The 56596-nt window shown below is 67.2% G+C and carries 48 protein-coding genes and 1 pseudogene (2 of these 49 only partly in view); 29 read left to right on the top strand and 20 right to left on the bottom strand.

Annotated features, from left to right (window positions below; translation table 11 throughout):
* The 4 genes from nirD to cobA form a co-directional block, all read left to right on the top strand.
* Nucleotides 1–343: the 3' portion of a nitrite reductase small subunit NirD gene (gene nirD, locus ACAM55_RS07520; RefSeq protein ID WP_369655411.1), read on the top strand. It extends 83 nt beyond the left edge of the window; the window shows 343 of its 426 coding nt (coding positions 84–426); its start codon lies off the left edge, out of view; it ends in the stop codon at nt 341–343.
* Nucleotides 344–477: 134 nt separating this feature from the next.
* Complete coding sequence (locus tag ACAM55_RS07515) at nt 478–3273, top strand: molybdopterin-dependent oxidoreductase (RefSeq protein ID WP_369655410.1); 2796 nt, start codon at nt 478–480, stop codon at nt 3271–3273.
* A gap of 47 nt (nt 3274–3320) precedes the next feature.
* Nucleotides 3321–4226 (top strand): DNA-binding protein YbiB, encoded by a 906-nt coding sequence (ybiB, locus tag ACAM55_RS07510; RefSeq protein WP_369655409.1) that lies wholly within the window; start codon nt 3321–3323, stop codon nt 4224–4226.
* Nucleotides 4223–5035, top strand: coding sequence for a uroporphyrinogen-III C-methyltransferase (gene cobA, locus ACAM55_RS07505; RefSeq protein WP_369655408.1), 813 nt, complete (start codon nt 4223–4225; stop codon nt 5033–5035). Before ybiB ends, cobA begins: the two co-directional genes overlap by 4 nt.
* A 7-nt stretch (nt 5036–5042) precedes the next feature.
* On the opposite strand, the gene ACAM55_RS07500 is transcribed toward cobA, so the two are convergent.
* Nucleotides 5043–6116: a hypothetical protein gene (locus ACAM55_RS07500; protein ID WP_369655407.1), complete on the bottom strand. Its 1074-nt coding sequence runs from the start codon at nt 6114–6116 to the stop codon at nt 5043–5045.
* 264 nt (nt 6117–6380) lie between these two features.
* Here ACAM55_RS07500 and pilQ point away from each other — a divergent pair, with 264 nt between their 5' ends.
* The 11 genes from pilQ to ACAM55_RS07445 all read left to right on the top strand — a co-directional run bounded on the left by pilQ (nt 6381) and on the right by ACAM55_RS07445 (nt 17453).
* Nucleotides 6381–8471 carry a type IV pilus secretin PilQ gene (gene pilQ, locus ACAM55_RS07495; protein WP_369655406.1) on the top strand — a complete coding sequence of 697 codons (2091 nt, stop codon included), beginning with the start codon at nt 6381–6383 and terminating at the stop codon, nt 8469–8471.
* Between the two features lie 90 nt (nt 8472–8561).
* Nucleotides 8562–9596: an ABC transporter ATP-binding protein gene (locus ACAM55_RS07490; protein ID WP_369655405.1), complete on the top strand. Its 1035-nt coding sequence runs from the start codon at nt 8562–8564 to the stop codon at nt 9594–9596.
* A 62-nt stretch (nt 9597–9658) separates the two neighbouring features.
* Complete coding sequence (locus tag ACAM55_RS07485) at nt 9659–10927, top strand: PotD/PotF family extracellular solute-binding protein (RefSeq protein ID WP_369655404.1); 1269 nt, start codon at nt 9659–9661, stop codon at nt 10925–10927.
* A 91-nt stretch (nt 10928–11018) separates the two neighbouring features.
* Nucleotides 11019–11915, top strand: coding sequence for an ABC transporter permease (locus ACAM55_RS07480; protein WP_369655403.1), 897 nt, complete (start codon nt 11019–11021; stop codon nt 11913–11915).
* Entirely contained in the window at nt 11915–12805 is an 891-nt protein-coding gene (locus tag ACAM55_RS07475) for an ABC transporter permease (protein WP_369655402.1), read from the top strand. Before ACAM55_RS07480 ends, ACAM55_RS07475 begins: the two co-directional genes overlap by 1 nt.
* A 125-nt stretch (nt 12806–12930) precedes the next feature.
* Nucleotides 12931–14061 carry a sterol desaturase family protein gene (locus tag ACAM55_RS07470; protein ID WP_369655401.1) on the top strand — a complete coding sequence of 377 codons (1131 nt, stop codon included), beginning with the start codon at nt 12931–12933 and terminating at the stop codon, nt 14059–14061.
* Nucleotides 14058–14843 carry a YaeF family permuted papain-like enzyme gene (locus tag ACAM55_RS07465; RefSeq protein WP_369655400.1) on the top strand — a complete coding sequence of 262 codons (786 nt, stop codon included), beginning with the start codon at nt 14058–14060 and terminating at the stop codon, nt 14841–14843. The genes ACAM55_RS07470 and ACAM55_RS07465 overlap by 4 nt, the downstream gene beginning before the upstream one ends.
* Nucleotides 14844–14848: 5 nt before the next feature.
* A complete protein-coding gene (locus ACAM55_RS07460) occupies nt 14849–16087 on the top strand; it encodes an NAD(P)/FAD-dependent oxidoreductase (protein WP_369655399.1) in 1239 nt (412 codons plus the stop codon).
* Between the two features lie 110 nt (nt 16088–16197).
* Entirely contained in the window at nt 16198–16410 is a 213-nt protein-coding gene (rpsU, locus tag ACAM55_RS07455) for a 30S ribosomal protein S21 (RefSeq protein WP_007833691.1), read from the top strand.
* A 123-nt stretch (nt 16411–16533) separates the two neighbouring features.
* Complete coding sequence (locus ACAM55_RS07450; protein ID WP_369655398.1) at nt 16534–16983, top strand: GatB/YqeY domain-containing protein; 450 nt, start codon at nt 16534–16536, stop codon at nt 16981–16983.
* Nucleotides 16983–17453: an NUDIX domain-containing protein gene (locus ACAM55_RS07445; RefSeq protein WP_369655397.1), complete on the top strand. Its 471-nt coding sequence runs from the start codon at nt 16983–16985 to the stop codon at nt 17451–17453. The genes ACAM55_RS07450 and ACAM55_RS07445 overlap by 1 nt, the downstream gene beginning before the upstream one ends.
* Before the next feature lie 18 nt (nt 17454–17471).
* On the opposite strand, the gene ACAM55_RS07440 is transcribed toward ACAM55_RS07445, so the two are convergent.
* Entirely contained in the window at nt 17472–18230 is a 759-nt protein-coding gene (locus ACAM55_RS07440) for a sulfite exporter TauE/SafE family protein (RefSeq protein WP_369655396.1), read from the bottom strand.
* A gap of 102 nt (nt 18231–18332) precedes the next feature.
* Between ACAM55_RS07440 and ACAM55_RS07435 the strand changes: the two genes are divergently transcribed.
* Nucleotides 18333–19238, top strand: a complete 906-nt coding sequence (locus tag ACAM55_RS07435) for a LysR family transcriptional regulator (RefSeq protein WP_369655395.1) — start codon at nt 18333–18335, stop codon at nt 19236–19238.
* Between the two features lie 32 nt (nt 19239–19270).
* On the opposite strand, the gene ACAM55_RS07430 is transcribed toward ACAM55_RS07435, so the two are convergent.
* Entirely contained in the window at nt 19271–19813 is a 543-nt protein-coding gene (locus ACAM55_RS07430) for a nucleoside 2-deoxyribosyltransferase (RefSeq protein ID WP_369655394.1), read from the bottom strand.
* On the bottom strand, nt 19810–20736 hold the full coding sequence (locus ACAM55_RS07425) for an AraC family transcriptional regulator (protein ID WP_369656352.1): 927 nt from the start codon (nt 20734–20736) through the stop codon (nt 19810–19812). The genes ACAM55_RS07430 and ACAM55_RS07425 overlap by 4 nt, the downstream gene beginning before the upstream one ends.
* Nucleotides 20737–20943: 207 nt before the next feature.
* Between ACAM55_RS07425 and ACAM55_RS07420 the strand changes: the two genes are divergently transcribed.
* Nucleotides 20944–21735, top strand: a complete 792-nt coding sequence (locus ACAM55_RS07420; protein ID WP_369655393.1) for a fumarylacetoacetate hydrolase family protein — start codon at nt 20944–20946, stop codon at nt 21733–21735.
* 22 nt (nt 21736–21757) lie between these two features.
* Here ACAM55_RS07420 and pmbA read toward each other — a convergent pair whose 3' ends face one another.
* The gene (pmbA, locus tag ACAM55_RS07415) at nt 21758–23128 is read right to left on the bottom strand and encodes a metalloprotease PmbA (RefSeq protein ID WP_369655392.1); all 1371 of its coding nucleotides are present in this window, start codon (nt 23126–23128) and stop codon (nt 21758–21760) included.
* 106 nt (nt 23129–23234) lie between these two features.
* Here pmbA and yjgA point away from each other — a divergent pair, with 106 nt between their 5' ends.
* Both yjgA and mog read left to right on the top strand, forming a co-directional pair.
* Nucleotides 23235–23891 carry a ribosome biogenesis factor YjgA gene (yjgA, locus tag ACAM55_RS07410; RefSeq protein ID WP_369655391.1) on the top strand — a complete coding sequence of 219 codons (657 nt, stop codon included), beginning with the start codon at nt 23235–23237 and terminating at the stop codon, nt 23889–23891.
* A complete protein-coding gene (gene mog, locus ACAM55_RS07405) occupies nt 23888–24490 on the top strand; it encodes a molybdopterin adenylyltransferase (protein WP_369655390.1) in 603 nt (200 codons plus the stop codon). The genes yjgA and mog overlap by 4 nt, the downstream gene beginning before the upstream one ends.
* On the opposite strand, the gene ACAM55_RS07400 is transcribed toward mog, so the two are convergent.
* The 5 genes from ACAM55_RS07400 to czcI all read right to left on the bottom strand — a co-directional run bounded on the left by ACAM55_RS07400 (nt 24487) and on the right by czcI (nt 31643).
* Nucleotides 24487–25242 carry an SDR family oxidoreductase gene (locus ACAM55_RS07400; protein WP_369655389.1) on the bottom strand — a complete coding sequence of 252 codons (756 nt, stop codon included), beginning with the start codon at nt 25240–25242 and terminating at the stop codon, nt 24487–24489. The genes mog and ACAM55_RS07400 overlap by 4 nt on opposite strands.
* A 100-nt stretch (nt 25243–25342) precedes the next feature.
* The gene (locus ACAM55_RS07395) at nt 25343–28534 is read right to left on the bottom strand and encodes a CusA/CzcA family heavy metal efflux RND transporter (protein WP_369655388.1); all 3192 of its coding nucleotides are present in this window, start codon (nt 28532–28534) and stop codon (nt 25343–25345) included.
* A 9-nt stretch (nt 28535–28543) separates the two neighbouring features.
* Complete coding sequence (locus tag ACAM55_RS07390; protein ID WP_369655387.1) at nt 28544–29830, bottom strand: efflux RND transporter periplasmic adaptor subunit; 1287 nt, start codon at nt 29828–29830, stop codon at nt 28544–28546.
* A gap of 25 nt (nt 29831–29855) precedes the next feature.
* Nucleotides 29856–31175 carry a TolC family protein gene (locus ACAM55_RS07385; RefSeq protein WP_369655386.1) on the bottom strand — a complete coding sequence of 440 codons (1320 nt, stop codon included), beginning with the start codon at nt 31173–31175 and terminating at the stop codon, nt 29856–29858.
* A gap of 96 nt (nt 31176–31271) precedes the next feature.
* Nucleotides 31272–31643 (bottom strand): cation efflux protein, CzcI family, encoded by a 372-nt coding sequence (gene czcI, locus ACAM55_RS07380; protein ID WP_369655385.1) that lies wholly within the window; start codon nt 31641–31643, stop codon nt 31272–31274.
* Nucleotides 31644–31805: 162 nt separating this feature from the next.
* On the opposite strand from czcI, the gene ACAM55_RS07375 reads away from it, so the two are divergent.
* Nucleotides 31806–32477 carry a winged helix-turn-helix domain-containing protein gene (locus tag ACAM55_RS07375; protein WP_369656351.1) on the top strand — a complete coding sequence of 224 codons (672 nt, stop codon included), beginning with the start codon at nt 31806–31808 and terminating at the stop codon, nt 32475–32477.
* On the opposite strand, the gene ACAM55_RS07370 is transcribed toward ACAM55_RS07375, so the two are convergent.
* Both ACAM55_RS07370 and ACAM55_RS07365 read right to left on the bottom strand, forming a co-directional pair.
* Complete coding sequence (locus ACAM55_RS07370) at nt 32453–33709, bottom strand: cation:proton antiporter (protein WP_369655384.1); 1257 nt, start codon at nt 33707–33709, stop codon at nt 32453–32455. The two genes, ACAM55_RS07375 and ACAM55_RS07370, sit on opposite strands and share 25 nt — an antisense overlap.
* A 108-nt stretch (nt 33710–33817) precedes the next feature.
* On the bottom strand, nt 33818–36082 hold the full coding sequence (locus tag ACAM55_RS07365; protein ID WP_369655383.1) for a heavy metal translocating P-type ATPase: 2265 nt from the start codon (nt 36080–36082) through the stop codon (nt 33818–33820).
* Between the two features lie 73 nt (nt 36083–36155).
* Here ACAM55_RS07365 and cadR point away from each other — a divergent pair, with 73 nt between their 5' ends.
* Nucleotides 36156–36626: a Cd(II)/Pb(II)-responsive transcriptional regulator gene (gene cadR, locus ACAM55_RS07360; protein WP_369655382.1), complete on the top strand. Its 471-nt coding sequence runs from the start codon at nt 36156–36158 to the stop codon at nt 36624–36626.
* 9 nt (nt 36627–36635) lie between these two features.
* Here the strand turns inward: cadR and cysE are convergent, their stop codons facing one another.
* Together cysE and ACAM55_RS07350 are read right to left on the bottom strand one after the other, a co-directional pair.
* Nucleotides 36636–37406 carry a serine O-acetyltransferase gene (cysE, locus tag ACAM55_RS07355; RefSeq protein WP_369655381.1) on the bottom strand — a complete coding sequence of 257 codons (771 nt, stop codon included), beginning with the start codon at nt 37404–37406 and terminating at the stop codon, nt 36636–36638.
* Between the two features lie 41 nt (nt 37407–37447).
* Nucleotides 37448–38206: an RNA methyltransferase gene (locus tag ACAM55_RS07350; RefSeq protein ID WP_369655380.1), complete on the bottom strand. Its 759-nt coding sequence runs from the start codon at nt 38204–38206 to the stop codon at nt 37448–37450.
* 118 nt (nt 38207–38324) lie between these two features.
* Here ACAM55_RS07350 and ACAM55_RS07345 point away from each other — a divergent pair, with 118 nt between their 5' ends.
* The 3 genes and pseudogenes from ACAM55_RS07345 to ACAM55_RS07335 all read left to right on the top strand — a co-directional run bounded on the left by ACAM55_RS07345 (nt 38325) and on the right by ACAM55_RS07335 (nt 42740).
* On the top strand, nt 38325–39383 hold the full coding sequence (locus ACAM55_RS07345) for an inositol monophosphatase family protein (protein ID WP_369655379.1): 1059 nt from the start codon (nt 38325–38327) through the stop codon (nt 39381–39383).
* Nucleotides 39383–41622 (top strand): annotated as a pseudogene (locus ACAM55_RS07340) (FUSC family membrane protein). The gene ACAM55_RS07345 and the pseudogene ACAM55_RS07340 overlap by 1 nt, the downstream one beginning before the upstream one ends.
* Complete coding sequence (locus ACAM55_RS07335) at nt 41619–42740, top strand: mechanosensitive ion channel family protein (protein ID WP_369655378.1); 1122 nt, start codon at nt 41619–41621, stop codon at nt 42738–42740. The pseudogene ACAM55_RS07340 and the gene ACAM55_RS07335 overlap by 4 nt, the downstream one beginning before the upstream one ends.
* Here the strand turns inward: ACAM55_RS07335 and ACAM55_RS07330 are convergent.
* Nucleotides 42716–43963: a DUF418 domain-containing protein gene (locus ACAM55_RS07330; RefSeq protein WP_369655377.1), complete on the bottom strand. Its 1248-nt coding sequence runs from the start codon at nt 43961–43963 to the stop codon at nt 42716–42718. The genes ACAM55_RS07335 and ACAM55_RS07330 overlap by 25 nt on opposite strands.
* Nucleotides 43960–44490, bottom strand: a complete 531-nt coding sequence (locus ACAM55_RS07325; RefSeq protein ID WP_369655376.1) for a MarR family winged helix-turn-helix transcriptional regulator — start codon at nt 44488–44490, stop codon at nt 43960–43962. The genes ACAM55_RS07330 and ACAM55_RS07325 overlap by 4 nt, the downstream gene beginning before the upstream one ends.
* A 105-nt stretch (nt 44491–44595) precedes the next feature.
* Between ACAM55_RS07325 and ACAM55_RS07320 the strand changes: the two genes are divergently transcribed.
* Genes ACAM55_RS07320 through ACAM55_RS07310 form a run of 3 tightly spaced genes read left to right on the top strand, consistent with a single transcriptional unit; the run spans nt 44596 to nt 47980 of the window.
* Nucleotides 44596–45588, top strand: coding sequence for a Bug family tripartite tricarboxylate transporter substrate binding protein (locus tag ACAM55_RS07320; RefSeq protein ID WP_369655375.1), 993 nt, complete (start codon nt 44596–44598; stop codon nt 45586–45588).
* A gap of 53 nt (nt 45589–45641) precedes the next feature.
* A complete protein-coding gene (locus ACAM55_RS07315; RefSeq protein WP_369655374.1) occupies nt 45642–46637 on the top strand; it encodes a Bug family tripartite tricarboxylate transporter substrate binding protein in 996 nt (331 codons plus the stop codon).
* 14 nt (nt 46638–46651) lie between these two features.
* On the top strand, nt 46652–47980 hold the full coding sequence (locus tag ACAM55_RS07310) for a sulfatase (RefSeq protein WP_369655373.1): 1329 nt from the start codon (nt 46652–46654) through the stop codon (nt 47978–47980).
* Between the two features lie 232 nt (nt 47981–48212).
* Here ACAM55_RS07310 and ACAM55_RS07305 read toward each other — a convergent pair whose 3' ends face one another.
* Nucleotides 48213–49133 carry a LysR family transcriptional regulator gene (locus ACAM55_RS07305; RefSeq protein ID WP_369655372.1) on the bottom strand — a complete coding sequence of 307 codons (921 nt, stop codon included), beginning with the start codon at nt 49131–49133 and terminating at the stop codon, nt 48213–48215.
* 163 nt (nt 49134–49296) lie between these two features.
* Here ACAM55_RS07305 and ACAM55_RS07300 point away from each other — a divergent pair, with 163 nt between their 5' ends.
* Both ACAM55_RS07300 and ACAM55_RS07295 read left to right on the top strand, forming a co-directional pair.
* Nucleotides 49297–49905 carry an FMN-dependent NADH-azoreductase gene (locus tag ACAM55_RS07300; protein WP_369655371.1) on the top strand — a complete coding sequence of 203 codons (609 nt, stop codon included), beginning with the start codon at nt 49297–49299 and terminating at the stop codon, nt 49903–49905.
* Nucleotides 49906–49945: 40 nt separating this feature from the next.
* Nucleotides 49946–50533, top strand: a complete 588-nt coding sequence (locus ACAM55_RS07295) for an NADPH-dependent F420 reductase (RefSeq protein WP_369655370.1) — start codon at nt 49946–49948, stop codon at nt 50531–50533.
* Between the two features lie 282 nt (nt 50534–50815).
* On the opposite strand, the gene ACAM55_RS07290 is transcribed toward ACAM55_RS07295, so the two are convergent.
* The 3 genes from ACAM55_RS07290 to ACAM55_RS07280 form a co-directional block, all read right to left on the bottom strand.
* Nucleotides 50816–52324, bottom strand: a complete 1509-nt coding sequence (locus ACAM55_RS07290; protein ID WP_369655369.1) for a ComEC/Rec2 family competence protein — start codon at nt 52322–52324, stop codon at nt 50816–50818.
* A gap of 81 nt (nt 52325–52405) precedes the next feature.
* Entirely contained in the window at nt 52406–53227 is an 822-nt protein-coding gene (locus ACAM55_RS07285; protein WP_369655368.1) for a hypothetical protein, read from the bottom strand.
* Between the two features lie 72 nt (nt 53228–53299).
* Nucleotides 53300–56596, bottom strand: partial view of an EAL domain-containing protein gene (locus tag ACAM55_RS07280; RefSeq protein ID WP_369655367.1) — the 3' portion only. Its footprint extends 30 nt past the window's final position; only the last 3297 of its 3327 coding nucleotides appear in the window; the start codon falls outside the window, past its right edge — the gene reads right to left on this strand; it ends in the stop codon at nt 53300–53302.

The following is a 56596-nucleotide window of genomic DNA, read 5'->3' as shown; positions in this document are numbered from 1 at the left end:
CGTGGCAGTGTTCCGCAATGCCGAGGACCAGGTGTTCGCGCTGCTCGACCGCTGCCCGCACAAGGGCGGGCCCTTGAGCCAGGGCATCGTGTTCGGCACCAGCGTGGCCTGCCCGCTGCACAACTGGGCCATCGGCCTGGACGACGGCTGCGCCAAGTCGCCCGATGAGGGCTGCACCCCCAGGTTCGCGGTGAAGGTCGAAGATGGCCAGGTCATGATGAACGCGCTCGAACTCAAGACGCATGCCATCGATCTGGCTCCGCCGCGTGCCGGCCCCGGCGCCGCAACGGCCGGCAAGCTGGGCGACGAGAGCTTCGACGTGCAGGCGCCGCACGGCAGCTAGGCGCACTACAAGGCATCGACCCATGGAAGAAACTCGCTCCACCTGCCCCTACTGCGGCGTGGGCTGCGGACACGCCTTCGGCGGTCCGCTTCGCGGCGCATGTGAACGCCGCAACCTCCTTCTCTTATCCAACCATGGCTGAGACTCGCTCCACCTGCCCTTATTGCGGCGTCGGCTGCGGCGTCGTCATCGAATCCGACGGCGCGCAGATCACCGGCGTGCGCGGCGACCCCGACCACCCGGCCAACTTCGGGCGCCTCTGCACCAAGGGCTCGACACTGCATCTCACGGCCACGGCCACGGTCACGCGCCAGACACGGCTGCTGCAGCCCATGCGCCGGGCCGCGCGCGGTGCGGAGCCGGCGCCCATCGCATGGGACACCGCGCTCGACGGCGCTGTCGACAAGTTCGAACAGGTCATCCGCGACCACGGCCCCGACGCCGTGGGCTTCTACGTCTCCGGCCAGCTGCTCACCGAGGACTACTACGTCTTCAACAAGCTCGCCAAGGGACTGATCGGCACCAACAACATCGACACCAACTCGCGCCTGTGCATGAGCAGCGCGGTGGCCGGCTACAAGCAGACGCTGGGTGCCGACGCGCCGCCGGCCTGCTACGACGACCTGAAGCACGCCAACTGCCTTTTCATCGTGGGCAGCAACGCCGCGTGGGCGCACCCGATCCTGTTCCGCCGCATCGAGGACGCCAAGGCCGCGAATCCCGGGCTGAAGATCATCGTGGCCGACCCGCGCCGCACCGACACGGTCGAGATCGCCGACCTGTTCCTGCCGATCCAGCCCGGCACCGACGTGATGCTGTTCAACGGCATGCTGCACCTGATGCTTTGGGAAGGCTGGACCGACAACAGCTACATCGCGGCCCACACCTGCGGCTTCGATGCGCTGAAGGCCACGGTGCGCGAATGCACGCCCGACAAGGTGGCGCAGATCTGCGGCATCTCGAAGGACGACCTGCTCGCCGCGGCGCGCATGTTCGCAACCTCGCCGGCCACGCTGAGCCTCTATTGCCAGGGCCTCAACCAGTCGTCGAGCGGCACCGCGAAAAACGCTGCGCTGATCAACCTGCACCTGGCGACCGGCCAGATCGGCAAGCCCGGCGCCGGCCCGTTTTCGCTCACCGGCCAACCCAACGCCATGGGCGGACGCGAAGTGGGCGGCCTGGCCAACCTGCTGAGCGCGCACCGCGACCTGGCCAATCCGGCGCATCGGGCCGAAGTGGCGGCGCTGTGGAACCTGCCCTCCGTGCCGGAAAAGCCCGGCAAGACCGCAGTCGAGATGTTCCAGGCCGCGGCCGATGGCGAGATCCGCGCGCTGTGGATCGCCTGCACCAACCCCGCGCAGTCGATGCCCGACCAGGCCACGGTGCGCCGCGCCCTGGAGCGCGCCGAATTCGTCGTGGTGCAGGAAGCCTTTTCAACCACCGCCACCTGCGCCTTTGCCGACCTGCTGCTGCCCGCCACCACCTGGGGCGAGAAGGAAGGCACCGTGACCAACAGCGAGCGCCGCATCTCGCGCGTTCGCCCCGCGGTGGCAGCACCCGGCGAGGCACGCCACGACTGGTCGATCGCGGTCGACTTTGCGCGCCGGCTCGAACAGCGGCTCGGCCGCGCCCCAACGCTGTTTCCGTACGACTCCGCCGAACGGGTGTGGAACGAGCACCGCGAATCCACGCGCGGCCGCGACCTCGACATCACCGGCATGAGCTACGCGATGCTCGACACCGCAGGCCCGCAGCAATGGCCCCTGAAGGAAGGCGAGGCCACCGGCCGCGCACGCCTCTATGAAGACGGCATCTTCCCGACGCCGGACGGCCGCGCCCGTTTCGTCGACACGGTCTACAAGCCGGTGGCGGAGGCGCGCGAAGCGCGCTATCCGTTCTCGCTCAACACGGGCCGCCTGCGCGACCAGTGGCACGGCATGAGCCGCACGGGCACGGTCGGCCGGCTCTTCGGCCACGTGGCCGAACCGGTGGTGCAGATGAATGCGCAAGACATGGCGCGCCGCCAGCTGAATGACGGCGACCTGGTGCATCTCACCTCGAAACGCGGCTCCATCCTGCTGCCGGCGCGCGCCAGCGCCGAGATCGGGCTGAGCCAGGCTTTCGTCGCCATGCACTGGGGCGAGGAATACCTGAGCGGATGCTCGTCCACCGGCACGCCGCTGGCGGGCATCAATGCGCTGACCTCCCCCGTCTACTGCCCCACGTCGAAGCAACCCGAGCTCAAGCACACGCCGGTCAAGATCCTCAAGGCCGAACTGCCGTGGTCGCTGCTTGCCATGGCGTGGCTGCCGCCCGACACGGCGCTTGCCGCGCACCAGGCGCTCAAGCCGCTGATGGCGATGTTCCCGTTTGCCACCTGCGTGCCGTTCTCTGGCAACACGCCGGGCGAGGAACGCAGCGGCATCCTGTTTCGCGCCGCCGCGCACGACGCACCGGCGGACGAACTCATCGATCGCATCGAAGGGCTGCTCGGCCTCGTCGGCAGCGATGCCCTGCGCTACGCCGACCGCCGCCGCGGCCAGCGCCGCGTGGCACGGCTGGTGCGGCGCGCCGACGGCAATGCCGGCCTGGAGGCCTTCCTGCTGGGCGGCGACACCAGCGCCGAGGCCTGGATCGGCACCCTGCTGCGCGAGGAAATCCCGGCGCAGACCTACGGCCGGCTGCTGCTGTCGCCCGGCGCCCGCGCGCCCGTGGCGGTGCAGTCGCGCGGCCAGCCGGTGTGCACCTGCTTCAACGTGACCGACCTGGCGATCCGGGCCGAGCTGGGCCGCTGCAGCGGCACGCCCGAGGAGCGGCTGGCCTCGCTGCAAGGAGCACTCAAATGCGGCACCAACTGCGGCTCCTGCCTGCCTGAACTCAAGCGCATGGTGCGGGCCACCCCGGCCGAAACCGTGGTGGAGGGTGCATAAGCCGCCTTGCTTTCCGGCATAAGCATTGCGGGACAATCCGTGCACCCATGGGAATCAGCCAATACATCAAGGAAATCGGCCGCGGCGCGCGGGGCGCCAAGCCGCTGACGCGCGAACAGGCCACCGATCTGTTCGGCCAGGTGCTGGACGGCACCGTCACCGACCTGGAGATCGGCGGCTTCTGCCTCGCAATGCGCATCAAGGGCGAAACGCCGGAGGAGATGGCCGGTTTCCTCGATGCCACGCACGCCAGGCTCAACCGCCTGCCCGCCACCGACCGCCCGCTCGTCGTGCTGCCGAGCTACAACGGCGCACGCAAGCTGCCGGTGCTCACGCCGCTGCTGGCGCTGCTGCTCGCCCGCGAGGGCCTGCCGGTGCTGGTGCACGGCAGCGCCACCGAAACATCGCGCGTGCTCGCATCGAACGTGCTGGAGGCATTGGGCGTGCCCCTGCTCACGGCTGTCAGGCAAATCCCGTCCGGCGAAGTGGGTTTTGCGCCCACCGAACTGCTCAACCCCGCCCTCAAGCGGCTGCTCGACGTGCGCCGCGTGGTGGGCCTGCGCAACCCTGGCCACAGCGTGGTCAAGCTGATGCAGCCGACCACCGGCCCCTCGGTGATCGTGGCAAGCTATACGCATCCGGAGTACGCGCGCACCATGGGCGAGACCTTCGAGCTCATGGGCATGACCGCCCTGCTCTCGCGCGGGCTCGAGGGCGAAGTGGTCTCCGACCCGCGCCGCACCGCGCAGATCGACGGCTTCGTGCGCGGCGTGCGCAGCGAACTGCAGGCCCAGGCCGCGGGCACATCGAGCGAGGTGCCCGGCCTGCCGAAAGAAATCGACGTCGCGACCACGGCCGAGTACACGCGGCGCGTATTGAACGGCGAGCTTCCCGTGCCTGAAGCCATCGCCACGCAGGTCAGGCACATCACGCAACTGGCGTCCCACGCATGAACAGACCGATTTCTTCGTTTGCCACCGGAAGCTGCACGCTGGTGGGCGCCGGCCCCGGCGACCCCGAGCTGCTCACCATCAAGGCCGTCAAGGCGATCCAGGCCGCGACCGTGCTGCTGGTGGACGACCTCGTGAGCGAAAGCATCCTGGCCTCCTACGCCCGGCCCGGCGCGCGCATCGTGCACGTGGGCAAGCGCGGCGGCTGCAAGAGCACGCCCCAGGCCTTCATCGAGCGGCTCATGATCACCGCGGCGCACGAAGGCGAAACCGTGGTCCGGCTCAAGGGCGGCGACCCGTTCATCTTCGGCCGCGGCGGCGAAGAGGTCGAGCACCTTCGCGAAGCCGGCATCGAGTGCACCGTGATCAACGGCATCACTGCCGGCCTCGCAGCCGTCACCTCGCTCGGCGTGCCGCTCACGCACCGCGACCATGCGCAGGGCGTGGTGTTCGTCACCGGCCATGCCAAGACCGGCGCTGGCGCGCACGAAGACGCTACCGACTGGCGCGCGCTAGCGGCCACGGCGCACAACGCGCGGCTCACGCTCGTCATCTACATGGGCGTGGCGGGCGCGGGTCACATCGAACGCGAACTGCTCCATGGCCTGCCCGGCGACACGCCTGTGGCCGTGGTGCAGCATGCGAGCCTGCCGCAGCAGCGCCACATCACGACCACGCTCGACCGGCTGCAGGCCGGCATTGCCGAGGCCGGGCTCGCGAGCCCCGCCGTGATCGTGGTGGGCGACGTGCTGCGCGGGCTGGCCGCGGCGGCGCTGCCGGTGGGCACGGACGCCGGCCGCTTCGGCACCTGAGCGGCGATCAGAAAGAGAGAGCTCCGGCCATCCGGGGCCGCGCACGAAGTCCCGCGGCGTCCGGCGCATGCGGCGCGTGCAGCACGACCGGCGTGCGGCTTCCGAGGCTGGCCATGAGGGCGATCCAGCCGATGGCCAGGTTGCCATTCGACATGGCCAGCCGCTGCAGCTCGAGCATCAACGCCTGATACTCCTCGAGCACCTGGACCTCCGACATCTCGCCGCGGCTCATTCGCGTTTTGGCCTGCTCGAACGACACCTTCGCGTCACGCACGCGACGGTTTGCCACCGCCGCCGCATCGCTGGTAGCCTGCAGCTTTCGCAGGGCCTCGGCAACCTCTGCGCGGCCCTGCGCCACGGCCTCCGGGAAGAGCGGGTAGCCGGGGAGATCGGTATCGGCCTCCTGGCCTCCCTCGCCCGTGTCTTCCGCGGCATCGATCGTGCCGGCGAGCCCGGCTTGCGGATCGATGCCATAGAGCGCCGCGGCCAACTGGATGTCGTCCCTGTTCGCGAGCAGCGCCGCCGGCAGGGCTTGCGGCAGCGGCAGCGCCAAACGAGGCTGCTTGCGCGCCGCGACTTCATCGGCGATGGCCTTCTGCAGCGCCTCTGCGGACAGGCGCGAGCGCGCGGCCAGAAAGGCGAGCTGAACGTCGCGCTGCGCATCGATCTTTTTCATCGACGAAGTCGCGTCGGCTTCGCGGTGCTTCAACTCCTCGCGGAAATCGTCGTGCAGTGCGGGGCTGGCGGACACGAGTTGCAACTGGCGCCGTGCGGCGGCGCGCGCACTGTCGATGTAGGTCAGGCTCAGCATCTGGACCAGCAGCCCGACATACGCCGCCGAGACACCGACCTCCGGGGCCTGCATGTCCAGGCGGCCATTGGAAGCCGCGCCGCGCGATGCCTCTGCAACCAACGTATTCAGCGTTTCGCTTTCGAAGGCCAGCCACCAGGGACCCGCCGAGGCACGCGAGGCAGACGCTGCGGGCTGCCCCGCGCCATGCGTCAACGAGGGGCGCGCCATGGCGTGGCTCGCGCTGACGCCGGAGCCTGCGCAAGCGATGCCCAGCGCACCGATGAGCATCGCAACCATTGACCGACTTGCCACCATTCGTGCGCTCCAGAGGATTTCGACAGCCACGATGGTCCCCCGCAAATTCGGAGAAATCGAAGAGGCAGCGCAGCGGAATATCGGAGCTGCCGGCGCGGCCCATTGCATCCATGCAACACAAGTTGCGATCGGTCGCTGTTCGGCGAGATTCCTCCCACATTGGACGAAACCATTCAACCCGTCATCGCGGAGCGCGCATGTCGCTCGCGTCCCGCTCAAGAAAAGACGGAGAGAACCATGAAGATATGTCCGCGCTCGCCGAGCGCCCTGCGACGGTGGATCGGTGTTGCGCTCGTCTCGCTGGCCTCGATCGCCGCGCACGCACAGAACGCCATCGAGGCCGTCACCAGCACTGCGAGGGGCGACGTGGAACTGGTGCGCATCGACTTCACGCATCCGCTGGCCGAGCTGCCCACCGGCTTCGTGGTGCAGGAACCGGCGCGCATTGCGCTGGATTTTCCGGGCGTCACCAATGCCGTGGGCCGCTCGGCGATCGAGTTCAACCTGGGCAATCTCCGCACCGCCAACGTCGTGCAGGCCGGCGAGCGTTCGCGCGTGGTGCTGAACCTCAAGCACGCGACCACCTACCAGGCGGAGATCCAGGGCCGCTCGCTCCTGGTTTCGCTGCAGCCCGGAACAGGCCAGCCGCCCAGGACGCCGTCCAACGCCGGTTTTGCCGAAGGCAGGGAGCGCCAGGCGACGCCGCTGCGGGACATCGATTTCCGGCGCGGCGGCGACGGCGCCGGCCGCGTGCTCATCGCCATGGGCAGCAGCCAGCTCGGCGTGGACGTGCGGCGGCAGGGCTCGGCGCTGGTGGCCGATTTCATGCGCGCCTCGCTGCCCGACGCGCTGCGGCGCCGGCTCGACGTGTCCGACTTCGGCACGGCGGTCGACGCGGTGCACGCGGAGCAGCTCGGCGACAGGGTTCGCCTCACGATCAGTTCGCACGGCGACTGGGAGCAGAGCGCCTACCAGACCGACGAGCAGTTCGTCATCGAGGTGCGCCCCCGCAAGACCGACCCGGGCAAGCTGACCCAGGGCACCGGATACACCGGCGAAAAGCTCACGCTCAATTTCCAGAATGTCGACGTGCGCGCGCTGCTGCAGGTGATCGCGGACTTCACCGGCTTCAACGTGGTGACGTCGGACACGGTGTCCGGCGCCCTGACGCTGCGGCTCAAGGAGGTGCCGTGGGACCAGGCGCTGGAAGTCATCCTGCAGGCGAAGAACTTGGGGCTACGCAAGAACGGCAGCATCCTGTGGATCGCGCCGCGCGACGAGATCAACGCCAAGGAAAAAGTGGAACTCGAAGCGCACGCCGCGCTGGAGAGCCTGGCCGCGCTTCGCACCCAGTCCTTCCAGCTCAATTACGCCAAGGCCGCCACGGTGGCGCAAAGCCTGACAGGCGGCGGCGCCTCGGGAGGCGGCGGCAGCAGCACCTCGGTCACGCGCATCTTGAGCACGCGCGGCAGCGCGATCGCCGAAGTGCGCACCAACCAGCTTTTCGTCACCGACACGCCGCAGCGGCTGGCCGAAGTGAGCGAGCTCATCCGCAAGCTGGACGTGCCGGTGCGGCAGGTGCTGATCGAGGCGCGCATCGTCGAAGCCTCGGACACCTTCGGCAAGTCGCTGGGCGTCAAGCTGGGCGGCGGGGCCAGCGGCAAGAACGCCTCCTTCGGCACCAGCTCCACGAGCACGAGCACGAGCACGAGCAACACCAGCAGCAACTTCGTGAACCTGCCGGCCAGCGACGCGGGCGGCACGGGCGATAGCGCGGGGACCTTCTCGCTGTCGCTGTTCAACTCCAGCCTCACGCGCGTGCTGAACCTGGAGATCTCGGCGCTCGAAGCGGAGGGCAAGGGCCGGCTGGTGTCGAGCCCGCGCGTAGTGACGGCGGACCAGACCAAGGCGCTGATCGAACAGGGCGAGGAGATTCCCTACCAGCAGGCGACCTCCAGCGGCGCGACCTCCATCTCGTTTCGCAAAGCCGTGCTGAAGCTCGAAGTCACGCCGCAGATCACGCCGGAGGGCAACATCATCCTCACGCTCGACGTGAGCAAGGATACCCGCGGCACCACCACCTCGGCCGGGCCGGCCATCAACACCAAGCACGTGCAGACGGAGGTGCTGGTAGAGAACGGCGGCACCGTGGTGATCGGCGGCATCTTCGAGCTGACGGAAACCAACGACGAGTCGCGCGTGCCGGTGCTGGGCGAGGTGCCCTACCTCGGCGCCCTGTTCCGGTCGCGGGAACGCGTGGTGAACAAGGTCGAGATGCTGGTGTTCATCACGCCCAAGATGATCGCGCGCCCGAACGCCGCGCTTTAGCACGGGGGTGTGGCGCAGGGGTGTGGCATGGAGCGTGCTTAACGCCAGCATGCCCGCTTTCCGATCGCTTTTGGCGTCCGTCGCCCGCTCATGAACGCCGTCGCCGCGCCTCCTCCCGCCGCCGTTGAAATCGTTGCCCTGAGCAAGCGCTACGCCGCCGGCACGCCAGCCGCCGTCGACCGGATCGACCTGCGCATTGCCAGCGGCAGCTACTGCTGCCTGCTGGGCCCTTCAGGCTGCGGCAAGAGCACCACGCTGCGCATGATCGCGGGCCACGAGTCGGTCACCAGCGGCGACATCCTGCTGGACAACCGCAACATCACGAACCTGCCCGCGGCCGCGCGCGGCACGGCGATGATGTTCCAGAGTTTTGCGCTGTTCCCCCACCTGTCCGCAACGGACAACGTGGCCTTCAGCCTCAAGATGAAAGGCGTCGGCAAGGCCGAGCGCCAGAAGCGTGCGCGCGACCTGCTGGAACGCGTAGCCATGGGCCACCTGGCCGAACGCAAGCCCGGCGAACTCTCCGGCGGACAGCAGCAGCGCGTGGCGCTGGCGCGCGCGCTCATCACCGAGCCGCGCGTGCTGCTGCTCGACGAGCCGCTGTCGGCGCTCGACCCCTTCCTGCGCATCCAGATGCGCGCCGAGCTGCGGCGCTGGCAGAAGGAGCTTGGGCTGACTTTCGTGCACGTCACGCATTCACAGGAAGAAGCGATGGCGCTGGCCGACACCATGGTGGTCATGAACCACGGGGTGATCGAGCAGGTCGGCTCTCCGCACCAGATCTACAACCACCCGGCGAACGAATTCGTGGCGCGCTTCATGGGCGGCCACAACGTGTTCGACACGCCCGCCGGCCCGATCGCCGTGCGCAACGACCACATGCGGATCGCCCCGGCTTCGGACGGCGGCGCGCCAGGTGGCCTTGCCGCGGCGGTGACCGACGTCGAGTACCAGGGCACCTACGTGCTGCTCGGGCTGGCGCTGCAAGCGGCCCCGCCCGGCCGCCAGAACGTGTCGGTCCTGATGGGCGAAGCCGCCTTCCTCGCGAGCCCCTACGCGCAAGGCGAGACGGTTCGCCTGGCCTGGGCCGAGTCGGATGCGCGCGCACTCGCCGCGGCCCCGTAAGCGCCGCCACCACAGCTTTTCCCCGTTCCTTCATCTGCCACTTTTCATACGGAGGCTCTTTCATGACCGACCCCATCGACTCGTCCGCCGGCGTCCAGCGCCGCACCCTGTTGCAAGGCACCGCCGGCATCCTGGCCACGGGCATCGCGCCCTTCGTGCATGCACAGGAAAAAATCGTGCTGCGCTACCTGGGCACGGCGGTGAACCAGGACAAGGCGATCGCCGAGAAGTTCAAGGCCGACACCGGCATCGAGATCCAGTACGTGGCCGTGACCACCGACGACGTGACCAAGCGCGCCGTGACCGCGCCCAACAGCTTCGACCTCATCGACACCGAGTTCTTCTCGCTCAAGAAGATCGTGCCGACCGGCAACCTCAAGGGCATCGACACCAAGAAGATCAAGAACGCCGACAAGATCACCACCCTCTTCACCAAGGGCGAAGTCGGCGGCAAGGCCGTGGGCGACCAGGGCACCGCGCCCAAGAAGGTGATCTACCTCGAAGGCGAGAAGAGCAAGAAGTTCGCGACCGCGCCGACGCAGTTCATGTCGCTCATCCCGACGGTCTACAACGCCGACACGCTCGGCATCCGCCCCGACCTGATCAAGCGGCCCATCAGCTCCTGGGCCGAGCTGCTTAACCCCGAATTCAAGGGCAAGGCCGCGATCCTGAACATTCCGTCGATCGGCATCATGGACGCCGCGATGGTGGTGGAGGCCAAGGGCATCCACAAGTACAAGGACAAGGGCAACATGACCAAGGCCGAGATCGACCTGACGATCAAGACCCTGATCGAAGCCAAGAAGGCCGGCCAGTTCCGCGCGCTGTGGAAGGACTTCAACGAGTCGGTCAACCTGATGGCCTCGGGCGAGGTGGTGATCCAGTCGATGTGGTCGCCGGCGGTCACCGCCGTGCGCACCAAGGGCATTGCCTGCAACTTCCAGCCCCTGAAGGAAGGCTACCGCGCCTGGGCCGCCGGCTTCGGCCTGCCGGCCACGCTGTCGGGCAAGAAGCTCGATGGCGCCTATGAATTCATCAACTGGTTCCTCGACGGCTGGGCCGGCGCCTACCTGAACCGCCAGGGTTACTACAGCGCCGTACTCGACACCGCCAAGGCCAAGATGGAAGCCTACGAGTGGGCCTACTGGATGGAAGGCAAGCCGGCCTCGCAGGACATCAAGAGCCCCAACGGCGACGTGCTGGCCAAGACCGGCGCGGTGCGCGACGGCGGCAGCTACGAGCAGCGCATGGGCGGCATCGCCTGCTGGAACGCGGTGATGGACGAGAACGAGTACATGGTTCGCAAGTGGAACGAGTTCGTCGCAGCCTGATCATGCGAGCCCCTTTCGCGAAACACCGCGGAACCGGCTTTGCCGGGCCGCTGGTGTTGCCCCCGGTAGGGGGTTGGCGTAGCGACACGAAGTGCGCGAAGACTGGGGGCGAGCTTTGACGGTGAAGGCGTGGTGGCAGGCAACGCCGTTCGCGCTGGTGTTCCTGCTGTTCTTCCTGATTCCGCTGGCGCTGATCGCCATGGTCAGCCTGTGGAATTTCAACGAATACGAGCTGATCCCGGCGGTGACGCTGCGCAACTACCTGAGCCTGTTCGAGGGCTGCTCTCAGCTCACGGACAACGGCGACCTGTGCGTCACGCTCAACACCTACCTGAGCACCTTCAAGTTCTGCCTGCTGGTGTGGGGCATCACGCTGCTGATCGGCTTTTCGGTGGCGTACTTTCTTGCGTTCCACGTGCGCTCGTCGACCATGCAGACGGTGCTGTTCGTGCTGTGCACGGTGCCGTTCTGGACCTCCAACGTGATCCGCATGATCTCGTGGGTGCCGCTCCTGGGGCGCAACGGCCTGGTCAACCAGATGCTGGCGGGCCTCGGCCTCGTCGACCATCCGGTCGAATGGCTGCTGTTCTCCAATTTCTCGGTGGTGCTCGCCTTCGTGCACCTCTATACGATGTTCATGATCGTGCCGATCTTCAACAGCATGATGCGCATCGACCGCTCGCTGCTCGAAGCCGCCAGCGACGCGGGCGCCTCGGGCTGGCAGACGCTGTGGAACGTGGTGGTGCCACTGTCGCGCACCGGCATCCTGATCGGCTCGATCTTCGTCATCACCATCGTGATGGGCGACTTCGTCACCATCGGCGTGATGGGCGGTCAGCAGATCGCATCGATCGGCAAGATCATCCAGGTGCAGACCTCGTACCTGCAGTTTCCGCTGGCCGCGGCCAACGCGATGATCCTGCTGGCGGTGGTGCTGATGATCATCTGGGGGCTGACGCGGCTCGTCGACATTCGCAAGGAGCTCTGATGAGCCAACGCATAGGAGAACAACGCGCCCCCGGCTTCTGGCCCCTGGCAATCGTGTTCGCCCTCTTCGTGCTGTTCCTCTACGGCCCGATGATCACGATCTTCATCCTGAGCTTCCAGGGCCCCGAGGGCGGCCTGACCTTTCCGCTGCGCGGCGTCTCTCTGCACTGGTTCCACAAGCTGGCCGAAGGCCTGGGCACCGTCGACATCGGCGCGGCCTTCCGGCGCTCGCTGGCGCTCGGCGCGGTGGTGATGGGCTTCACGGTGGTGCTGTCGGTGCTGGCCGGGCTCGCGTTCCGCAAGAAGCTCGCGGGCAGCAACGCGCTGTTCTTCGTCACGGTGGCCAGCCTCATCATGCCGTCGATCATCATTTCGCTCGGCATCGGGCTGCAGTTCCGGCTCATCGACACCGGCCTCAAGAGCCTGCTGACGGCCATGGACGCCACCACGCTGCTCGAAGGCTACGGCACCGCGCTCGGCCTGTTCAGCTCCGCGCTCGGCGCCCATTTGACGTGGACGCTCCCCTTCGGCCTGCTGATCATGTTCGCGGTGTTCAACCGCTTCAACCCGGCCTACGAGGAAGCTGCGCGCGACCTCGGGGCCACGCCCTGGCAGACCTTCCGGCACGTAGTGCTGCCGCTGATCGGCCCCTCGATCGTCGGCATCGGCATGTTCGGCTTCACCCTGTCGTGGGACGAGATTGCCCGCACCTCGCAGGCCATCGGCGACGTCAACACGCTCCCCCTCGAACTGCAGGGCCTGACCTCGACCGTCACGACGCCTTCGATCTATGCGCTCGGCACGGTGACCACCGTCGTGTCCCTGCTCGTGATGGCCGTGGCGCTGGGCATGGCCGCGCTGCTGCGCCGCCGCGCCGTTCGGCCGCGCTGACGCCCCAACCCGCGCACGAGGCGGGAAAGCCGCGGATCCTGCCTACCCCGTTCGGTCGACGTGAGAGTTTTCCTACAGCCGCCTAAAATCGCGCGCAACAAAACACAAGCGAGAGAGAGGCGGGCATGCTCGACATCGACAAACTCAACGAATTCACCCAGACCCACGGCGAACTGCGCCGCGGCCAGGGCCTCGTCACGGGAACCATTGCGCTGAGCCTGGCGATCCTGTGCTTCCTGGGCGTGCTGGCGTTCCACTTTCCGCAGTACCTCACGACGCCCGAGTTGCGCAAGAGCTACAACGTCGACGTGATGCGCTTCATCCTGCTGGCGGCCATGGTCGTCTCGGGCGGGCTGGCGCTGGTGAACATCATCTTCAACCGCTCGCGCTGGCTGTCATCGGCCGCGTTCCTGCTGGTGGCGGCTGCGGCGCTGCTGGGCGGACACAAGGTGCCGGTGAACGACTTTGCCGACAACACGCCCTACATCGGCCTGGACTGGTTCATTCTCGACCTGCTGGGCTCGTCGCTGATCTTCATCTTCATCGAGAAGCTGTTCGCGCTGCGCAAGGACCAGCCGGTTTTCCGCGCCGAATGGCAGACCGACTTCCACCACTTCGTGGTGAACCACATGATCGTGGGCTTCGTGCTGCTGGCCACCAACCTGATGGTGCACAAGTTCTTCGGCTGGGCGGCCAACGACGGCATTCGCGGCTGGGTGGGCAACCTGCCGTTCTGGGCCGGGCTGCTGCTGATCATCCTGGTGGCCGACCTGGTGCAGTACTGGACCCACCGCGCCTACCACGAGGTGCCGGTGCTTTGGCGCCTGCACGCCGTGCACCACAGCGTGAAGAGCATGGACTGGATGGCCGGCTCTCGCCAGCACATCCTCGAGCTGCTGATCACGCGCACGCTGGTGCTGGCGCCGATCTACGTGCTGGGCTTCTCGAAGGAAGTCATCGACGCGTACATCGTGGTGGTGGGTTTTCAGGCGGTGTTCAACCACTGCAACGTGAGCGTCCGGCTCGGGCCGCTGCGCTACATCATCGTCACGCCCAACTTCCACCACTGGCACCACAGCCAGGACGTGGAGGCGCTCGACAAGAACTATTCGGCGCACTACGCCTTTCTCGACTATCTCTTCGGCACCGCGGTGAAGAGCACCAAGCTCTGGCCCGAGAAGTACGGCGTGCTCGGCGACTACGTGCCCAACGGCTTCTTCAAGCAGTTGAAATTCCCTTTCGTCTGGAAAGGATGATGGGGCGCCATCTCCGCGCGGCGGCGCTCGGCGCTGCCGCACTGTTGCTGCTGTCGGCCTGCGCCACCCGCGTCGAACTGCCGTCGAAAGACGCGGGCCTGCGCCTGCGCGTGCAGAGCTCGGTCATCGCCCCCGGCAACGGCGGCGAACTGATCGCTGCCGATGCGCTGCAGCCCGGTGACATCCTGCTGACCTCCATTGCCACGGTCAATTCCTTCGGCATCCGGCTGGGCACCTTCTCGCCCGTGAGCCACGCCGTGCTCTACCTGGGCGACGGCCTGATCGCCGAGGCGGTGGGCAGCGGCGTGCGCGCGCGTCCGCTGGCCGACGTGGTGGACGAAGAACAGATGGTGGTGGCCTTTCGCGTGCCCGGGCTCGATGCCGCGGGCGCCCAGAAACTCCGCACCTGGGCCAACACGCAGGTGGGCATCCGCTACAACACCACGGGCGTGCTGCTGAATGCGCCTTTCGTGCTGAACCGGCGCCTGTGCGAGTTGCCGCTGATTCCCTCGGCCGTCAGCCACTACTGCATCAGCGGCATGGCCATGGTGCAACTGGGCGCGAGCCGCGACGACCAGTTCTTCTGCTCGCAATTCGTGCTCGAGGCCTACCGGCGCGCCGGCCTGCCGATCACCGACGCCGACCCGCGCTGGGTGAGCCCGGCCGACCTGCTGCACATGCGCGAGGGCGACGTGCCCTCGATTGCCGCCACGCAGCCGCTGCGCTACGTGGGCCACCTCAAGTACAACCCGCCGCCGCTGCTCGCCGCGGACGGCCCCTGAACGCCTTGAGCAATTCCTCTTCAATCCGTTTCGACGTCGTCGTGGTCGGCGCCGGGGCCGCGGGCCTGTTCTGCGCGGCGCTGTCCGGGCAGCGCGGGTTGAAGGTGCTGCTGGTCGACCACAGCGAGAAGGTGGCGGAAAAGATCCGCATCTCGGGTGGCGGCCGCGCCAACTTCACCAACCGTGACCTGGACGTGCGCGCACCGCAGCGCCACTTCATCGGCGAGAACCCGAATTTCTGCCGCTCGGCGCTGTCGCGCTATGCGCCGCAGCAGTTCATCGAGCTGGTGCAGAAGCACGGCATTGCCTTTCACGAGAAGCACAAGGGGCAGCTGTTCTGCGACGGCTCCTCGCAGCAGATCATCGACATGCTGCTGGCGGAATGCGACGCGGGCAGCGTCACGCGCTGGCAGCCGTGCAAGCTCGGAAAGATCGTGTTTTGCGCGTCTGGCGATGACGGGACGGGCGCAGGCAGCTACCAGATCGATAGCAGCAAGGGCCTGATCGAAACGCCCAAGCTCGTGGTCGCCACGGGCGGCCTGTCGATCCCGCAGATCGGCGCCAGCGATTTCGGCTACCGCCTGGCCGAGCAGTTCGGCCTGCGCGTCGTCCCGCCCCGCCCGGCGCTGGTGCCGCTGACCTTCGGCGGCGAAGCCTGGTCTCCGTATGCCGAACTGGCCGGGCTGGCGCTGCCGGTGCGCATCGAAACCGGCGCCAAGAAGGAAAAAATGGCCTTCCTCGAAGACCTGCTGTTCACTCACCGCGGCCTTTCGGGCCCGGCCGTGCTGCAGATTTCGAGCTATTGGAAACCCGGCACCCCGCTCACGCTCGACTTCGCGCCCGGCGTGGACGTGGCCGAGGCCCTGGGCGACGCCAAGCTCCGCTCGAAGAAGCGCATCGCCAACGAACTGGCCATGCTGGTGCCCTCCCGGCTGGCGGACGCCTGGGTGGGGCAGGATCCGGCCCTCCAGCGCCCCGTCAACGAGGCCGCCGACAAGGCCCTGGCCGCCCTGGCCGAGCGCATCGCCCGCTGGCAGATCACCCCCAGCGGCACCGAGGGCTATAAAAAAGCTGAAGTCACCGCCGGCGGCATCGACACCCGCGATCTGTCCTCCCAGACCATGGAATCCAGGCAGCCGGGCCTGTATTTCATCGGCGAAGTGGTCGACGTGACAGGTTGGTTGGGCGGATACAACTTCCAATGGGCTTGGGCGAGCGCACATGCGTGCGCAACCGCGCTATAATCGCGGGCTAACTTTGGCCTTCCCTCAACGGCCGCAAAAATTTTTCAGTTGAGGAACCCCGGCTTGGGGCCTCGATCTCCCCGAGCCAAATTCAGTTCAACGATTCATCAATGACCACCATCCGCGTTAAAGAAAACGAGCCTTTCGACGTCGCCCTGCGCCGCTTCAAGCGCACCATCGAAAAGCTCGGCCTGCTGACCGACCTGCGCGCCCGCGAGTTCTACGAAAAGCCGACCGCCGAGCGCAAGCGCAAGAAGGCAGCCGCCGTCAAGCGCCACTACAAGCGCGTGCGCAGCATGCAGCTCCCCAAGAAGCTGTACTGATGCCCGTTGGCAACAGGATCGCCGGCCTTTGACGCAAGTCGGCCCAGCGATCCGATTGCTGCCTCAGCCGCGCCAGGGAAACCTGCCGCGGCTTTTGTTTTTCCCGAACCAGGAGCCCCGAGCATGAGCCTCAAGGAACAAATCACCGAAGACATGAAGACCGCGATGCGCGCCAAGGACTCGGAGCGCCTCGGCACCATCCGCCTGCTGCTGGCCGCCCTGAAGCAGAAGGAAGTCGACGAGCGCGTGGAGCTCGACGACGCCATGGTCGTTGCCATCGTCGACAAGATGGTCAAGCAGCGCAAGGACTCCATCGCGGCGTTCACGACCGGCGGCCGCGCCGACCTGGCCGACAAGGAATCGGCCGAAATCAAGGTGCTCGAGGTCTACCTGCCGCAGCGCATGAGCGCCGACGAAGTCGCTGTCGAGGTGAAGGCCATCGTGGCCGAGCTGGGCGCGAAGGGCCCTGGCGACATGGGCAAGGTGATGGGCGCCGTCAAGACCCGCCTCGCGGGCAAGGCCGACATGGGCCAGGTGAGCGCGGCGGTCAAGGCAGCCCTCGCAAGCGCCTGATGCACGCCGGCGGCGCCCGCCCCACCGCGATCCCGAAGGCCTGCGCCTGCCTGGTCGATGCCCGTGGCCGGCTGCTGGTGTTCCGCCATCCCGGCGACGGGAACATGCAGCTGCCCAAGGGCACCATCGAGCCCGGCGAGTCACCCGAGGTGGCGGTGCGCCGCGAGCTGCTCGAGGAATCGGGCATCGACCACGTCGGCGAACTGCAGCCGCTCGGCACCCTGCAGCGCGACTGCGAGGCCGGCGCCGAAGGCAATACGGTGCGCCACCCCCAGCTGTGGCATCTGTTCCTGATGCGCGCCGACGGCCCGCTGCCCGAAACCTTCGAGCACGTGGCCATGGGCAGCCCCGAGGAAGACGGCCTGGTGTTCTCGTTCAGCTGGCTCGGGCCCGACGACGGCATCGAGAACTTCGCCCTGCCTTATCGGCAAACCATCGAGCGCGTTCGCGCAGCCCTGCTCGCCGCTTGAGGTTCCCCGCGTTCGGGCTCACGCCAGCGCATGCGCCACCATGTAGAACCCCAGGAGCGCCAGCCCGACCAGAAAGCAGCGCCGGAACACCGCCACCGACAACCGCTTGCGCAGCCACGTCCCCAGTGCCATGCCGCCGAGGGCCGGCGCCAGCATCGCCGCCGACCCACCGACCGCCGAAGCGGGATAGCTGCCATTGCCGGCCAGCCCGATGGCCAGCACCACGGTCGAGGTGGTGAACGAAATGCCCATCGCCTGGATCAGCGCATCGCGCTGGAAACCCAGGGCCTGCAGATAAGGCACGGCCGGCACCACGAACACGCCGGTCACGGCCGTCACCAAACCCGTTGCGGCGCCCACCAGCGGCCCCAGCCAGCACTCGTGCGCCGCAGGCACATGCAGCTGGCGCCCCGTGAGCCCCCAGAGCGCATAGGCCACCAGCGCCGTACCGAGCGCCACCGAAGCCCAGGCGCCAGCCGGCACCCCGAGCCACAGCGCGCCGCCCAGGGTGCCCACCACGATGCCCGCCTGCATGCCGCCGATACGCCGTAGCACCGGCCGGAAGGTCGCACGCGGCCCGGTCTGCCACAGGTTGGTGACCAGCGAGGGTGCGATCAACAATGCGGCCGCGCGCACCGGCGGCATCCACAGCGCGAGCAGCGCCATCGACACCGTCGGCAGCCCGAGCCCGACCACGCCCTTGATCACCCCGGCCAGGAGAAATACCGCGGCGGCGGCGGCCCAGTGGCCTGTTGCCAGTTCGTTCGAGATCGTCATTGCGGCGCAGTCTGCCGGCCTCTGCGACGCCTGGAAATGCGGCATTCGCGCAGCCGGCCTCAGGCACAGGCTGAGGCTCCCGTGCTACCTTGCGGCCTCATCATGCGATTCGATCTCACAGACCTGCGGCTCTTCCTCCACGTCGTGGAGGCCGGGAGCCTGACCGCCGGCGCACAGCGCTCGCACATGACGCTCGCCTCGGCCAGCCAGCGCGTGCGCGGCATGGAAGACGCCCTTGGCAGCCCGCTGCTCACGCGGCACGCGCAGGGCGTACGCCCCACCGAGGCCGGCCGCACCCTGCTGCACCATGCGCGTGTCGTGCTGCAGCAGATGGAACGCATGCGCGGCGAACTCGGGGAATACGGCCAGGGCCTCAAGGGCCACGTGCGCTTCATGTGCGGCACCTCGGCGCTCAACGAGCACCTGCCCGAGGTGCTGAGCCGCTTTCTTGCGCAGCATCCGCGCATCTCGGTCGACCTCGAGGAACGCCCCAGCCCGGACTCCGTCGAGGCGCTGCGCGCGGGCCTGTGCGACATCGGCATCGTCTCGGACGCGGTCGGCACCGAAGGCCTCGAGTGCCACCCCTTCCGCCGCGACGACCTGGTGCTCGTGATGCCGCGCGGCCATGCGCTGGCCAGGCGCCGGCGCGTGCACCTGGCCGAGGTGGCCGACAGCGAATTCGTCGGCCTGACCGAAGACAGCGCGCTGCAGCGGCTGGTGACGCAGCATGCCCGCGCCATGGGCAAGCAACTGGCCTACCGCGTGCGCGTGCGCAACTTCGAGGCGGTGTGCGGCATGGTCGAGCACGGCATCGGCGTGGGCATCGTGCCCCAGACCGCGGCCGTGCGCTGCGCCCGCTCGATGAAGATCGCGCGCGCCGGCCTGAGCGATGCATGGGCCGAGCGCACGCTGATGGCCTGTGTGCGTTCGTCGGAAGATCTGCCGCTCAACGCGCGGCGAATGCTCGAGCACTTGCTGGCGCCGCCCGACAAGGCTGCAGCGAAGTGACCTGACCGCTGAACGCGAGGCCGGCTTGCGGCTCAGCGCAGCTGAACTGCAAGCAGCTGCGCCATCTTTCGCAGCGCTTCTTCCGGAGTCGGCGCGATGTGGATCGAACAGGCCAGCATCAGGTTCAGCGGCTGGCCGAAGTCTTCCACCGCAATGCCGCTGCCGGTCTCGCGCAGCACCCCAGCCGCATCGGGCGCGCACTGCAAGAGAGACCGGGCGCGATCCGCATAGCTGCCCGCGGGCACGCCGTAGGCCACGACCGGAATCCGCAGTGCCACCGCGGCGCCCACCTCGAACACCGTCCCCGAGTCGGGCTCCAGGCCACGGAAGCAAGCGAGGTTGGCCACGACACCATCCGCGCTGCGGAGCCGCTGCATGTTGGCCTCGTAGATCTGCTCTTCCGGCGCGCTGGCACCTGGCTGATCGTTGCCATCGGCCGGCAGCAGGGCCGCAAGCCCCAGCGCATCGCAAGCCGCGGCAAGCCGCACGAAGTGGTCCCTGGCGTCGGGGCGAAAGACATCCGGTCCCGCAAGATAGATCTTCGGGCGTGCCGGAATTTCTGGGTTTGGGTTCATGTGGAGCACATCTTAGAGATGGCTCGATGATCGTTGGGCTCCGCCGCCCTGGCCACTCCGGCATCGGCTTCACTGCGGAACTGCCGCGGCGTGACGCCGTTGCGCAGCCTGAAGCGGCGGCTGAAGTACACCGCGTCGTGGAAACCGCATTGCCGCGCGATGTCGCCGATGCGGGCGTTCGAGGTGACGAGCAACTCCTTCGCGCGCTCGAGGCGGCGCTCGGTCACCAGCTCGGTGAAGGTGCGGTGGGTCTGCTTCTTGAGCAGGTGCGCGAGGTAGTTGGGCGACAGCATCGCGGCCGCCGCGGCATCGTTGAGCGACATCTCCTCGCCCAAGTGCTCGCGCACATAGCGCATCACGCGCTGCAGCGCATCGCGGCCCGGGCTGCGGCCGCTCTGCAGCGCCGCCTGCGCGAGCAGTTGCGGCTCGAGCCGATTGCACGCGAGCGCCATCAGCTGCAGCAGGACGCCGCGGATCGCGCTCCCGGCACCGAAGCGCCGCTCCCGGTTCAACGCCGCGAGCTCATCGAGCCAGGCAAGGATGCGCGCGAAATCGGCCTCGCCAAAGTGGAAGTCCACGTACTCCTGGAACAGGAAAGGCGCAAGCTCGGGCTGGCGCGCCACCGGCACCTCCTCCAGATCGAGCGTCTCCACCGCCAGTTCGGGCCACAGAAAGCCCTGGTCGAAGTTCACGATGGCATAGCGCGCGCCGGGCGGATGCGGCACCACGTGCACGCGGTAGGGCAGCACGAAGCTCAGGTGCCCCGCGGTGAACGGGCGCACCGCGCCGCCGATCACCTGTTGCGAGCCTCCATGGATGCTGACCTGTATCTGGAAGTACTCGTGCCGGTGCGGCCGCGCCAGCACGTCCCGTGCACCTTCGAAGCGAATGTCGAAGTCGAGGTGGTTCGCGCGCTCCTGCATGCCGTAGAGGCGCAGGCTGGATCGAAGGGCCGGCATGGCGCGATGGTAAGCCCTGGCCCCAGGGCTGTTCGTGCGGGCGCCCGGTGTTGCTTGCGTCCTGTTTTTGCGTAGATGCGTGCGGAAGCAGCGGCGCCGCGCGCTCCAGAATGGCCCGGCTGGCACGGCCGGCTTTCATCGCTTACCCAAGAAATCCAGGAGACAAAAATCATGTCCAGTTCACGACGCGGCCTTCTGGCCGGTTCTGCCGCCATGGCCGCCGGCGCGATGACCGGCTGCGCCCTGCCGGCCGGTGCATCGCGCGCGCCGCAGACGCCCTTCACCGTCGCGCAGGCCACGGTTCCGATCGTCGGCAGCGAACAGGTGTTTCCGGTGCGCCGCGTCTATTGCATCGGCCGCAACTATGCGGCCCATGCGCGCGAGATGGGTTCCGATCCCACCCGCGAGCCGCCCTTCTTCTTCCAGAAGCCGACGGACGCGATCCAGGTCGTCACGCCCGGCACCGTGGCCGACCATCCATACCCCCCGCTGACGAAAAACTACCACTACGAAGTGGAACTGGTCGTGGCACTCGGCAAGGGCGGCCGCGACGTCGCCCCGGCGGATGCGCTGGGCCTCGTCTACGGCTACTCGCTCGGGCTGGACATGACCCGCCGCGACCTCCAGCGCGAGATGGGCGACCAGAAAAAGCCGTGGGAAATCGGCAAGAGCTTCGACAAGTCGGCGCCGATCGGGCCGATCCATCCGGTGGCCAAGGTCGGCCACTACACCGACGGCGCGATCTGGCTCAAGGTGAACGGCCAGACCAGGCAGAACGCCACGCTCAAGTACATGATCTGGTCGGTGGCCGAGCAGATCAGCCGGCTGTCCCAGGCTTTCGAGCTGATGCCCGGCGACATCATCTACTCGGGCACGCCCGAGAATGTGGGTCCGGTGGTGCGCGGCGACGTGGTCGAGATCCACATCGACGGCCTGCCGAACCTGTCGGTGCGCATCGTCTGAGCGACGGTGCGCGGCGGCCTCGTCAGCTGCCGGCCACCTTCATGCGGTTGACCAGGACCGACCCGGTGGTCTTGGCGCCAAAGGTGTAGGCATCGGCCCCGATGGCCTCGATGCCCATCAGCATGTCCTTCAGGTTGCCGGCAATGGTGATCTCGTGTACCGGGAAGGCAATGCGGCCCTTCTCGACCCAGAAGCCGCTGGCGCCGCGCGAATAATCGCCGGTCACGTAGTTCACGCCCTGCCCCATCAGCTCGATCACGAACAGGCCGGTGCCGAGCTTGGCGAGCATGGCGTCGAGGTCGTCGCCGGCCTTGGTGAGGCGCGAGCTCAGGATCAGGTTGTGCGAGCCGCCGGCGTTGCCGGTGGTCTTCATGCCCAGCTTGCGCGCCGAATAGGTCGAGAGAAAATAGCCCTCGAGCCGCCCGGCATCGACCACCTTGCGCGCGCGGGTCACCACGCCTTCGTCGTCAAACGGCGAACTGCCCTTGCCGCGCAGGATGTGCGGGTCTTCCGCCACGTCCACGTGCTTGGGCAGGACCGGCTTGCCGAGCGAATCGAGCAAAAAGGTGCTCTTGCGGTACAGCGCCCCGCCGCTCACGGCCTGCACCAGCCCGCCCAAGAGGCCCACGGCCAGCGGCGACTCGAACAGCACCGGGCATTCGGTGGTCTTGATCTTGCGCGACTTGAGCCGGCTCAGCGCCCGTTCGGCGGCGTAGCGGCCCACGGCCTGCGGGCTGGCCAGCTCGCCGGCCGATCGCATGGAGCTGTACCAGGAGTCGCGCTGCATGTCGTCGCCCTTGCCGGCGATGGGCGCGACCGAAATCGAATGCCGCGAGCTCGCATAGCCGCCGCGGAAACCATGCGTATGGGCGCTGAAGAAGTGGCTCTGCTGGGCCGAGACGCCCGCGCCTTCGCTGTTGGTGATGCGCTTGTCGGTCGAAAGCGCTGCTTCTTCGCATTCCAGCGCCAGCCTGGCGGCCTGCTCGCTGGTCACGTCCCAGGGGTGGAACAGGTCGAGTTCCGGGTGGACCTTGGCAATGTCTTCCTCGTCGGGAAGACCGCTGACCGGGTCTTCGGCCGTGAAGCGGGCGATGTCGTAGGCGGCCTGCACCGTCTGGGCAATGGCGGCTTCGGAGAAGTCGGAGGTGCTGGCGTTGCCGCGGCGGTGGCCCACGTAGACCGTGATGCCCAGCGACTTGTCGCGGTTGCGCTCGACGTTCTCGAGTTCGCCCTTGCGGACCGAGACGCTGAGGCCGCAGCCCTCGGAGGCCTCGGCGCCGGCATCGGTGGCACCGAGCTTTTTGGCGTGGGCCAGGGCCGAGTCGACCAGGTTTTCGAAGAAGGAGCGGCTGTAGGCGAAGCCGGAATCGGCGCGCGAGGAGGATGTCGTCATGTGGTGGCTATGATACTTGCGCACCCCACATTCCGTTTTCCCTCCAGCTTCCCACTGCGCATTGCACGCGTTGCAACGCCGCACGGTGCGGCCCAGAATCCACCCCATGTCCCGCAAACCCAAAAAAGGCTATTTCGTCCGTGGCCAGTTCGTCGCCGAAGGCAGCGAGCTCGACCTGGAGCTCAAGCGCGAGCTCAAGGGCACCGACGAAGCCAGCCGCACCGATCTCAAGCGCGAAAGCGACGAACTGCAAAAACTCGGCACCGAGCTGCTCGGCCTGCGCGCCGGCCTGTTCGATGCGCTCCCGCTCGACGAAAAACTGATCGACGCCGTGGCCGAGGCCAAGCGCATCACCAATTTCGAGGGCAAGCGCCGCCAGATGCAGTTCATCGGCAAGCTGATGCGCAAGCTGGAGCCCGAGGTGCTGGAGGCCGTGAAGCTCGCCCTGACCGAGCAGAACAGCGTGCCGGCGGCCGAAACCGCCGCGCTGCACGAGGCCGAACGCTGGCGCGACCGGCTGATTGCCGACGACGACGCCCTCGGCGGCTGGATCGAAACCCACCCCGCCACCGATTCCCAGCAGCTGCGCGCCCTGGTGCGCCAGGCCCGCAAGGACATGAAGTCCGGCCCCGCCGGTGAAGCGCCGCGCCAGGGCAAGGCCTACCGCGAGATCTTCCAGCTGGTGCGTGCCCAGCTGGCGGTGCACGGTGGCGCCGACCACGCTGCGGAGGCTGCCGCGCAAGACCGGGAAGACGACGCATGAGCGCCCTGTCTTCTGCACCTGATTCGGTCCGCATCGGCATCGTCTCCATCAGCGACCGTGCCTCCAGCGGCACCTACGAAGACAAGGGCCTGCCTTCGCTGAAGGAATGGCTCGGCCGGGCGCTGAAGAATCCCATCGATTTCGAGGCCCGTCTGATTCCCGACGAGACGGCCCTCATCAGCGCCACGCTGATCGAGCTGGTGAACGCCGGTTGTTCGCTGGTGCTGACCACGGGTGGCACCGGCCCGGCATTGCGCGATGTGACGCCCGAGGCCACCCTGGCCGTGGCCCACAAGGAAATGCCCGGCTTCGGCGAGCAGATGCGCCAGATCAGCCTGCGCTTCGTGCCCACCGCGATCCTTTCACGCCAGGTGGCGGTGATCCGCGACAAGAGCCTGATCATCAACCTGCCAGGGCAGCCCAAATCGATTGCGGAAACGCTCGAAGGGCTCAAGGACACCGAAGGCGTGCAGGTCGTGCCGGGCATCTTTGCGGCGGTGCCCTATTGCATCGACCTGATCGGCGGGCCGTACCTGGAGACCGACGACACGGTCTGCAAGGCGTTCCGGCCCAAGACGGCCATCCGGCCGCCGCGCTAGGCGGCCGCGGCGCGCTGCCCGAACCAGGCGTCGAAGCCGGTCGGCGCGAGGCGCGCACCGGCAGCCGGCGTGAGCGAGCGGTCGTCGAGGCGCACGCCGAAGTAATCCGCGTTGGCATCGGTGACCACTTGCCGGGAGTCGCCTGTCGCGGCGAGATAGCGCCGCACCAGGTCGTCCAGCGGCACCGCCTCGGGGCCGGCGATTTCCACGCGCCCGCCGGCCGGCGGCTCGTTCACGATCTCGGCCAGCGCCGCGGCCACATCTTCCGCCGCAATCGGCTGCACCAGTGCGTGCGACAGGCGGATCTCGCTGCCCGCGGCGCCCGCGTTCGCAATGCCGCCAAGGAACTCGAAGAACTGCGTGGCCTGCACGATCGTGTAGGGCACGGGCGAGGCCTCGATCAGGTCCTCCTGAGCCTGCTTGGCCCGAAAATAGCCGCTCGCGAGCAGCCGGTCGGTGCCGACGACCGACAGCGCGATATGGTGGGCCACACCGGCTTCGGCCTCGGCCGCGAGCAGGTTGCGCCCCGAGGTCTCGAAGAAGCGCAGCACGGCCTCGTCCTCGAACGACGGCGAGTTCGCCACGTCGACGACCACCTGTGCACCTGCCAGCGCCTCCTTCAGGCCCCGGCCCGTGAGCGTATCGACGCCCGTGGAGGGTGAGGCGGCAACGACTTCGTGGCCGGCGTGGCGCAGCTTGGCGGCGAGTTTCGAGCCGATGAGGCCGGAGCCTCCGATGACGACGATCTTCATGGTCGATTCCTTGTGAAAGGGAGTCCAGAGAACGTCCCCCTTGGACGTCCATGCGAGAAAGACGCGCGACGGGGATGGTTTGTGACACCGGGACCGGAAACTACTTGGAATCGGCCCGTGGGTAAAGCTCGGCGCAACGCCCTTTCTCCTCGTGGCGCCGGTGCGCCATGCGGTAGAGCAGCGGCAGCACCAGCAGCGTCAGCGCGGTCGATGACAGGATGCCGCCAATCACCACCGTGGCCAGGGGACGCTGCACCTCCGCGCCGGTGCCGGTGGCGATCGCCATCGGCACGAAGCCCAGCGATGCGACCAGCGCGGTCATCAGCACCGGCCGCAGCCGCGTGAGCGCCCCTTCGCGGATCGCCGCATCGAGCGGCAACCCGCCGTCGCGCAGGTTGCGGATGAACGAGATCATCACCAGCCCGTTGAGCACCGCCACGCCTGAAAGCGCGATGAAGCCCACCGCCGCGGAGATCGACAGCGGAATGCCGCGCAGCCACAGCGCGACGATGCCACCCGTGAGCGCGAACGGAATGCCGGTGAACACCAGGAGGCCGTCCTTCAGATTGCCGAACATCGCAAACAGCAGCGTGAACACCAAGAGCAGCGACACCGGCACCACCACCCGCAGCCGCTCGGTGGCGGAGGCGAGGTTCTCGTACTGGCCGCCCCAGGCTGTCCAGTAGCCCGGCGGAATGCTCACTTTGCGCATCGCTTCTTCCGCCTCGGCCACGAAGGAGCCAAGGTCGCGGCCGCGCACATTGGCGCTCACCACGATGCGGCGCTTGCCGTTCTCGCGGCTGACCTGGTTCGGTCCAGGCGCAAGCTCCAGCGCGGCCACTTCGCCGAGCGGGATGAAGCTGGTGCGCTGCTGCGCCTCCGCGCCTGCGCCCCTGGGCAGCGCCACGGGGAGGCGCTTGATCGCCTCCAGGTCGGTGCGCAGGTGCTCGGGCAGGCGCACGATGATGTCGAAGCGCCGGTCGCCGTCGAACAGCGTGCCCGCCTCGCGGCCGCCCACCGCGATGGAGATCGCCTCCTGCACGTCGCCCACGTTGAGGCCGTAGCGCGCAGTCTTGCTGCGATCGATGTTCACCGTGAGCATCGGCAGGCCGGTGGTCTGCTCGACCTTGACCTCGGCAGCGCCGGGGATCTTGCCCAGCACGCCCGACACCTCGGCCGCGGTCTTGTCCAGCACCTCCATGTCGTCGCCGAAGATCTTCACGGCCACGTCACTGCGCACGCCGGAGATCAACTCGTTGAAACGCAGCTGGATCGGCTGCGAGAACTCGTAGTTGTTGCCCGGCAGCATCTCCACCTCTTCCTGCACGGCCGCGAGCAGCTCGGCGCGCGTGCGCCGCGATGTACCTTGCGATGCGGGCCACTCGCCCTCGGGCTTCAGCATGATGTAGCCGTCGGAGATGTTCGGTGGCATCGGGTCCGACGCGATCTCGGCCGTGCCGGTGCGCGCGAACACGCGCTCGATCTCCGGAAACTTCGCCTTCAGCGTGCGTTCGATCTGCTTTTGCATCTCGACCGATTGCGTAAGGCTGGTGCCCGGAATGCGCAGCGCCTGAACGGCGAAGTCGCCCTCGCCCAGGCTGGGCACGAACTCCGTGCCCAGCCGCGTGGCCAGCAGGCCCGAGAGCACCACCGCCACAACGGCCGTGGTGATGACCAGCGGCTTGGCTCCCATGGCGCGCGCCAGCAGCGGCGCGTAGCCGCGCCTGGCCCAGTGCATCAGGCGGTTCTCCTTCTCGCTGACCTTGTTGCCGATGAAGAGCGCCACAGCCGCCGGAATGAACGTGATCGACAGGATCATCGCGCCCAGCAGCGCGATCACCACGGTGAAGGCCATCGGGTGGAACAGCTTGCCCTCCACACCCGTGAGCGCAAAGATCGGCAGGTACACGATCATGATGATCAGCTGGCCGAACAAAAGCGGGCGCCGCGCCTCCTGCGAGGCCGCGAACACTTCATGGAAGCGCTCGCTGCGCGTCAACGGCCGCCCATGCTTCGCCTGTGCATGGGCCAGGCGCCGCACGCAGTTCTCCACGATCACGACCGCGCCGTCGATGATGATGCCGAAGTCCAGCGCGCCCAGGCTCATGAGGTTGGCACTGATCCTCTGGTTCACCATGCCGGTGAAGGTGAACAGCATCGACAGCGGAATCACCAGCGCGGTGATCAGCGCCGCGCGGATGTTGCCAAGAAACAGGAACAGGATGGCAATGACCAGCACTGCGCCTTCGAGCAGGTTCTTCTTCACTGTGGCAATGGCTTTGTCGACCAGCACGGTGCGGTCGTACACGGTCACGGCCTTCACGCCCGCGGGCAGCGTTCGGTTGATTTCCTGCATCTTCTTGTCGACCGCCCGAGAGACGGTGCGGCTGTTCTCGCCGATCAGCATGAACACCGTGCCGAGGACCACCTCGCGGCCGTTGTCGGTCGCCGCGCCGGTGCGCAGTTCCTGGCCAATGCCCACATCGGCCACGTCGCGCACGCGCAGCGGCACCCCACCGGCGTTGCCGAGGATCACGTTGCCGATGTCCTCCACCGACTTCACCTGGCCGGGCGCGCGAATCAGGTATTGCTCGCCCCGCTTCTCGATGTAGCCCGCGCCCACGTTGGCGTTGTTGCGCTCCAGCGCGGCCACCAGGTCGGTCATCGCGAGGCCGTGCGCCAGCAGCTTTGCAGGGTCGGGCGCGATCTGGAACTCCTTGGCGTAGCCGCCGATGGAGTTGATCTCGGTCACGCCCTTCACGTTGCGCAGCTGCGGCTTGATGATCCAGTCCTGGATCTCGCGCAGGTCGGTCGGCGTGTAGGGCCTGCCGTCGGCCTTCTTCGCGCCCTCTTCCGCTTCGACCGTCCAGAGATAGATTTCGCCCAGGCCGGTCGAGATCGGGCCGATCACGGGCGAGATGCCGTTCGGCATGCTTTCGCGCACCGACTGGATGCGCTCGTTCACGAGCTGCCGCGCAAAGTAGATGTCGGTGCCGTCCTCGAAGATCACCGTCACCTGCGAGAGGCCGTAGCGCGAGAGCGACCGGGTCTGCTGCAGGCCCGGCAGGCCGGCCATCACCGTCTCGATGGGATAGGTCACGCGCTGCTCGGCCTCCAGCGGCGAATGGCCGGGCGCGGCCGTGTTGACCTGCACCTGCACGTTGGTGATGTCGGGCACCGCGTCGATCGGCAGCTTCTGGTAGCTGAAGATGCCGAGCGCGGCCATGCCCAGCACCGCGACCAGGATCAGCCAGCGCTGCTCGATGGAAAACCGGATGACTCGTTCGAACATTCGGCGTCCTCAGTGGGTGTGCGTGGCAGAGCTCTTGCCCTGCTGCGACTTGACGACGAAGCTGCCGCTCGCGGCATACGCGGTGCCGGGCACGAGGCCGCTCACGATCTCGATGCGCCGGCCGTCGCTGCGCCCGGTCTGCACCGCCTGCGGCATGAAGCCGCCGGGCACCTTGGCGAAGACGGTGGGTTTGCCTTCCACCGTCTGCACCGCCTCGGCCGACACCGTCACCGGGGCCTCGACTTCGGACGAGGCAAGCTCCACGTTCACGAACAGCCCAGGCCGCCACACGCGCTGCGGATTCATCACCGTGACGCGCGCCGTCGCTGTACGCGTCTGCGCGCCGATGAGCGAACCCACGTACGACACCGTGCCGCTGGCTGTCTGGTCGAAGGCGCTGGAGCGGATGGTCACCGGTTCGCCGATGCGAACGAGGTTGAGGTTGTTGGCGGCCACGCTGATCTCGGCCCAGACCGTGGAGAGATCCGAAATGGTGAAGACGCTGGCGTCTTCCTTGACCGACTCGCCGAGCGCGATGTGCTTCTCGACCACCATGCCGTCGAACGGCGCGCGCAGCTCGTAGCGGCCAAGCGCCGAGGAGCCCGGCGTGGCGCCCAGCGCCAGCAGCTTCTGGTTGGCGTTGGCCACGGCAATCTGCGCCTCCTGCATGGCCTGCTCCGCCTGCAGGTAGTCCTGCTGGGCGGAGATTTTTTCCTCCCAGAGCTTCTTCTCACGCTGGTAGGTGGTGCGGGCCAGTTCCAGCCGGCGCTGCGCGGATTGCAGTTCGCTGCGCTGCTCCGAGAGCCCCGGGCTCGACAGCACAGCCAGCACCTGGCCGCGTTTCACCTCCTGGCCGAGGTCGGCCGGCACGCTCTCGACCACGCCCGCCACGCGCGGCACGACGTGGGCCGTGCGGTCTTCGTTGAACTTGATCTCGCCCGGCAGTTGCAGCAACGACCGGATGCGCGCGGGGCCGGCGCTTTCGATGGCCAGGCCGGCGGCCTTGATCTGCTCGTCGGTGAAGACGATTTTTTTCTCGTCTTCTCGTTCTTCGTGCGCCTCGCCGGTGTGGCCCTTGGCTTCGCCATGGCCATGGCCGTGCGCCTCGCCCTCTTCATGGGGCTCGCCCTCGGCATGCTCTGCGGCTTCCGAATGTCCGGCGGCTTCGGGTTGGGCAGGCGTGGTGCGCAGGATCATTGCGCCGGCCGCGAGGCCCACCACCAGCACGGCCACGATGGCCAGCCACTGCTTCTTGCCGACGTGTTCGGCGAAGGTCTTGCGTTCTTGCGTGTTCATGATTCGTGGAGTCCTTGAGTCCTGGTCAGCGCGGGCCGGGTGCCGCACGGGGGGTTTCCTCAACGCCGGCGCCGAGCAGCCGGTCGAGTTCGCCGGCCGCGCGATGGGCCTCGGCCAGGGCAAGCAGGTGCTGGCTGCGCACCTGGAACAGCGTGCGCTGGGCATCGAGCGCGTCGAGAAAACTGAACTTTCCGAGCTCGAAGCCCCGGGCGGCGGCCTGGCGGGCGGCTTCGGCGCCGGGCAGCGCGTCGCGCTGGAGCGTCTCGGCGGTGGCGCGCGCCGAACGCAGGCGCTCGGTGGCCTGTGCCACGTCGGCACGCAGCTGAAGTTCGGCCGCCAGCAGGTCGTCGCGCGCCTTCTCTTCGCGGCTCAGCGCCTCGGCGATGTTGCCGCGGTTGGTGTCGAAGATCGGCAGCGGCACCGACACGCCCACCACGACCTGGTTGCGTCCGCTGCCGCCGCCCATGCCTTCATCGGCCGGCACGCGCTTCGCGCCCAGCGACACGGTGATGTCGGGCACGCGCCGGGCCTGCTCCAGTTCCGACAGCGCCTGGCGCCGTTCGACCTCGAGCCGCGCCTGGCGCAGCACCGGCGCCTCGGAAAGCCGGCTCTGCACGTCCGCAATCGCCGCGGGCAACTGGTCGAGCGCGCCGTCTGCGTGCGTGAAGCGCGGCGACGCATTGCCCCAGAGCGCAGCAAGTTGCCGGCGCGCCGAGCGCAGCGCGCCCTCGGCCTGCAGCAGCTCGACGCGGATGCCGGCCTCGGCCACGCGCGCACGGTTCTCCTCCAGCGGCGAAACCTTTCCGGCCGCCACCCGGTTGGCGGCGGCGCGGGTTGCCGCGTCTGCAAGTCCGACCGAGTCTTGCGCCAGCCGCAGACGCTCCTGCGCGGCCAGCACGTCGAAGAACAGCGTGATCGCCGATGCACGCAGCTCGGAATGCCGCGCAAGCAGCGCCGATGCGGCCTGGTCGCGGGCACGCTCGGCCGCCGCCACGCGGGCCGCGCGCTTGCCGCCCAGCTCGATGGGCTGGCTCAGTTGCAGCGTCGTGGTGCGGTTGTCGCGCCGCAGGTCTTCCACCTGCGCGCCGAACACCGGGTTGGGCCAGGCTCCGGCCTGCACCACGGCCGCATCGGTGGCCTCCCGTTCGTGCGCGGCGGACGAGAGTCCGGGGTTGAACTGCCGTGCCAGCGCGAGCGCGCTGCGCAGATCCAGCGGGCCCGCGGGCTCTGCCGCTCCTGGGGCAGCCTGCCCGAGCGGCGAAGGGTTGGAACCGGCAACGGTTTGTGAAAATGCCGGGGACGCCGCCAAGGCCATGACGGCCAGCGGCACGAAGAGCGTGCGCATCGAATTCTCCTGGGTTGCAAAACAACGGGCGGACGAATTCGGCGAGAGCTCAGCTGATGTGGGTACTCAGAGGGTGTGGATCGTTCTCTCGCCGAATCAAACGGCGAGAGGCCATGCAGGACGCACGGGCACTTCGGAGATATGCGAGATGAAATGCTCCGCGGGAATGACGCGCAGCGCCTGCGCAACGGGCAGGCCGTTCGTGCGGTCGGTGGCCGAGGGCACATGCTGTGCGTGGCCCAGATGGCAAGCGGCGCAATCGCCCACCTCCCCGTTCGGCTGGGTGCCCGGGCTCTTTTGCGCGTCGTCGGCGCGGGCGCTGTCGCTGCTTCTGGCTGGCTCGTGCTCGTGGTGCCCCCAGTGGCGGGGCTGGGCATCGCGTTCATGCTGGCAATAGGCCGCCGACGCCGCCCAGCTGAGCTGGAACGGAAGCAGGAACAGCAAGAAGATCTGAAGCCAGCGGCGCATGATCCAAAAAGTATATCGGCGCCACGGGCCCCGCTGGCCTGCAATGCCCTTGCGGTTTGCAGGTTGCGGCGCAATGGATGACAAGCGCGCGGCGTTCAGGCTGTCGTTCGGCGTGTGAATCCGTAACCTCCGCCGGGCCGCTCCACGGCGGACATTTCAATGATGCGAATACTTGTCATCGAAGGCGAGCCCGGACTGGGCGACGATCTGAAGAAGGGCCTGGAAGGAAGCGGCCATGCGGTCGACACCGCACGCGACGGCGTCGAAGGCCGCCTGCGGGCCACCGAGGGCGGATACGCACTGGTCCTGCTCGACGTGATGCGCCCCGGGGTCGACGGCTTTGCGGTGCTGCGGGCGATCCGGCGCACCAGCAACGTGCCCGTGCTGGTGCTCACCGACCGCGACACGGTCGAAGACCGGGTCAGCGGCCTGCAGCAAGGTGCCGACGACTACCTCGTCAAGCCCTTCTCGCTTTCCGAACTGCTGGCGCGCGTGGAGGCCCTGCCGGGCCGGGGCACGCGCCAGCCGTCCACCGTGCTGCGGCTCGCCGACCTGGCGCTAGACCCGGGCAGCCGCACGTGCGTTCGCAACCGCACGCGCATCGACCTCACGGCCAAGGAGTTCATGCTGCTGGCGGTGCTGCTGCGCCACTGCGGGCAGGTACTTTCACGCCGCACGCTCGGCGAACAAGTGTGGGATGCGTCCTTCGACAACGACAGCAACGTGGTCGAAGTAGCCATTCGCAGGCTGCGCAGCAAGATCGACGACCCTTTCGACGTCAAGCTGCTGCACACGGTGCGCGGCGGCGGCTACGTGCTCGAAGATCGCTCCTGATCGCCGGCACGCAGCGCCTTGCGGCCGATGCACAGCGTCATCAGCGGTCCCGTCATCGCGGTGGTGGCCAGGGCCATCACCAGCAGCATGGTGAACAGCTCGGGGCCGATCAGACCCACGTCGAACCCGATCTTGATCACGATCAACTCCATGAGCCCGCGCGCGTTCATGAGGGAACCGGTGGCCAGGCTGTCGCGCCAGCTGTAGCCTGCAATGCGCGCGCCAGCCGCGCCGCCGGCAATCTTGCCGACGGTGGCCACGCCCACGATCAGCAGCATCGCACCCAGGCTCGCACCGGAGAAGGCGTTCGCCGTGGTGCCCAGCCCCGCAAGCGCGAAGAACAGCGGCATCAGCACCACGATGGAAATCGGCTCGATGCGTTCGCTCAGCGAGCGCAGCAGGCGGTCGTCGCGCGGCAGGCAGGCACCGAACAGGAAGGCACCGAACACCGCGTGCAGGTGCAGCCATTCGGTCAGCAACGCGGTGAGCAACAGGCCGATCATCAGCGAGGCCATCACCGTGGTCGAAGGCTCGCCGTCGGGCGCCTTCACGCGCAGCAGCCAGGCAAAGGCGGGCTTCAGGCCGAAGAACAGGAAGGCGAGCATCACGACCACGCCGACGGTGATCTTGATCAGGCTCTCGTAGCCCTCGCCCGCGCCAACCAGCGCCACCACGAAAGCCAGCAGGATCCAGGCGAACACGTCGACCACCGCCGCGGCACTGAGCGAGAGCTGGCCGAAGGCCGTGCGCGTCATGCCGCGATCCTTGAGGATGCGCGCCATGACGGGAAAGGCCGTGATGGAAAGCGCCGCCGCCATGAAGAGCGCAAAGGGCCAGAAAGCGACACCGGCCGGCGCGAGCGTGGGGTACAGCGCAGGCGAGATCGCAATGCCCAGCGCCAGCGGCACGATCACGCTGAGCACGCCCACGGCGCCCGCCGCCTTGAGTTGCGCCCGCATGTTCCGCGTGGCCCGCAGTTCCAGGCCCACCACGAACATGAACAGCACCAGCCCCACCGTCGACAGCGAAGAAAGGCCCTGCAGCGAGTCCTTGGCAAACAGCTGCGCGTGCAGCGAGGGGAACAGCGCGCCCATGACCGCCGGGCCGAGCATGAGGCCCGCCGCCATTTCACCCACCACGCCCGGCTGGCCAAGGTAGCGAAGCACCCAGCCGCACAGGCGCGCGGTGGTCAGGATGACGACAAGTTGCAGCAGGAGGGAGGTGACGGACATCGAGGGTGGGGTCGGCAAGGCGAAACAGTCGATGTTAGTTCCAAGCCATGTCGCCGAGCCAGCGGCTGGCCCACTGGTTCAGCGCGAGGCGTTTGGCCCCCCGGGCACTCACCTGGATGCGCGCATCAGCCGCAAGCCGTTCGCCACCACCAGCAGGCTCGCCCCCATGTCCGCGAACACCGCCATCCACATCGTCGCGCCGCCGAACACCGCGAGCACGAAGAACACGGCCTTGATGCCGAGCGCCAGCGTGATGTTCTGCCACAGTACCGAATGCGCGCGGCGCGAGAGGCGAATCGTTTCGGGAATGCGCCGCAGGTCGTCGTTCATGATGACCACGTCGGCCGCCTCCATGGCGGTGTCGGTACCGGCGCCGCCCATCGCAAAGCCGATGTCGGCTTGCGCGAGAGCCGGCGCGTCGTTGATGCCGTCACCCGCCATGCCGGCCATGCCGTAGCGCCGCTGCAGCGCCTTGATGGCATCGAGCTTCTCCTCGGGCAGCAGGTTGCCGCGCACGTCGTCGATGCCCGCGTGAGCGCCGATCGCCCTGGCCGTGGCGGCGTTGTCGCCGGTCAGCATCACGGGCGTGACGCCCAGCGCGCGCAGTTCGGCCATGGCCGCCTGCGAAGAAGGCTTGATGGTGTCGGCCACCGCGAACAGCGCCAGCACCGCATGGCCGGAGGCCAGCAGCGTGACAGTGCGTCCCGCTTCCTCATGCCGCTTCAGCTCGGCTTCGAGCGCGGGGCTGCACAGCTTCTGCTCTTCGATGAGGCGACGGTTTCCAAGCACATAGCTGCGGCCTTGGCGGGTGGCCTGCACGCCGCGTCCGGGCAGGGCCGTGAAGTCGCCCACCGGCTGGTGCTCGCGCTTCAGGCCTTCGGCAATGGCCTTCGACACCGGGTGATCGGAGCGGCCCGCGATGCTTGCGGCAATGGCGAGGATTTCACCCTCGTCCGCCGTCTTGTCGAGCAGGCTGGTTTCGACCAGCTTCGGCTTGCCTTCGGTGATGGTGCCCGTCTTGTCGAGTGCCAGGGCCTTGAGCTTGCGTGCCTCTTCGAGGTAGGTGCCGCCCTTGATCAGGATGCCGCGCCGCGCAGCCGATGCCAGCGCACTCACGACCGTGACGGGTGTCGAGATGACGAGCGCGCACGGGCATGCGATGACCAGCAGCACCAGCGCCTTGTAGACGGCCTCCATCCAGGCCCAGCCCATGAGCCAAGGCGTGAGCACCGCCACGGCCACTGCCAGCGCGAAGACCGCGGGTGTATAGACGGCGGCGAACCGGTCGACGAAGCGCTGCGTGGGCGCGCGCGAGCCCTGCGCCTCTTCAACCGCATGGATGATGCGAGCCAGCGTTGTGTTGGCAGCCACGGCCGTGACGCGGAATTCGAGCGCGGCCGTCTGGTTGATGGTGCCCGCAAACACCGCGTCGCCCACCGACTTGTCGACCGGAATGCTCTCGCCGGTCACGGGTGCCTGGTCGATGGCGCTCATGCCCTCCGTCACCACGCCATCGAGCGGCACGCGCTCGCCGGGGCGAATGCGCACGAGGGCGCCGAGCGCTACAGTGTCCGCCTTTGCCGTCTTCCAGCTGCCGTCGGGCTGCCTGACATCGGCCAGTTCAGGCGCCAGCGCCAGGAGGCCCTGAATGGCATTGCGGGCGCGGTCGACAGCACGCGCCTCGATCATTTCCGCGATCGCATAGAGCGCCATCACCATCGCCGCCTCGGGCCATTGGCCGATGACGAAGGCGCCCGTGACCGCCACGGCCATCAGGGCGTTGATGTTCAGGCGCCCGCGCACCAACGCGGCGAAGCCCTTCTTGTAGGTGTCGAGCCCGGCCAGCGCGATGGCTGCGAGCGCCAACCCCATCTCCACCGCCGTGAACCCGATGCCCTCCGGTGCGAGAAAGGAAACCGTCTCGGCCGCGATGGCCAATGCCAGCGCGGCCACCAGCCGCAAGAGCTCCGGCGTCATGAGGCCAGCGGCGCGCACCGTGCCGGGAGCGGCCGGCGCACCGGCCACCTCGTTCAGCGGCTCGGGTTTGAACCCCGCCTTGCGGATGGCCTCGAGCGCATCGGGCAAGGCAGCGTCTTCGGCGGTGATCGCCACCGTCCGTTCGCCGAGCCGAAAACACAGCCCGCTGATGCCGCCGACGGGCTCGAGCGCGCGGCGGATCTCGGACTCTTCCACGGCGCAATCCATGGTGGGAATGCGGAAGAGCAAGGCGCCCTTCGGGTTGTCTGCGGCATCGGCGGAGGCGACCGCCGCCGATCCACATGCGGAGTTGCCGCAGCAGGCCGTTTCGGCCGGCGCGTGCGAATGCGCATGCGCGTGCGGCGCCACCGGTTTCAGAGCGTTCTGTTTCGTCATGAAGCGCATTGGAAACCCTGAAGCAGGTGTAGAGTCAAACGCTGTATTCCTCTACTTCGCTTCTTGCCGCATCATGAAAATCGGAGAACTGGCCAAGGTCGCGAACACGCCGGTCGAAACCATCCGGTACTACGAGCGCGAGCAGCTGTTGCCCGAGCCGGCGCGCACCGAAGGCAACTACCGCATCTACGACGACGAGCATGCGCAGCGGCTGGGCTTCATCCGGCGCTGCCGTTCGCTGGACATGACGCTCGACGAAATCCGCAGCCTGCTGCGCTTTCGCGATGCGCCGGGCAAGGATTGCGGCGAAGTCAACCAGCTGCTGGACGACCACATCGGCCACGTGGCCGCGCGCATCTCCGAACTCAAGACACTGGAGAAGCAGCTGAAGGCCCTGCGCCAGCAATGCGGCGGACCCGAATCAGCGCAGAACTGCGGCATCCTGCAGGAGCTGGACACCGCAGCGCTCGCGACAGAGCCGTTCGGGCAGCACGCGGGGCATGTGCATGGCTCGCTGCACACGGCCGCGAAACGCCCGACGTGAAAGGCCCCGCTACTTGCCGATGAGCTGCGTGAGCTTCTCCGCCTCGAAGCTCTCGTCACGCGCCGCATCACAGGGCACGCAGTCCTTGGTACCGGGATGCGCGGACAGCTTCTCGATGGCCTGCCACAGCAGCGCGATCTGGTGTTCCTGGCTCGCGGCACTGTCGACGAGGCCTCGCATGGCCTGGCTCAGCGGGTCGTCGTCCTGCGTGATGCCGTAGGCGGAGAACTTCTGCGGCGCGGCCACATCGGCGCTCTCGCCGGCTTTCGACGGGATGATGCGTGCGGGAATGCCCACCGCGGTCGCCCCTGCCGGCACCGGCTTGATGACCACCGCGTTGCTGCCGATCTTGGCGCCATCGCCGACGACGAACCCGCCCAGCACCTTGGCGCCCGCGCTCACCACCACGTTGCGCCCCAGCGTCGGATGCCGCTTGGTGCCCTTGTAGAGCGAGGTGCCGCCCAGCGTCACACCCTGGTAGATGGTGCAGCCATCGCCGATCTCGGCGGTTTCGCCCACCACCACGCCCATGGCATGGTCGAAGAACACCCGCTCGCCGAGCTTGGCCGCGGGATGGATCTCGATGCCGGTGAGCCATCGGGCCCAGTGCGCGATGAAGCGCGCCGGCCACTTGAAACCGTGCGTCCAACACGCATGCGCCCAGCGGTGCAGCACCACGGCATGGAAGCCGGGGTAGACCGTGATCACTTCCCAGGCGCTGCGGGCGGCCGGGTCGCGTTCGAGGATGCACCGGATGTCGGCGCGCATTCGAGAAAACATCGCTGCCTTTGTTGTCGTTATATCGATAGGGGCCGGGCAGTCTAAAGCGCGGGGTCTTCGCGTACGGGCGATGGGGTTTTAGGCGCGTGGGCGGCGTCGGCCATGGCCTTGGCGATGCCGCGGAGGATGTGAATCTCCTCCGGCGTGGGCTGGGCGCGGTTGAAAAGCTGCTGCAGGCGGGGCATCAGCTTCTTGGGCGCCTGCGGGTCGAGAAAACCGATTTCCACCAGCGAGCGTTCCCAGTGGTCGAGCATGCCGGCCACCGCCTTCGCATCGGCCGCCTGCACAGGCGCCGTGGCGTCGCGCACCTCGTAGCCACCCAGGGCCAGCCGCCATTCGTAGGCAATCACCTGGATGGCGGCGCCGAGGTTCAGGGAGCCGAATTTCGGATCGGTAGGAATGCTCAGCGCCACGTTGCAGCGGTAGACGTCTTCGTTGCGCATGCCGAAACGCTCGGAGCCGAAGAGGAAGGCCACGTGCTGGTCGTCCTGCTTCGCAAGCGGCTCCAGGTGCTCGCGCGGGGTGCGCGTAGGCGGGCCGAAGTCGCGCGGGATCATGGCGGTGGCGCACAGGTGGGTCACGCCGCCGAGCGCCTCGTCCAGCGTTTCGACGATGCGGGCGTTGTTCAGGACATCGAGTGCGCCGCTCGCGCGCTGGATGGTTTCTTCCCGCCGCAGCACGTTGGCCCAGCGCGGCGCCACCAGCACCAGGTCGTCGAATCCCATGGTCTTCATGGCACGGGCGGCGGCGCCCACGTTGCCGGCATGGCTGGTCTGGATCAGGATAAAACGGGTGCGCATGGGGGGTTTGGAGACACAAAACGGCGGAGCCGGTAAAATGCCCGATTCTCGCCGCCCGCATCGCCGGGCCGCTCATCGGGGCGCCAGCCGCTTCTTCCGCCGTTCTTCTCACAATCCAATGTCGTCCCCCAACCTGCATCCCATGCTCAATGTGGCCGTCAAGGCCGCACGCGCCGCCGGCGCGATCATCAACCGCGCCGCCCTCGACGTCGAGGCCGTGCGCATCTCGCAAAAGCAGGTCAACGACTTCGTCACCGAAGTCGATCACGCCAGCGAGCAGGTCATCATCGAAACGCTGCTTGGCGCGTATCCGGGGCACGGCATCCTGGCCGAAGAATCGGGCACCCAGCATGGCGCCCAGGATTCAGACTACGTCTGGATCATCGATCCGCTCGACGGCACCACCAACTTCATCCACGGCTTTCCGGTCTACTGCGTTTCCATCGCGCTGTCGGTGCGCGGCAAGATCGAACAGGCGGTCATCTACGACCCGAGCCGCAACGACCTCTTCACCGCCACCAAGGGCCGCGGCGCCTACATGAACGAGCGCCGCATCCGCGTTTCCAAGCGCACCCGGCTGAGCGAATGCCTGGTATCCACCGGCTTCCCGTTCCGCAGCGGCGACAACTTCAAGCAGTACCTGGCCATCATGGCCGACATGATGCCCCGCATGGCCGGCCTGCGCCGCCCCGGCGCCGCAGCGCTCGACCTGGCCTACGTGGCGGCCGGCTTCACCGACGGCTTCTTCGAGACCGGCCTCAATCCCTGGGACGTGGCCGCGGGTTCGCTGCTGGTGACCGAGGCCGGCGGCCTGATCGGCAATTTCACGGGCGAGCCCGACTTTCTCGAACAGCGCGAATGCCTGGCCGGCGCGCCGCGCATCTACGGCCAACTGGTGCCGCTGCTCGCCAAGTACTCCAAGTTTGCCGGCATCGACGACAAGATGCGCGCCAGCGACCGCGTGCGCGCCGTCTCGGCCGCCGCGCGGCCCGGTGCCGACGAATCGGTCGACCTGTATGCCCGCAGCACCGTCACCGAACTGACGGCCGCGCCGCTCGACGGCGAGGCGCCTGTGCCCGCCGCTGCCGCGGCACCGGTATCGCGCAAGCTCACGCGCATTCGCCGCGACGCGCCTGCCGACGGCAGCCCCTCCGAAGGCGACGCTTCCGCCAAGTGATGCAGGGGCCACGTGCCGCCCTCCGGCTCCGTGCGGCGCTGCGCATCGCGCTGAGCCAGTACGTCGCCAGCGGGCTCACCGTCGCGCTCGGCCTGCTGGTCATCTCGGCCGGCGCGCACCTGTGGCTCGGCGCCATCGCGGCGTCCGCCGCCGCGGTGGGCGTGATCGTCACGGCCCCGCCGGACCTGCCCGGCCCGCGCCGCGGCAAGTTTTTCCAGATGCTGCCGCGCCGCTGATCGGCCTGCCGCTCTTCTTCCTGGTGCAGCTGCTGCACACCGCGCCCATCCGCCTCGGCCTGGTGCTGGTGCCCGCCACCTTCATCGCCTTCCTGGCCATGGCGTGGGGCAAGCGAGGCATCCCCATTGCCATCGCGGTGATGTTCTCGATGATCTTCTCGATGGCCACGCCCGCGCCCAGCGGCATGGCCGAGGCGCTCGAACGCACCTGGCACTTCGGTTTGGGCGCGGGGCTCTACGTGGTCTGGGCCACGCTGGCCAACCATGCGCTCAACACGCGCTTTCGCGTGCAATCGGTCTCGGACGTGCTGTATTCGCTGGCCGCGCTGATGCGCACCGAGGCCAGCCAGTTCACCCCGCGCGACGACACCAGCGACATCCGCGAAACCCCCGCGCCGTTGCTGGGCCAGCTGCTGCGCGAACAGGCCGCGTTGGCCGACCAGCTGCAGGCCACGCGCGACATCGTGCTCGAGTCGCCCCGCACGCCGCGCCGGCAGCGGCTGGCCGCCATGCTGGTGATCGTGCTCGAAATGCGCGACCAGCTGCTCGCGAGCGAGCTCGACCTGGATGCGCTCAAGAGCCATCCCGCGCATGCCGAGGCGCTGATCGAAATGCGGCGCGTGCTCGAAGAACTGGCCGACGAAACCACCGCGCTCGGCGACGCGCTGCTGATGGGCCGCCAGCCCGAAGCGGTGGCCGACCGGCGGCCACGGCTCGCGTCGATCCATCTTTCCGGCGAAGACGATGGCGCGGGCCATGGCCTGCCCGGCCCGAATGCCGCCATGCTCGCGCGCGGCCTTGCGAGCCGCATCGGCCACATCAACGACGAGGTGCTGCGCCTGTCGGCCATGGCGCGCGGCGACGCCGAGCCCAATCTTGCGGTGGTGCGCGCCAACTGGCAGATGTTCGTGAGCCCCACCGATTGGTCGCTGCGGCCCTTTCTCACGCTGTGGCGCTGGGACGCGCCCCCGCTGCGCCACGCCATTCGCGCGGCGCTGGCCATCGCGGCCGGCTACGCCATTGCGGTGTCGCTGCCCTGGGGTTCGCACGACTACTGGATCCTGCTGACCATCGTGGTGGTGCTGCGCGGCAGCCTCTCGCAAACGCTCGAGCGGCGCAACAGCCGCGTGGCCGGCACCTTGCTGGGCAGCGTGCTCGCGGTGGGGCTGCTCTCCGCGCATCCGTCGCCCTTGATGCTGCTGGCCATCGTCACGGTGTCGCAGGCCATTGCCCACAGCTTTGCGGTGCGGCGCTATCTCATCACCGCGGTGGCGGCCACGGTGCTGGGCCTGGTGCAGGCGCACATGCTCAACACCGGCGCCGCGCCCATCTTCGCGCTGTTCGAACGCATTGCCGACACGCTGATCGGCGCCGCGCTGGCCTGGGGCTTCTGCTATGTGCTGCCCTCGTGGGAGCGCGGGCAGATTCCGGCGCTGGTGGCGCGCACGCTCACCGCGCAGGCGCGCCATGCACGCCTGGCGCTGGGCCTGGGCCAGTTGCAGGCCGTCGACAGCAGCCCCGAGCTCGAATGGCGGCTTGCGCGCCGCGAGGCCTACGACAGCCTCTCGGCCCTTGTGCAGGCCACGCAGCGCTCGCTGTCCGAACCGCGCGCGGTGCAGCCGCCGCTCGAGCCGCTCGAGCACCTGCAGGCGCACAGCTACCAGTTGCTGGCGCAGCTGAGCGCGGTCAAATCGATGCTCGTGCTGCGGCGCGACCGGCTCACGCCGGCCGATATCGAAGGTCCGCTCGCGCGCACGGCGCAGCGCATCGACGCCGCCATCGGCACCGCGCCGACCACCGGCCCATCGCTGCCCGAAAGCTCCGCCTCCACCACCGTGGGCGGTCCGATTCCCCTGCCCGACCCGTTCGAGAACGACATCAGCCCCTGGCTGCTGCGCCGGCTCGACCTGGCCACGGCACTTGCCACGCAGCTGCGCGACGACGCGGCGCGCATTCTTCAACCCCTGAAAGAGACACAGACCACGACCGCCTCCGCTCAATGACCGAAGAGATCCTTGCCCACCCCTGGTTCGGCACCTGGCTCGCAGCCCTGATCGCCGTTCCGCTCGCGCTGCTGATCCACCGAATTGGCGGCCTCGTCCTGACGCGGGTCACCCGCCCGACGCCCGCGCTCCATGCGATGGTGATCAACTGCAAGGGGGTCGCCCGGCTGGTGCTGCCGCTCGTTGCCTTGCTGCTCGTTTTCCAGGCCGCACCCGAGGATCTTCGCTTCGTCGGCAGCGTGCGGCATTTCAACGGCCTGCTGCTGATCGCCGCGACCACCTGGCTCGCGGCGAGGGCCATCAGCGGCTTTGCCGACGGTGTGCTGGCGCAGCACCCCTACGACGTCGAAGACAACCTCCAGGCGCGCCGCGTGCTCACGCAGACGCGCGTGCTGGCGCGCACGGCCATCTCGGTCGTGCTGGTGGCGGGTGGCGCGATGATGCTCATGACCTTTCCCGGCGCGCGCCAGGTCGGTGCCAGCCTGCTGGCCTCCGCGGGCGTGATCGGCATCGTGGCCGGCCTCGCAGCCAAGCCGGTGTTCAGCAACCTGATTGCCGGGCTGCAGATTGCGCTGGCCCAGCCGATTCGCATCGACGACGTGCTGGTGGTCGAGGGCGAATGGGGCCGCGTCGAGGAGATCACCGGCACCTTCGTGGTCCTGAAGATCTGGGACGAACGGCGCCTCATCCTGCCGCTCACGTATTTCATCGAGAAACCGTTCCAGAACTGGACGCGCCATTCGGCGCAACTGCTTGGCGCGGTCTTCATCCATGTCGACTACGGCATGCCGCTGCCGCCGCTGCGCGAAGAGGTCGAACGCATCGTGAAGGCGGCGCCCGAATGGGACGGCCGCTTCTTCAACATGCGCGTGACCGATGCGACCGAGCGCACCATGCAGATTCGCGTGCTGTGCACGGCGGCCACTTCGAGCCTTGCTTTCGACCTGCGCTGCTCGGTGCGCGAAGGGCTCATCGACTTCATGCAGCGGGAGTACCCGCAGTTCCTGCCGAAGATGCGCATCGAGAGCGAGGGAATGCAGGAGAAGCAGCTGCACCAGGGCACGCAGGCTGCCCGCGCGATCCCCCCAGTGGGTCAGGAAGCCGCGCCGCCGCGCTGAGCTGCGTGGCGGTTGCGCCGCATCGGTGGAAGCCGGAGGTTGGTGAACGCCCGCAGCAGCCACTCTGCCGGACCGTAGGCAAAGCGGCGCATCCACCACCAGCTGAGCAGCAGGTTGCCCGCGAAGATCGCCAGCGCGACTGCAAATGTGGCCAGCGGCCCGATCGTTCCGATCCACCGCAGGCCGTAAGCGAGAAAGATCCACGCGCACACCAGCGATTGCAGCAGGTAGTTCGACAGCGCCATGCGGCCTGCCGGCGCGAGCGCCCGCGCCAGCACGCTTCCGCGCCCGCTCTGGAACACCAGCAGCATGCCGGCCGCGTATGCGGCCGACAGGAACGGCGCCGTCAGCAGCGTGACCGCGAGGCCCTGGACCTCGCGCACCGCGTTCGGGCGAAGGGTTGGAAGCGCATAGGCCAGCGCACCCGGTAAGCCGATGGCGAGGCCCCACCACAGCACGCGCCACAGCAGGGTGCGATGCGCTTCGACATGCGCAAGAAGCCCGCGCCTGCCAGCGATGAACCCCAGGAAGAACATGGCCAGCGCCTCTGGTGCCTGCACCAACGCCGTCATCCACCAGGTCTGCGAAAGGTCGCGCACATGCTGCACCGCCACCATGGCCGGCGTGGCGCGGTAGGCGGCCAGTGCCGCGGCGGCCTCTCCGTAGGCCGCCTGCACGGCCATCTGCATGTCCAGTTGCGAGTACATGCTGCCGACGCGGGCCCACAACAGCGAAGTGAGCAGCACCAACCCGATGGCCGCGCACGCCAGAAACACATCGCCGCGCCGCCGCAGCATGAGCAGCACGGCGCCCAGCACCGCATACGCCATGAGGATGTCGCCGAAATAGAGCAGCACGGCATGCGCCACGCCGATGATCCACAGCCCGAGGTGCCGCCGCACCATGCGCGGCACGAAGGGTTTGCCATCGCGCTCCGCCGCCCGCATCTGCAAGGTGAAGCTGTAGCCGAACAGGAACGAGAACAGCAGGTAGAACTTGGTCTCGAACACAAAGGCCCGGACGAACGAGGCGATCTGGTCGGGCAGCGACGTACCCAGCGGATCGGGAATGCCCAGGGCGTAATAGGTCGAGGCAAAGCTCGCGATGTTGACCACCAGGATGCCCATCAGCGCGAAGCCGCGCAGCGCATCGACCATCTGCTGGCGCTCGTTCGTTGCACTGCCCGGGTCCAGTGCGGAAGGGTTCTGGGTTGCGGGCGTCATGCGGGCTTGGCGGACTTTGTGGGCTTCGAGGCCGGGCTTGCGCCGCGGCGCCCGCGGTCCGCCTTGGGCAAAACGGCTTCCTGCACCATGCGCTCGGCCCTGGTCTGCAGGCGATGCAGGGATTCGTCGAGGCGTGCCGCGTCTTCCTTGCCCAGCGCCCCCAGCAGCTCGGCGTTGATGCTGGTGACCAGCGGAAAAAGCTCCTCGTACAGCGCCTGCCCCGCCTCGGTGAGGCCCAGCAGCACCTGCCGCCGGTCGCCCGAGCGGGCCACGCGCGAGACCAGCTGCTTTTCGACCAGCGAACCGACCGCCTTCGAGGTGCGGGCACGGTCGAGCTGGGCATGCTCGGCCAGCTGGGAGGAGCCCAGCTCGCCCCGGCTCGCGAGCACCGCGATCAGCCGCCATTCGCGCCGCGTGATGCCGAAGCGCCCCTCGCACAGCCGGATCACCATACCCCCCGCGACCCCGACCAGGCGCGACAGCCGATACAGCAGCAGGTCGTCCAAAGGGCGGCGCGGCGCGGTCATTGGGGGTTAGTCCGGGGGATGGTTGATTAGATCAATCGACTGTAGCGTCTCTACAGTCGTTCGGGATCGAACGCCGACCCGCCAAGAACCCGGAGACACCACCCCATGCCCGCTTTCACCTTCGACCGCCGCAGCGCGCTCGCCGCCCTGGGCGGGCTCGCCCTGGCGCCGCTCACCCTCCCCGCGCAAGCCCAGGGCTTCACGCCCGGCCAGCCCATCAAGGTGCTGATCGGCGTGCCCGCCGGCGGCACGCAGGACGTGCTGACGCGCGCCATTGCCGAGCAGGTGCAGGGCACGCTGGGCCCGCTCATCGTCGACAACCGCTCGGGTGCGGCGGGCCGCATCGCGGTCGAGGCGGTAAAAACCGCCCCGCCCGACGGGCGCACGCTGCTGCTGGGCACCGCCAGCATGATGACCATGTTCCCGAGCGCCTACCGCCAGCTTTCGTACGACCCGATCAGGGACTTCGTGCCGATCATCAACGCGGCGCGCTTCGAGCTGGCGCTGGTCGTCCACAAGGACGTGCCCGCCAACACGCTGGCCGAATTCATCGCCTGGGCCAAGGCGCAGGGCGACAAGCTCAGCTTTGCCTCGTACGGTGCGGGAACGCCTTCGCACTTTCTCGGCGAAATGCTCAACCGGGCGGCCGGGCTCAAGATGGTTCACGTGCCCTACCGCGGCTCCACGCCGGCACGGCAGGACGTGATGGGCGGCTCCGTGCCGGTGTACTTCGACACCATCGGCGGCGCGCAGCAACTGCTGCCTTCGGGCCGCGTGAAGGTGCTGGCCACCAGCGGAGAGAGGCACTCCCCGCTGATGCCCAACCTTCCCAGCTTTGCGGAGAGCGGCTACAAGGACGTGGTGGCCACCGCCTGGTTCGCCTACTACGCGCCCTTGAAAACGCCGCAGCCCGTCATCGACAAACTGCGCGCCGAGTTCACCCGCGCCGTCAACACGCGCGAGGTGCGCCAGCAGCTGCTGCAGAACGGCATGTACCCGGTGGGCGACAACAGCGAGGCGCTCTTGAAGACCATGCGCGAGGACACCGCGCGCTGGGCGGGCATCATGAAGGCCGTGAATTTCCAGGCCAACGACTGAACAAACGATTGAATGAATCGACGAACGACAACCGAACGAGGAGGAACCCCATCATGCTGAAAAACACCCCCATCACCCGCCGCCTGGCCACGCTGCTTGCCGCAGCCGGCCTCATGGCATCCATCGCCACCATGGCCACCCCCGCGGGGGCGCAGACGACGCTCGACAGCCCGCTGCACATCGTGGTCGGCTATGCGCCAGGCGGCGCCACCGACCGCGTGGCGCGCATCGTTGGCGACAAGCTCGGCGCACGCCTGGGCGTGCCGGTGGTCGTCGACAACAAGCCCGGCGCGGGCGGCCGCCTGGCGGCGCAGCAGGTCAAGACCGCGACCGCCAGCCAGAACATGCTGATGCTCGCCAACCCCGCCGTGATGGTGGTGGCGCCGCTGGTCTTCAAGGACAACAACTACGACCCCGAGCGCGACTTCGTGCCCGTGTCGCACGTCAACGCCTACGACTTTGCGCTTTCCGTGTCGCCCCACCTGCCGGTGCGCGAGCTGAACCACCTGCTGGCCTGGATGCGCGCCAACCCCTTGCAGGCCAACGTGGGCGTGCCCGCCACGGGCAGCCTGCCGCACTTCTTCGGCCTCATGGTGGGCGAGAAGGCCAAGGTGCAGACGCAGATCATCGGCTACCGCGGTTCGGCCCCGCTGCTGAACGACCTGATCGGCGGCCAGGTGCCGATTTCCATCGACACCGAAGACGTGGTGCTGCCGCAGCACAACGCGGGCAAGCTGCGCATCCTTGCAATTTCCGGCGCCAAGCGCTCGCCCTTTGCGCCGAACATTCCGACCTTCAAGGAAGCCGGCCTCGACCTGGCCGCCACCGGCTGGAACACCTTCTTCGCGCCCGCCAGCATGCCCAAGGAGAAGGTCGAACGCCTGTCCAACCTGATCCGCGAAGTCATGCAAGACCCGGACACGCAACGCAAGTTCAAGGACGCCGGCATGACGCCGGTGGTGAGCACGCAGGCGCAGACCGCCGCAATGCTGAAGGCCTACCGCGCGCAGTGGGCACCCGTCGTCCAGAAGTCCGGCTACCAGCCCTGAACCTTTCCAGACACATGACCAGACCCAACATCATCTTCATTGTGGCCGATGACCTCGGCTATGCCGACCTGGGCTGCTACGGCGGCCGCGATGCCGCCTTCGGCCCCGTGTCGCCCGTGCTCGACGGCCTGGCCGCCAACGGCTTGAAGCTCACGCAGGGCTATTCGAATTCGCCCGTGTGCTCACCCACGCGCTTTGCGATGATCACCGCGCGCTACCAATACCGCCTGCGCGGCGCGGCCGAGGAGCCCATCAGGAGCAGCAGCCGCGGCAGCACCACGCTCGGCCTGCCGACCGACCACCCCACCCTGCCATCATTGCTGAAGGCCAGCGGCTACCAGACCGCGCTCATCGGCAAATGGCACCTGGGCTACCCGCCCAGCTTCGGGCCGCTGCGCTCGGGGTACGACGAATTCTTCGGGCCGATGTCGGGCGGTGTCGACTACTTTACCCACTGCGACTCCACCGGCGGCCACGACCTGTGGCTTGGCGAAGAGGACAAGAAGGAAGAGGGCTACCTCACCGACATCCTCTCCAAACGCGCAGTCGACTACGTGGAGCGCATGGCCGTCAAACAGAAACAAGAGGAAGCCCCCTTCTTCCTCAGCCTGCACTACACGGCCCCCCACTGGCCCTGGGAAACCCGCGACGACGCCGAGAAGGCGCCGACCGTGAAGGACAACCTCTTCGACCTGGCCAGCGGCAACATTCATGTGTACCGCCGCATGATCCATCACATGGACGAAGGCATCGGCTGGATCATGGCCGCGCTGCAAAAGCACGGCATGGCCGACAACACGCTGGTGGTGTTTACCAGCGACAACGGCGGCGAGCGCTTCTCCGACAACTGGCCGCTGGTCGGCGGCAAGATGGACTTGACCGAAGGCGGCATCCGCGTGCCATGGATCGCGCACTGGCCCGCCGTGATTGCCAAGGGCGGCGAGAGCAAGCAACTTTGCATGACCATGGACTGGTCCGCCACCATGCTCGACGCGGCCGGCGTGAAGGCCGATGCAGCCTACCCGCTGGACGGCGTGTCGCTCATGCCCGTGCTGAAGGATGCGAAGCACAGCTTCCGCCGCCCGCTGCACTGGCGCATGAACCATCGCGGGCAGGAAGCGATGCGCGATGGCGACTGGAAGTACCTGAAGGTGGACGGGTACGAGTACCTGTTCAACATTCCAGCGGATGAGCGCGAGCGGGCGAATCTGGGGAAGAAGGAGCCGGAGCGGTTGGCTGCGATGCGGGCTGACTGGGCGGCTTGGAATGCGACGATGCCTGGGATTCCGGAGGATGCGACGGTTAGTTTGGGGTATTCGGTTCGGGATATGCCGCAGCGGTAGGGGCGCAACGGCGTGGGGAATGCGTGCCGTGCATGTCACGTCCGGAGACGATTGATTGGAGGTTCGTCAAGGGACTGCTTAAGACTGCCTGAGGTCGTTCGGCACCGGACGATCAATGACGGTGAGGGGCATGAAGCGGTCTCTGGCCTCAGTCTGCGTCGTGACCGTTCTACAGAGAGATCAGACGCTAGTCTGGACCACCACCGAGTCACGGCATAAGCCTTTCAACAGGCTAAGTGTTTAACTCCATTGCTTCGTGCGAACAGCGCGCCTTCAGGTCGTCGACTAGCCACCTGGCCGCGGGCCCCGGCGGATCTAGGGCGCGATGGAATGCTGCCATCGCCAGCGAAAAGCCGGCAGGCAGCATGTCCTCGACATCGAGTGAAATCAGCGCGCCGCTCGCAAGGTCGCTCTGCACCATGTGCATCGGCATGTTGCCCCAGCCCACGCCGTCCCTAAGAAATGCGTGCTTGGTGGAAAGGTCTGCCAATCTCCAGGTCGAAGCCGACTTGACGCCGAAGTCCCGGCCCGCGCTCAACTCCGATCGGTCAGTGAGAACGAGTTGGACGTGCTTGGCCAAGGCAGCCTTTGGAATTCTTCGCTTGAAGCTCGCCAGCGGGTGGTCAGGTGCGGCCACGGTGACCAATGTCACCTGGCCAATGCTCTCGCTGCTCAGCGACGGAAACTCGACCGCCAGCGGCGCCAGTATTCCCAGGCTGCACCGTCCGTCCAGCACCGGCTGGTATCCCGCACCTAAACCTTCCACGAACAACCTCAACGGAGTGAGCGGAAATCGGCTCACAAACGCCTTTGCGGCCGCACTGACGAGCGCCGTGGGAAAAAAGACGTCCACCACGACAGAGAGTTCTGCTTCCAACCCGGCAGACATCAACCTTGCGCGGGCCTTCATCGTGTCGACGCCGGACACGATGTTGCGTGCGTCCGCGAGCAAGAGAACGCCCTCGGGTGTCAGCTTCGGGTACCTGCCCGACCTGTCGAACAGCACGACGCCGATTTGGCCCTCCAGGCTGCTGACCCACCCGCTCACCGCGGACTGGACGCGATTGAGCCGTCGGGCCGCCGCCGAGAAGCTGCCTTCATCCACGGCCGCGATGAACGTTCGCAGCTGGTCTAGGGACACGCCATCGAGCATTTGAACTCCTTCCATCTCCAGGGCAGATGGATTAGATCTCAATATACCGGCTTCTCAGAATGATGCCGCGTCTCCACCATTCAAGCCACGGGAAAAGACCTCCCGAGGCCCTGTGCGCCGAAGCGGGCAGGTCGTACTTCTTCATCAATCTTTCGAGGCTCTCATGCAACTCCTTCATCTCGACTCCAGTGTGCTCGGCGGCGCGTCCGTCAGCAGGCAACTTTCCGCCGAACTGGTCGCGCGCCACCGCGCCCTGCACCCCGGCATCCAGGTCGTGTCCCGCGACCTGGCGGCCGACCCGGTGCTGCACCTCTCCGGCGCCCACCTGGCCGCCTTCAACGGTGCAGCCACCGAAGACGCGACCATCACGGCGGATCTGGTCAAGGGCAACGCGTACATGGACGAACTCTTCGCGTCGGACATCCTCGTCATCGGCGCGCCCATGTACAACTTGTCGATTCCGACGCCGCTCAAGGCCTGGATCGACCGCATCGCGGTCGCCGGCAAAACCTTCCGCTACACCGCCACTGGCCCCGAAGGCCTGCTGAAGGGCAAGAGGGCATTCATCGCCTCGGCGCGAGGGGGCGTGTATTCGGCTGGCAGCCCGGCGGCGGGTCTCGAACACCAGGAGAGCTACCTCATCGGCTTGCTCGCGTTTCTGGGAATCACCGACGTGACCGTCGTGCGCGCCGAAGGCATCGCCATGGGCCCCGAGGCCAAAAAGGCTGCCGTCGCAGAGGCGCTCGCCGACATCGCAGCCATCTCGGCCTGAAGGCCCCGACGTTCAATCAATCATCAATTAAGGAATCTTCATGACTTACTCAATCATCGGCTCGGGCAACGTCGGCTCGGCGCTCGCCCGTCAGTTCGCGCGCGGCGGCATCGCTGTCGGCGTCGCCAACACGCGTGGACCCGACACCATCGAAACCCTCGAAAAGGAACTCGCTGGCTACGTCACGGCATTGACCCTGCAGGATGCGGTCAACGCAGACGTGGTCATTCTCGCGGTGCCGTTCAGCGCACACGTCGATGTCGCCCGCGCTGCAGGGCAGTGGACCGACAAGATCGTGGTCGACGCCATGAACACCTACGGCGTTCCGCCGGAAGCGCTGAAAGGTCAGCCGTCCACGCTCGTGGTGGCGTCTGCCTTCCCTGGTGCACGCGTGGTCAAGACGTTCAATCAACTTCCGGCCAGGCTGCTGGCGATGAATCCGGTTGAGCACGGCGGACGGCGGGTCATGTTCGTGGCCGGGGATGAGACGCAGGCCACCGCCGTCATCTCGAAGCTGGTCGGCGACCTGGGCTTCGCGCCGATCGTCCTCGGGACCCTCGCGGAGTCCGGTACGTTGCTGGACAAAGGCGGCGCGCTGGTTCTGCAGAATCTCATCAAGCAGGGGTGACTCTCGCTCGCGCTTCTGCTTGAGATCTTCGAACAGCTCATCGCGTCACAGCACGTCCGACGACTGCGATGAGTCGCGAAGCAGTCATTCAAAAATCTGCGGCCAACGACCGTAATCGCTGCATACCGGACTTCGAGGCCGTCACCTCAACGCACAGCTATGTGCCTGCATCGACATATGACACAGACCAGGGCTTGCATGACGGCTCCGCGCACCGCACGCACATGAGAGGAGCAGGGCCGGACCTTCGCCGCCTTGTTCGACGTGCATGCCCATCGCCCCTCAATCCTCCCGAACAAGCACATCCCCCTCAAACCGATACCGAAAGTAGAACCACTTCTCAGTCTCCGACTTCGCTTCGATGCGAAACGCCGTAATCAGCCGCTCCCCATCCGTTTTCAGGTAGATCGCGCCGTACACCTCGACGTTGCTGCGCGCAAGCTCCTTCACGTCAGCCTTGAGCTGGACGATCTTGTCTGGCGAGAGCGTGCCCGCGGCCAGCTTGTCGATGGCGGCCAGCAGCTTGTCGACCGCGTTCTTGTTTTCCATTGCCCGCGAGGAGCGCTGGAGCTCGGTTGAAAGAATCACCGGTGCGCCGCCGCGGCCGAAGCGTCCCAGGCGGCCCAGCAGGTCGGGCCTCGGGTGGATGTGGCCCTCTTCGTCTCCCGACGAGATGATGAAGGCGGCCGGGTTGACGGCATCCAGAAACGCATCGGTGACTTTCTCGGAGCCGTGGTGGCACGACTTCATGACGTCCGACCTGAAGGTGTCGCGCGCCTTGGTCACCATGTCGTCGTAGGCCGGGGTGCCGGTCTTCGGAAACTTGCTCGCGCCGGTGTAGTGCTGCAGCAGAAATTTTTCGGCCCCCTCGTTCAGGTCGCCGCCGAACAGCACGCTGAACTTTCCGTACTGGAGCCGCAGGATGACGGAATGGCCGTTCTTGGTTTCGTTGTACGAGCCCAGTTGGCGCAGCGCCGGGGTGCCATCGGGGCCTTCTTCGACGACAGGGGCCAGCACCCGTATCGTGTAGCCGCGGTCGTCCGACGGAGCGAAGTCGGGCATCCAGGCAGCGCCGTCTTCGATCGTCGCGTGCTGCACGGAGAGCATGCAGATGTCCTGGATCTTCGGGTTCTCGAGCGCGGCGTTCATGACCTGTGGAAACAGGTGATTGGTGCCGGCGTTCTCGAAGATCGTCTTGACGGTGGCGTAGTCGGTCGCAAGGTCGCCGATGTAGGCAACGGAAGCGCCGTCTTCCTTCACGGGCTTGCCGCCCAGCTTCTCCCAGGTTCCTGCAACGGGCCGCTCGACGAGTCCGTTGTGATAGACGGCACCGAATCCGATGCCGGGGTCGGCAAAAACGTCCTTGAAGCCGAGGTAGTGATCGCTGTCCGGATGCGTCATCACGGCGGCCGAAAAGTTGAAGCCGCGATAGGTCTGGAACCTTGCGGAAAGAAAGGCGCGCATGTTGCCACCCTCGCCGGCGTCGATGACCACGATGCGCTCTTCGTCATCGGTCTCGGGCGAGATCAGCACGGCGCCATCGCCCTGCCCCACGTCGACAAAGATGATTTCAAGCGGCCGGCGGGCGACCGTGTCTTCCTTTCGGATATAGAGCGTGCGCCGCTTGGTCGGCGAGCGGGCGGCCCAGTCGATTTCGAGCCAGCCGTCGCCGAGATCTTTCTTGACCTTGAGGTAGTCGCCCCAGATCACCTCGCGGAATTTTTTCTTCTTGTCATCGAAGAGATGGATCGGACTTCCGTCCGCGCGCAAGTTGACGAATCGATGTGCCATGCCTCGCCCCTCTCGTTCTCGGTGCGAGGGGGACGAGGCGTACCAACCAACGGCCTCGTCCCTCCGCCAAACTTCATCCGTTCACGCCAAGCTGGAACCTGCGCGTGAAGTTTCCAGCCCGGACGCACCGGCCTTCACCGAGGGCCCTGCCGCAGCACCCGCCTCCAGCGAACACCATGCGGCCGACGGTTTGCCTGCTTCGAGCGAACACCATGCCGCTGAAGGTTTGCCCGCCTCCAGCGAGCACCATGCCGCCGAAGGTTTGCCCGCTTCCAGCGAGCACCATGCTGCCGAAGGTTTGCCTGCCTCGAGCGAACACCATGCCGCCGAAGCTTTGCCTGCCTCGAGCGAACACCATGCGGCCGAAGCTTTGCCTGCCTCCAGCGAGCACCATGCGGCCGAAGCTTTGCCTGCCTCCAGCGAGCACCATGCGGCCGAAGCTTTGCCTGCCTCCAGCGAGCACCATGCGGCCCCATCCTTGCGCGGCTCGTGTCGGGGCGCAGGCGTCGACTCGCCGAATTCCTCGGCGGTCAAGCGCTGCATCTCCAGGAAGGCCGCTTGCAGCGCCTTGGCGTCGTCCTCGCCGCGCAGGCCGAGGTACGGAAAGTGGTGCAGAAAATAGCCGAAAGTGGTTTCGCAATCAGCGGCGTACTTTCTGGTGTCGAGGATGTGCATGTGCCAGAAACGGTCGACGTCCTGCTCGGGAGCGAGCGTCAGGTCGGGGTGCTTGGCGTGCAGGATCAGGTAGCGCTTGTAGGCCACCTCCATCTGGTCCGCATAGCCTGCCGACCAGCCGTAGCCGTCTTCTTGGCGGCAGGCCTTGAACTTGATGGGCGTGAGGTCGAGCGCCTCGATGGCGGCGATTGTCTGGTCGAGTGTCTTGCGTTGGGTCGAATGAGTCATGAATGCTCCTGTGGAGTTGTTGCAATGTCCGAGCGAACGTGCCCGGTGACGATTGCTTCAAAGGTTCGCTTGTCAGGCAGGCACCGTTGGAGCAAATTGGTTGCGCAGATGACGCGCCATGAAATTGCGCACCTCGTCGGCGGGCACGGGCTTGCAGAGCCAGTAGCCCTGGGCCTCGTCGCAACCGCGGCTGCGCAAATAGTCGAACTGGGCTGTGGTCTCGATGCCCTCGGCCACCACCTTCATCCGCAGCCCGTGGGCCAGGGTGATGATGCCGTCGATAAGCGCGCGTGCGTCGGCGTCCTGCGAAAGGTCGTTGATGAAGGAGCGGTCGATCTTGACCGTCGACAGCGGAAAGTGCTTCAGGTAAGAGAGCGAGGAATAGCCCGTTCCAAAATCGTCGATGGCAAGTCCAACGCCCATGTCTCGAATCGTCCGGAGCAATTGGGTCGCACGCTCGGGGTTGGCCATGACCGCGCCCTCGGTAATTTCCAGCTCCAGCAGCGACGGCTCCAAGCCCGAGGTTTCCAGGACGGACCGTATGTCGGTAATGAGCGTGCGGCTTTCGAACTGGCGCGGCGACAGGTTGACGCTCATCAACACGTCCGGCAAACCGAACTCCTGCCATGAACGCGAATCGGCGCAGGCCTTCTCCAGCGCCCACTTGCCCAGGGACACGATCAAGCCGATCTCTTCGGCAATCGGAATGAACTGCACCGGCGGAATCATGCCCAGGATCGGGTGGTGCCAGCGCATCAGCGCCTCGACACCGACGATGCGCTGGGTCTGAAGATCCAACTTCGGTTGGTAGTGCATTTCCAGCTCGCCGCGTTCCAGAGCATGGCGCAGCGCGCTTTCCATCATCAACTGCTCGGCACTCTGCGCGTTCATCTTCGCCGCGTAGAACCGGTAGGTGTTGCGGCCTCTTTCCTTGGCCCGGTACATCGCGGTGTCGGCGTTCTTCAAGAGCGCTTCGGCGTCGCCGCCGTTGTCCGGGTAGACGCTCACGCCAACGCTGGCGGTTACGTGCAGCTCGCGCCCCGCAATCATGAAAGGCTCGGCGCAGCAGGCGAGCACTCTTTCGGCAAGCACCGCGGCATCGTTCGCGCTGGACAGGTTTTCCAGGAGGAGCACGAACTCATCGCCACCGAATCGCGCCACGACGTCGGCCTCGCGCAGCAGCGCCGTAAGGCGCTCGCCGCAGATCTTGATCATCTCGTCGCCCACGCCGTGGCCCAGCGTGTCGTTGATGTGCTTGAAGCGATCCAGGTCGACGAATATCACCGCGAACTGCTTCTGGTGGCGGTTGCTGCGCTTGATGGCGCGAACCAGCTCGTGTTGCAGCGCGGCGCGGTTGAACAACCCCGTGAGTTCGTCATGACTGGCCATGAAGCGGAGACTTCTCTCGGCCAGCTTGCGTTGCTTGTACTGGGCGATCTGCAAGGCGATCACCCGCAGCGACTCCATCGTCTCGGCCTCGACAGCGTACGGATTGGACCCAAAGAGCTCCAGCGCCGTGGTCGAACCGGTAATGATCATCGGCACGACGACACCGACAGTCAGCCCGGACTGGGCGGCCAGCACATCGCGCGCAAAATCTTTAGGAGCCGCTTGCGCGTCGATTTGCACGATGCCGCCTGTTTTCCAGGCGCGGCCCAGCGAGCCTTCGTCGGCCCGGTACTCAAGCAAACGGCTGTCAGAGACGAACTGCTGCACTGCCAGGGGGACGTCGTTGGCATGCCAGGCAGCGGTGCAGCGAACCATGCCGTCCTCGCCGACGCTCCACAGCGCGCCGCAGTCCCAGCGCAAGTCGGTGCATACGGCTTCCAATGCGAGCGTGATGATCGCCTCGGCCCGGCCATCGCCGGCAAGCAGCCGAGCGATCTTGTATTCGAGCTTCTGGCGCAAGGCATCCTTGCGCGGCCGCGTGGCGTCGCGCACGGTGCCGCGCACCAGCGTCTTTCCGTCTTCCACGGCCGACTGCGCGATGACGTGGAGCCAGCGTTCGGTGCCATCGGGCAGGCACAGGCGGTGCTCGAATTCGCTGCGCTCCATGGACTGCGAGGCCAGTGCGATCTGCTCTTGGACCACAGCGCGTTCCGAGGTTGGAACCCGCGAGAGCAGCGCGGGCAGGTCCGGCTGCGAAGGGCCGGGCTCGAAGCCCAGGATGCGCCGAGCTTCATCGGAGCATTGCAGGGCTCCGGTTTGGGGATCGAGGATCCAACTGCCCAGGCTTGCCAAGTGCTGGGCCTCTTCCAACTGCCGCTCGCTCGTGCGCAGATGAACGGTCATCTTGTTGGCCAGAACCTGGGCTCGGCTGCGTGAGGTGGTCAGCGAAAAAACGATACCGGCAAGCAGCATGCTCGTGGCCAGCCCGCCGAAGACGATGAACCACGGGATGGCCCTGTCGATGGGGCCGAAGACCTGGTTTTCGTCTTGGGCGACCTCCACGAGCCAGGAGTGGCCGCCCAGCTCGAAGCCGAGCATGCGTTCGAGGCTGCGCGCCGGCACCGCAGCACTCGGCTTTGCCAAGGCCGCGCTGTCGAACATCAATTGCCGCTCGCCGAATGAGGTGGTCGCTACAAACCGGGTCTCCACGCGTGTCCCGATCGCTCCCTTGCCCGGCCCCGCATCGATCAAGCGCAACCGGAAGGTCCTTGCGGCAGGGGCGCCCACCACGTCGCTCAACATCCCTGCGATGCTGAAGCCTGCGCCCACCGAACCTATATAGGCGCTGCGCCGCTGCTCGACCGTATCGAGCGGTTGTCTTGGGCGATAGACCGGCAGCCGCATCGCCAATCCGATGTCGGACTCGCGGCCCGCGATGCGGACCTTGCGGCCGGACATGACGAGCCCGCCGGTGTCGCGCCCCTGCTCGAGCGCGTCTCCCCTGTCGGGCATCGCGCCCAGGTCATTGCCGATCAGCCTCTCGTTCCCCGCCCGCGGTTCGATGTAAACCAACGGGTAGTACGTGTCCCGCTCGCCGGGCGGCTTGATGGCAAAGGCGGAGGCAACGCCAGCGGCGAGGCTGGCATCACTGCGGACCTGTTGCTCGAAGGCCTGCTTGTCGTTTGCCGCAATGCGGGGCGCATAGTTGACGGCTTGGAAACCGGGGTAGGCGCTGGCCAGGTTCAGCCCTGCAACGTAGTCCGTGAAGTCGCTACGCGTCACGGGCTCGGTGGTGTTGAATCGCGCACGCAGACCGATCAGCACGGCAATGTAGTCGTCGAAGCGGGCTTCGACCTTGCGCGCCAGGTCGAAAGCGGCTGCGTCGAAGCGCGCCTGGGCACTGCGTCCGATCTCCTGGCGGGCGGAGACAGCGAGGGCGATCGATAGCGCCGCGCCGGCAACGAAAATCACCAGCGGCAA

The sequence above is a fragment of the Variovorax sp. V213 genome (genome assembly GCF_041154455.1).
Classification (GTDB): Bacteria; Pseudomonadota; Gammaproteobacteria; order Burkholderiales; family Burkholderiaceae_C; genus Variovorax.
This window is presented reverse-complemented; position numbering and strand designations above follow the sequence as displayed.

Bases quoted from the DNA above. Each gene is read 5' to 3' on its own strand.
- ACAM55_RS07515 (WP_369655410.1), top strand. From the start codon at position 478: ATGGCTGAGACTCGCTCCACCTGCCCTTATTGCGGCGTCGGCTGCGGC.
- ybiB (WP_369655409.1), top strand. From the start codon at position 3,321: ATGGGAATCAGCCAATACATCAAGGAAATCGGCCGCGGCGCGCGGGGC.
- cobA (WP_369655408.1), top strand. From the start codon at position 4,223: ATGAACAGACCGATTTCTTCGTTTGCCACCGGAAGCTGCACGCTGGTG.
- ACAM55_RS07500 (WP_369655407.1), bottom strand. From the start codon at position 6,116: ATGCTCATCGGTGCGCTGGGCATCGCTTGCGCAGGCTCCGGCGTCAGC.
- pilQ (WP_369655406.1), top strand. From the start codon at position 6,381: ATGAAGATATGTCCGCGCTCGCCGAGCGCCCTGCGACGGTGGATCGGT.
- ACAM55_RS07490 (WP_369655405.1), top strand. From the start codon at position 8,562: ATGAACGCCGTCGCCGCGCCTCCTCCCGCCGCCGTTGAAATCGTTGCC.
- ACAM55_RS07485 (WP_369655404.1), top strand. From the start codon at position 9,659: ATGACCGACCCCATCGACTCGTCCGCCGGCGTCCAGCGCCGCACCCTG.
- ACAM55_RS07475 (WP_369655402.1), top strand. From the start codon at position 11,915: ATGAGCCAACGCATAGGAGAACAACGCGCCCCCGGCTTCTGGCCCCTG.
- ACAM55_RS07470 (WP_369655401.1), top strand. From the start codon at position 12,931: ATGCTCGACATCGACAAACTCAACGAATTCACCCAGACCCACGGCGAA.
- ACAM55_RS07465 (WP_369655400.1), top strand. From the start codon at position 14,058: ATGATGGGGCGCCATCTCCGCGCGGCGGCGCTCGGCGCTGCCGCACTG.
- rpsU (WP_007833691.1), top strand. From the start codon at position 16,198: ATGACCACCATCCGCGTTAAAGAAAACGAGCCTTTCGACGTCGCCCTG.
- ACAM55_RS07450 (WP_369655398.1), top strand. From the start codon at position 16,534: ATGAGCCTCAAGGAACAAATCACCGAAGACATGAAGACCGCGATGCGC.
- ACAM55_RS07445 (WP_369655397.1), top strand. From the start codon at position 16,983: ATGCACGCCGGCGGCGCCCGCCCCACCGCGATCCCGAAGGCCTGCGCC.
- ACAM55_RS07440 (WP_369655396.1), bottom strand. From the start codon at position 18,230: ATGACGATCTCGAACGAACTGGCAACAGGCCACTGGGCCGCCGCCGCC.
- ACAM55_RS07435 (WP_369655395.1), top strand. From the start codon at position 18,333: ATGCGATTCGATCTCACAGACCTGCGGCTCTTCCTCCACGTCGTGGAG.
- ACAM55_RS07430 (WP_369655394.1), bottom strand. From the start codon at position 19,813: ATGAACCCAAACCCAGAAATTCCGGCACGCCCGAAGATCTATCTTGCG.
- ACAM55_RS07425 (WP_369656352.1), bottom strand. From the start codon at position 20,736: ATGCAGGAGCGCGCGAACCACCTCGACTTCGACATTCGCTTCGAAGGT.
- ACAM55_RS07420 (WP_369655393.1), top strand. From the start codon at position 20,944: ATGTCCAGTTCACGACGCGGCCTTCTGGCCGGTTCTGCCGCCATGGCC.
- pmbA (WP_369655392.1), bottom strand. From the start codon at position 23,128: ATGACGACATCCTCCTCGCGCGCCGATTCCGGCTTCGCCTACAGCCGC.
- yjgA (WP_369655391.1), top strand. From the start codon at position 23,235: ATGTCCCGCAAACCCAAAAAAGGCTATTTCGTCCGTGGCCAGTTCGTC.
- mog (WP_369655390.1), top strand. From the start codon at position 23,888: ATGAGCGCCCTGTCTTCTGCACCTGATTCGGTCCGCATCGGCATCGTC.
- ACAM55_RS07400 (WP_369655389.1), bottom strand. From the start codon at position 25,242: ATGAAGATCGTCGTCATCGGAGGCTCCGGCCTCATCGGCTCGAAACTC.
- ACAM55_RS07395 (WP_369655388.1), bottom strand. From the start codon at position 28,534: ATGTTCGAACGAGTCATCCGGTTTTCCATCGAGCAGCGCTGGCTGATC.
- ACAM55_RS07390 (WP_369655387.1), bottom strand. From the start codon at position 29,830: ATGAACACGCAAGAACGCAAGACCTTCGCCGAACACGTCGGCAAGAAG.
- ACAM55_RS07385 (WP_369655386.1), bottom strand. From the start codon at position 31,175: ATGCGCACGCTCTTCGTGCCGCTGGCCGTCATGGCCTTGGCGGCGTCC.
- czcI (WP_369655385.1), bottom strand. From the start codon at position 31,643: ATGCGCCGCTGGCTTCAGATCTTCTTGCTGTTCCTGCTTCCGTTCCAG.
- ACAM55_RS07375 (WP_369656351.1), top strand. From the start codon at position 31,806: ATGCGAATACTTGTCATCGAAGGCGAGCCCGGACTGGGCGACGATCTG.
- ACAM55_RS07370 (WP_369655384.1), bottom strand. From the start codon at position 33,709: ATGTCCGTCACCTCCCTCCTGCTGCAACTTGTCGTCATCCTGACCACC.
- ACAM55_RS07365 (WP_369655383.1), bottom strand. From the start codon at position 36,082: ATGACGAAACAGAACGCTCTGAAACCGGTGGCGCCGCACGCGCATGCG.
- cadR (WP_369655382.1), top strand. From the start codon at position 36,156: ATGAAAATCGGAGAACTGGCCAAGGTCGCGAACACGCCGGTCGAAACC.
- cysE (WP_369655381.1), bottom strand. From the start codon at position 37,406: ATGTTTTCTCGAATGCGCGCCGACATCCGGTGCATCCTCGAACGCGAC.
- ACAM55_RS07350 (WP_369655380.1), bottom strand. From the start codon at position 38,206: ATGCGCACCCGTTTTATCCTGATCCAGACCAGCCATGCCGGCAACGTG.
- ACAM55_RS07345 (WP_369655379.1), top strand. From the start codon at position 38,325: ATGTCGTCCCCCAACCTGCATCCCATGCTCAATGTGGCCGTCAAGGCC.
- ACAM55_RS07335 (WP_369655378.1), top strand. From the start codon at position 41,619: ATGACCGAAGAGATCCTTGCCCACCCCTGGTTCGGCACCTGGCTCGCA.
- ACAM55_RS07330 (WP_369655377.1), bottom strand. From the start codon at position 43,963: ATGACGCCCGCAACCCAGAACCCTTCCGCACTGGACCCGGGCAGTGCA.
- ACAM55_RS07325 (WP_369655376.1), bottom strand. From the start codon at position 44,490: ATGACCGCGCCGCGCCGCCCTTTGGACGACCTGCTGCTGTATCGGCTG.
- ACAM55_RS07320 (WP_369655375.1), top strand. From the start codon at position 44,596: ATGCCCGCTTTCACCTTCGACCGCCGCAGCGCGCTCGCCGCCCTGGGC.
- ACAM55_RS07315 (WP_369655374.1), top strand. From the start codon at position 45,642: ATGCTGAAAAACACCCCCATCACCCGCCGCCTGGCCACGCTGCTTGCC.
- ACAM55_RS07310 (WP_369655373.1), top strand. From the start codon at position 46,652: ATGACCAGACCCAACATCATCTTCATTGTGGCCGATGACCTCGGCTAT.
- ACAM55_RS07305 (WP_369655372.1), bottom strand. From the start codon at position 49,133: ATGCTCGATGGCGTGTCCCTAGACCAGCTGCGAACGTTCATCGCGGCC.
- ACAM55_RS07300 (WP_369655371.1), top strand. From the start codon at position 49,297: ATGCAACTCCTTCATCTCGACTCCAGTGTGCTCGGCGGCGCGTCCGTC.
- ACAM55_RS07295 (WP_369655370.1), top strand. From the start codon at position 49,946: ATGACTTACTCAATCATCGGCTCGGGCAACGTCGGCTCGGCGCTCGCC.
- ACAM55_RS07290 (WP_369655369.1), bottom strand. From the start codon at position 52,324: ATGGCACATCGATTCGTCAACTTGCGCGCGGACGGAAGTCCGATCCAT.
- ACAM55_RS07285 (WP_369655368.1), bottom strand. From the start codon at position 53,227: ATGACTCATTCGACCCAACGCAAGACACTCGACCAGACAATCGCCGCC.